Source organism: Calditrichota bacterium, assembly GCA_016867835.1.
Taxonomy (GTDB): domain Bacteria; phylum Electryoneota; class AABM5-125-24; order Hatepunaeales; family Hatepunaeaceae; genus VGIQ01.
On the sequence record VGIQ01000007.1, the window covers coordinates 1 to 48918 of the forward strand.

Annotated in this window: 41 protein-coding genes and 4 tRNA genes; 25 read left to right on the forward strand and 20 right to left on the reverse strand. The window is 58.4% G+C overall.

Annotation, left to right across the window (positions count from 1 at the left end):
• The first annotated feature begins 373 nt into the window (after positions 1 to 373).
• The 11 genes from FJY67_01535 to FJY67_01585 all read left to right on the forward strand — a co-directional run bounded on the left by FJY67_01535 (position 374) and on the right by FJY67_01585 (position 9395).
• A complete protein-coding gene (locus FJY67_01535) occupies positions 374 to 1105 on the forward strand; it encodes a hypothetical protein (GenBank protein ID MBM3328142.1) in 732 nt (243 codons plus the stop codon).
• Between the two features lie 260 nt (positions 1106 to 1365).
• Positions 1366 to 1578 carry a type II toxin-antitoxin system HicB family antitoxin gene (locus FJY67_01540; protein MBM3328143.1) on the forward strand — a complete coding sequence of 71 codons (213 nt, stop codon included), beginning with the start codon at positions 1366 to 1368 and terminating at the stop codon, positions 1576 to 1578.
• A gap of 19 nt (positions 1579 to 1597) precedes the next feature.
• On the forward strand, positions 1598 to 1894 hold the full coding sequence (locus FJY67_01545) for an HNH endonuclease (protein MBM3328144.1): 297 nt from the start codon (positions 1598 to 1600) through the stop codon (positions 1892 to 1894).
• A 130-nt stretch (positions 1895 to 2024) separates the two neighbouring features.
• Complete coding sequence (locus tag FJY67_01550; protein ID MBM3328145.1) at positions 2025 to 2231, forward strand: type II toxin-antitoxin system HicB family antitoxin; 207 nt, start codon at positions 2025 to 2027, stop codon at positions 2229 to 2231.
• Entirely contained in the window at positions 2228 to 2440 is a 213-nt protein-coding gene (locus FJY67_01555; protein ID MBM3328146.1) for a type II toxin-antitoxin system HicA family toxin, read from the forward strand. The genes FJY67_01550 and FJY67_01555 overlap by 4 nt, the downstream gene beginning before the upstream one ends.
• A gap of 153 nt (positions 2441 to 2593) precedes the next feature.
• Positions 2594 to 2812 carry a type II toxin-antitoxin system HicB family antitoxin gene (locus FJY67_01560; GenBank protein MBM3328147.1) on the forward strand — a complete coding sequence of 73 codons (219 nt, stop codon included), beginning with the start codon at positions 2594 to 2596 and terminating at the stop codon, positions 2810 to 2812.
• 251 nt (positions 2813 to 3063) lie between these two features.
• Positions 3064 to 3270, forward strand: coding sequence for a type II toxin-antitoxin system HicB family antitoxin (locus FJY67_01565; protein ID MBM3328148.1), 207 nt, complete (start codon positions 3064 to 3066; stop codon positions 3268 to 3270).
• Positions 3271 to 3404: 134 nt separating this feature from the next.
• Positions 3405 to 3478, forward strand: a tRNA-Arg gene (locus tag FJY67_01570).
• A 61-nt stretch (positions 3479 to 3539) separates the two neighbouring features.
• Positions 3540 to 6986 (forward strand): CPBP family intramembrane metalloprotease, encoded by a 3447-nt coding sequence (locus FJY67_01575; protein MBM3328149.1) that lies wholly within the window; start codon positions 3540 to 3542, stop codon positions 6984 to 6986.
• 376 nt (positions 6987 to 7362) lie between these two features.
• On the forward strand, positions 7363 to 7644 hold the full coding sequence (locus FJY67_01580; GenBank protein MBM3328150.1) for an RNA-binding protein: 282 nt from the start codon (positions 7363 to 7365) through the stop codon (positions 7642 to 7644).
• Positions 7645 to 7979: 335 nt separating this feature from the next.
• Positions 7980 to 9395 carry a cyclic nucleotide-binding domain-containing protein gene (locus FJY67_01585; GenBank protein MBM3328151.1) on the forward strand — a complete coding sequence of 472 codons (1416 nt, stop codon included), beginning with the start codon at positions 7980 to 7982 and terminating at the stop codon, positions 9393 to 9395.
• 73 nt (positions 9396 to 9468) lie between these two features.
• On the opposite strand, the gene metH is transcribed toward FJY67_01585, so the two are convergent.
• The 5 genes from metH to purB form a co-directional block, all read right to left on the reverse strand.
• The gene (gene metH, locus FJY67_01590; protein ID MBM3328152.1) at positions 9469 to 13065 is read right to left on the reverse strand and encodes a methionine synthase; all 3597 of its coding nucleotides are present in this window, start codon (positions 13063 to 13065) and stop codon (positions 9469 to 9471) included.
• Between the two features lie 107 nt (positions 13066 to 13172).
• Entirely contained in the window at positions 13173 to 15410 is a 2238-nt protein-coding gene (locus FJY67_01595; protein MBM3328153.1) for a DNA translocase FtsK, read from the reverse strand.
• A gap of 126 nt (positions 15411 to 15536) precedes the next feature.
• Positions 15537 to 16121: a hypothetical protein gene (locus tag FJY67_01600; GenBank protein ID MBM3328154.1), complete on the reverse strand. Its 585-nt coding sequence runs from the start codon at positions 16119 to 16121 to the stop codon at positions 15537 to 15539.
• A gap of 209 nt (positions 16122 to 16330) precedes the next feature.
• Entirely contained in the window at positions 16331 to 18970 is a 2640-nt protein-coding gene (sppA, locus tag FJY67_01605; protein MBM3328155.1) for a signal peptide peptidase SppA, read from the reverse strand.
• An 86-nt stretch (positions 18971 to 19056) separates the two neighbouring features.
• A complete protein-coding gene (gene purB / locus FJY67_01610) occupies positions 19057 to 20352 on the reverse strand; it encodes an adenylosuccinate lyase (GenBank protein MBM3328156.1) in 1296 nt (431 codons plus the stop codon).
• Positions 20353 to 20545: 193 nt separating this feature from the next.
• Between purB and FJY67_01615 the strand changes: the two genes are divergently transcribed.
• The gene (locus FJY67_01615) at positions 20546 to 21595 is read left to right on the forward strand and encodes a D-cysteine desulfhydrase family protein (GenBank protein ID MBM3328157.1); all 1050 of its coding nucleotides are present in this window, start codon (positions 20546 to 20548) and stop codon (positions 21593 to 21595) included.
• Positions 21592 to 22401 (forward strand): 3-methyl-2-oxobutanoate hydroxymethyltransferase, encoded by an 810-nt coding sequence (gene panB / locus FJY67_01620; GenBank protein MBM3328158.1) that lies wholly within the window; start codon positions 21592 to 21594, stop codon positions 22399 to 22401. Before FJY67_01615 ends, panB begins: the two co-directional genes overlap by 4 nt.
• Positions 22402 to 22434: 33 nt before the next feature.
• Here panB and FJY67_01625 read toward each other — a convergent pair whose 3' ends face one another.
• Entirely contained in the window at positions 22435 to 23073 is a 639-nt protein-coding gene (locus FJY67_01625) for a YigZ family protein (GenBank protein ID MBM3328159.1), read from the reverse strand.
• Between the two features lie 40 nt (positions 23074 to 23113).
• Here FJY67_01625 and FJY67_01630 point away from each other — a divergent pair, with 40 nt between their 5' ends.
• A complete protein-coding gene (locus FJY67_01630) occupies positions 23114 to 23554 on the forward strand; it encodes an arsenate reductase ArsC (protein MBM3328160.1) in 441 nt (146 codons plus the stop codon).
• On the opposite strand, the gene FJY67_01635 is transcribed toward FJY67_01630, so the two are convergent.
• Both FJY67_01635 and FJY67_01640 read right to left on the reverse strand, forming a co-directional pair.
• The gene (locus FJY67_01635; protein ID MBM3328161.1) at positions 23542 to 24651 is read right to left on the reverse strand and encodes an ATP-dependent 6-phosphofructokinase; all 1110 of its coding nucleotides are present in this window, start codon (positions 24649 to 24651) and stop codon (positions 23542 to 23544) included. The two genes, FJY67_01630 and FJY67_01635, sit on opposite strands and share 13 nt — an antisense overlap.
• A 38-nt stretch (positions 24652 to 24689) precedes the next feature.
• Complete coding sequence (locus FJY67_01640; protein ID MBM3328162.1) at positions 24690 to 25460, reverse strand: ABC transporter ATP-binding protein; 771 nt, start codon at positions 25458 to 25460, stop codon at positions 24690 to 24692.
• Between the two features lie 146 nt (positions 25461 to 25606).
• Here FJY67_01640 and FJY67_01645 point away from each other — a divergent pair.
• Together FJY67_01645 and FJY67_01650 are read left to right on the forward strand one after the other, a co-directional pair.
• Positions 25607 to 25683, forward strand: a tRNA-His gene (locus FJY67_01645).
• A 118-nt stretch (positions 25684 to 25801) separates the two neighbouring features.
• A tRNA-Glu gene (locus FJY67_01650) sits at positions 25802 to 25872 on the forward strand.
• A gap of 530 nt (positions 25873 to 26402) precedes the next feature.
• Here FJY67_01650 and FJY67_01655 read toward each other — a convergent pair.
• The 3 genes from FJY67_01655 to FJY67_01665 all read right to left on the reverse strand — a co-directional run bounded on the left by FJY67_01655 (position 26403) and on the right by FJY67_01665 (position 29158).
• Positions 26403 to 26774 (reverse strand): response regulator transcription factor, encoded by a 372-nt coding sequence (locus FJY67_01655; GenBank protein ID MBM3328163.1) that lies wholly within the window; start codon positions 26772 to 26774, stop codon positions 26403 to 26405.
• A 380-nt stretch (positions 26775 to 27154) separates the two neighbouring features.
• Positions 27155 to 28807 (reverse strand): methylmalonyl-CoA mutase, encoded by a 1653-nt coding sequence (locus FJY67_01660; protein ID MBM3328164.1) that lies wholly within the window; start codon positions 28805 to 28807, stop codon positions 27155 to 27157.
• Between the two features lie 159 nt (positions 28808 to 28966).
• Positions 28967 to 29158: a hypothetical protein gene (locus FJY67_01665; GenBank protein ID MBM3328165.1), complete on the reverse strand. Its 192-nt coding sequence runs from the start codon at positions 29156 to 29158 to the stop codon at positions 28967 to 28969.
• Between the two features lie 311 nt (positions 29159 to 29469).
• Between FJY67_01665 and FJY67_01670 the strand changes: the two genes are divergently transcribed.
• Positions 29470 to 29949 (forward strand): PEGA domain-containing protein, encoded by a 480-nt coding sequence (locus FJY67_01670; GenBank protein MBM3328166.1) that lies wholly within the window; start codon positions 29470 to 29472, stop codon positions 29947 to 29949.
• 129 nt (positions 29950 to 30078) lie between these two features.
• Here the strand turns inward: FJY67_01670 and FJY67_01675 are convergent.
• The 9 genes from FJY67_01675 to FJY67_01715 all read right to left on the reverse strand — a co-directional run bounded on the left by FJY67_01675 (position 30079) and on the right by FJY67_01715 (position 37549).
• A tRNA-Thr gene (locus FJY67_01675) sits at positions 30079 to 30154 on the reverse strand.
• Between the two features lie 138 nt (positions 30155 to 30292).
• Positions 30293 to 31045 carry an enoyl-[acyl-carrier-protein] reductase FabL gene (gene fabL, locus FJY67_01680; protein MBM3328167.1) on the reverse strand — a complete coding sequence of 251 codons (753 nt, stop codon included), beginning with the start codon at positions 31043 to 31045 and terminating at the stop codon, positions 30293 to 30295.
• On the reverse strand, positions 31046 to 32626 hold the full coding sequence (locus tag FJY67_01685; GenBank protein ID MBM3328168.1) for a site-specific DNA-methyltransferase: 1581 nt from the start codon (positions 32624 to 32626) through the stop codon (positions 31046 to 31048).
• Complete coding sequence (locus FJY67_01690) at positions 32595 to 33005, reverse strand: hypothetical protein (protein MBM3328169.1); 411 nt, start codon at positions 33003 to 33005, stop codon at positions 32595 to 32597. Before FJY67_01690 ends, FJY67_01685 begins: the two co-directional genes overlap by 32 nt.
• Positions 33006 to 33049: 44 nt before the next feature.
• Positions 33050 to 33721: an NAD-dependent epimerase/dehydratase family protein gene (locus FJY67_01695; protein ID MBM3328170.1), complete on the reverse strand. Its 672-nt coding sequence runs from the start codon at positions 33719 to 33721 to the stop codon at positions 33050 to 33052.
• Between the two features lie 34 nt (positions 33722 to 33755).
• Positions 33756 to 34136 (reverse strand): glyoxalase, encoded by a 381-nt coding sequence (locus FJY67_01700; GenBank protein MBM3328171.1) that lies wholly within the window; start codon positions 34134 to 34136, stop codon positions 33756 to 33758.
• A gap of 26 nt (positions 34137 to 34162) precedes the next feature.
• On the reverse strand, positions 34163 to 35260 hold the full coding sequence (locus FJY67_01705) for an ABC transporter permease (protein MBM3328172.1): 1098 nt from the start codon (positions 35258 to 35260) through the stop codon (positions 34163 to 34165).
• A gap of 154 nt (positions 35261 to 35414) precedes the next feature.
• On the reverse strand, positions 35415 to 36935 hold the full coding sequence (locus tag FJY67_01710) for a Do family serine endopeptidase (GenBank protein ID MBM3328173.1): 1521 nt from the start codon (positions 36933 to 36935) through the stop codon (positions 35415 to 35417).
• A gap of 164 nt (positions 36936 to 37099) precedes the next feature.
• On the reverse strand, positions 37100 to 37549 hold the full coding sequence (locus tag FJY67_01715; protein ID MBM3328174.1) for a hypothetical protein: 450 nt from the start codon (positions 37547 to 37549) through the stop codon (positions 37100 to 37102).
• Between the two features lie 246 nt (positions 37550 to 37795).
• Between FJY67_01715 and FJY67_01720 the strand changes: the two genes are divergently transcribed.
• The 8 genes from FJY67_01720 (at position 37796) to FJY67_01755 (ending at position 48708) form a co-directional block, all read left to right on the forward strand.
• Complete coding sequence (locus tag FJY67_01720) at positions 37796 to 40339, forward strand: YfhO family protein (protein MBM3328175.1); 2544 nt, start codon at positions 37796 to 37798, stop codon at positions 40337 to 40339.
• 207 nt (positions 40340 to 40546) lie between these two features.
• Positions 40547 to 40993 (forward strand): universal stress protein, encoded by a 447-nt coding sequence (locus tag FJY67_01725; protein MBM3328176.1) that lies wholly within the window; start codon positions 40547 to 40549, stop codon positions 40991 to 40993.
• Positions 40994 to 41134: 141 nt separating this feature from the next.
• On the forward strand, positions 41135 to 41638 hold the full coding sequence (locus FJY67_01730; protein MBM3328177.1) for an MGMT family protein: 504 nt from the start codon (positions 41135 to 41137) through the stop codon (positions 41636 to 41638).
• Positions 41639 to 41703: 65 nt separating this feature from the next.
• A complete protein-coding gene (locus FJY67_01735) occupies positions 41704 to 42744 on the forward strand; it encodes a DUF362 domain-containing protein (protein ID MBM3328178.1) in 1041 nt (346 codons plus the stop codon).
• A gap of 304 nt (positions 42745 to 43048) precedes the next feature.
• On the forward strand, positions 43049 to 43345 hold the full coding sequence (locus tag FJY67_01740) for a hypothetical protein (GenBank protein MBM3328179.1): 297 nt from the start codon (positions 43049 to 43051) through the stop codon (positions 43343 to 43345).
• Positions 43346 to 43535: 190 nt separating this feature from the next.
• Positions 43536 to 44366: a TerC/Alx family metal homeostasis membrane protein gene (locus FJY67_01745; GenBank protein ID MBM3328180.1), complete on the forward strand. Its 831-nt coding sequence runs from the start codon at positions 43536 to 43538 to the stop codon at positions 44364 to 44366.
• A gap of 189 nt (positions 44367 to 44555) precedes the next feature.
• Positions 44556 to 48128, forward strand: a complete 3573-nt coding sequence (locus tag FJY67_01750; protein ID MBM3328181.1) for a T9SS type A sorting domain-containing protein — start codon at positions 44556 to 44558, stop codon at positions 48126 to 48128.
• 223 nt (positions 48129 to 48351) lie between these two features.
• On the forward strand, positions 48352 to 48708 hold the full coding sequence (locus tag FJY67_01755; protein MBM3328182.1) for a ferredoxin family protein: 357 nt from the start codon (positions 48352 to 48354) through the stop codon (positions 48706 to 48708).
• Positions 48709 to 48918: the final 210 nt, after the last annotated feature.

Sequence of the window (48918 nt, forward strand, 5' to 3'; positions counted from 1 at the left end):
TATACCCCTGATGGGCACAACCTACACCGACGTCACCCTGCGCGCCTTTACCAACGGCGCCAAGGCTTACACCGACCGGTTCCTGGTGGACACCGGAGCGATCGACTGCGTCGCGCCGGGGGGGGGAGGCTAAGGGAAGTGGGTATCCTCAAGGTCAACCCCATCACCCAAGAACTGGAGAGACTTCCGGTCAGTTTGTTGAAGGGGATGGAGGGATGCTTGACTTCCCTCGCCCAATTGTTTATGATATACTCGTGATGGGCACAGCATACACTGACGCCAGGAATTGCGCGGTCACCAAATTGGCGAGAAGCTCTTTTCGCTGCGTTCTTCTCTGGCTACGAAAGTCACAAAGACTCAATCTGAGGTATACATGAATATCGCCTCTTTGTCAACAAATCTATCTTTCGGTACTATAATACTTTGCATTATAGTCACGCTATTGACTGGATGTACCACAGCCTACAATCTGTCGCCGATTATTAGCACAATTAATAGTCAGGAGTTGTTCTATGCAGATGGAAAACAAGTAGCAATTTCAAGATTGAATCAAACTGAAGTTTGCATTTGGATCAATAAGACAGCGGATGATGAATTTCTACTGCACCTAGTTTATAGAAACAACTCTACTATCCCAATAAATGTCTTTCCAGAGCAAATTCACCTTGAGTGGCTAAGCAAGTATGAGGGGCCGAAGAGGCAAGCTGTCTACAGTTCTGATAAATATTTAAGCCGACTTCGAAAGCAACAAGCATGGGCGAATGTCGCCTCTGCAATAGGTGCAGCTGCTGAGTCATATGGGGCTGGACGTAGTAAGACATATGGAACTGTGTCAGGACAGCCCGTATATCTTGAAACTTATGACCCGGCCAAGAAAGCAATGGTTGACCAGAAGAATAGCGAAGAAATGGCGAGACAAGTAACACAACAGAGCATTATTTATGCTGCAACTGAACAAGGCTTACTTAAGTCAAATACTCTATTGCCTGGCTACTATGTTGAAGGAAACGTGATGGCCAGATTCTCATATCAAAAACGTATCGCAATTGTTGTGCCATTTGGAGAAGTCGTTCATAGATTTGAATTTGTCGCACCTGCCCAATAGTAATTTATTGCTATGCACTTTGAAAATATTTCTCTGACTGTCCTTTACGTCGAGCAAAGGCTTAACCTCACAGATCAAATCCTTTCCACCACTTCAAGAGGAGGAGTCCTTGTGAGATTTGTTGGATGTCCGTGAACTGCGCGAAGACTTGCTCGACTATGCGGCGATGCTGGAAGCGGAAGCCGAAGGTGGTGAGTCCGTGACCATAGAAGAGTTCCTCGCAGGCGAACGCACCTATGTAAACTGAGCTCTGTGCGGCTGTGCCTAAATACGAAATCATCATCCACTGGGACGAAATCGACCGGTGCTACATCGCCGATGTCCCGGAACTTCCCGGCTGTATTGCGCATGGCAGCACCTACGAACAGGCGCTAACCGAAGCCAAGGAGGCCATGGCGCTTTGGCTCGACACCGCAAAAGAGTTCGGCGATCCTATCCCGGAACCGAAGGGCAGACGCTTGCTATTTGCCTGAACTAATTACCCTTTCACCAATGTCCATTTTCAATTTCTTTAAAAATCTCTTTTCTCCACCCAAAACTTACATCAACTCCCGCGGCTATCGGCGCTTCAAGGATTCCGGCAAGCCCGTTCATCGTTGGGTTGCAGAGAAGAAACTTGGCCGTCGTCTCCGGAAAGGCGAAGTCGTTCACCACAAAGACCGCAATAAGTCGAACAACAGCCCCTGGAATCTGTGGGTCTTTCGCAGCCAAAAGGAGCACGACCGAGCTCACCGCGCCGACGCCCGCCGCCACGGCAAGCGCGCCAGTTTCTGGGGATTTGGCAGGTAATCCAGTTAGCTATACACATCTGCCGCATCACTTGTTGTCCCAAAATCCCCGGCGCCAGCGGGCAGGGAAAGTTGTCATATGTTATGCAAGCAAGGCTTCAGAACTAAATCCGTAAGAAAAGGGATCCCCAATGCAATACACCATCGAAACCGAGCAAGAGACCGACGGCCGCTGGATCGCTGAAATTAGCGAACTGCCGGGAGTAATGAAGTATGGCAAGAGTCGTTTGGACGCGATCGCGCAGGCTCAGGCTCTTGCTTTGCGGGTCGTCGCCGATCGGATTGAACAGGGCGACCAAATCACTGAGCCGATTAAGATCACTTTTGCAGCGGCATGAGCCAATGGCCAAGCCGAAGAGCCAGTCGGGTTTTGTCCGCTTTGCTTAAGATTGGCTGGACAATCAAACGATCATCCGGGTCACATAAGACGCTTGTTAGGCCCGGCTATCCCAATTTTGTGTTTGCTTTTCATTCCGACGAGGAAATCGGCCCCAAAATGTTAGCCAGAATCGCCAAACACACGGGCTTGAAGCCGGACGACTTATGAATCAACCTGCATCTGTTCGATAACATCACGACCGCGCTCACCGCGCAGACGCCCGCCGCCACAGCACCCACGCCAGTTACCGCGGCTTCGGGAAATGATTCCTTGTTGCCTTATCGTCAAACCAAAACCGAAATGTAGTTAGCATTTTCCCTTATGATCATCAATCCCAATGACACCCAACTTCGGAAAGACGAAGACGGAAACTGGATCGCGCTAAGCGATCAATTACCCGGCTGCCACGCTTCGGGGCAGTCCGAAATAGAGGCTTATTTTGCCTTTCAGGATGCTGCCAAAGCCCATCTCGAAGCCCTTAAAGATACCGCGCGACCGATTCCCGAGGCATTTCGAGATAAATGCGTGCTGGTGGCTTAGTGGGAATACATTACCCAGGTTGGAATTCACAGCAGTTAGAGCGACGACTTCGTGAATTGGGATGTGAACTACTTCGCCAAAGGGGAAGCCATAAACACTTTTCGAACCCGTTTTAGCCTGAACAATTGATCACTTACCCTGACCATTCAGGAGATATTCCACGCGGAATCATCGAGGATATCATTCGGGATTTAGGCATGTCAAAAGAACAGTTCTATGACCTTAACTACATTCCTTAGCCCAACTCCGCCATAATTCATCTGGGAGTAGGTGGACCGGTGTTCATCGGCTGCTGTCCCGAAATCTCCGGTGCCAACGGGCAGTGCGTTACCCGGGAAGATTGCCGCGCCAACCTGCTCGAAGCAACCGATCTCGTGCTCGAAATGCGAGCCGAAGATGGGCAGCACGGAGTCCCGCAGGATGCTGAAGTCGAGCAAATCCCCTCCGGACTAACTTGAACCCGCACCTCCCCCCTCCCTCATAGCCTGACCTCAAGACCTCTTCATTTGCCGTCGATGCCATTCTCAGTCCCCAAGCCTTGAACTCCCGCTCCGGGTGGCTTATATTAGGCGTTCGACCTTTCCCCATCGACGCGCCCGTAGCTCAGTTGGATAGAGCGCAAGCCTCCGGAGCTTGAGGTCGTGGGTTCGAATCCCTCCGGGCGTGCATTACCTTCCAAACCAAGCGGCGGACCCCGCTCCGCCCATCTTCTAACGCGGAGGCTCCCATGTCGTCCGTCCGTTCCAATCGCAACTTCATCCTCGTCTTCGGTGTCGTAGCCGTCCTGTTCCTCATTTACGGCGTCGTCAACTTCCACGAAGCCTTCCCCGAAATCGGCATCGACTTCAAGGTGCCGCGCGAGGAAGCGGTTACCCTCGCCGAGCAATTCCTTCAAGGTCGGGGCGTCGATCTGACCGGCTACCGCCGCATTGCCCTCTTCAACTACGCCGGCGGGACGAAAGTCTATCTCGAGCGTGAGTTAGGCGTCCCGCAACTGGTCAGCCTCGCCCAGGACACGATCGACGTCTGGCATTGGCGGGTGCGGTTCTATAAGACGCTCCAGAAACTGGAATACTCGGTCTATGTCGATCCATCGGGACGGATTACCGGGTTTCAACGCAAACTCGAGGAGAACGCCGCCGGGCCGACGCTCGACAGCCTCGCCGCGCGAGCCCTTGCCGAAGCCTTCATTATCGGCCCCATGGGGGTCGATCTGGCGAAATGGGACCCGGCTTCGACCGGCTTCGAGGATCGCCCGGCGCGGCGCGACTGGTCGTTCGAATACGAACTGCGCGGCTTTAAAGCCAAGGAGGCTCCCTACCGGATGCGGGTGCAGGTGCAGGGCGCCGAAGTCGGCTACTTCCAACGGCACCTTCGCGTCCCCGACGAGTGGTGGCGTGAGTGGGAAAACCAGCGGTCGCAGAACACCCTCTACCAGACCATCGACGAGGTGCTCGCCTTCCTGACGATGGTCTTGATCTTCATCTTTTTCCTGCGGCACATCAAAGCCGGGCAGATCACCTGGCGCTTCGCGATCTATCTGGCCGGAGCGCTCACCGTCGCCCTTTTCCTTGCCGGGTTCAACACCCTGCCTCTCTCTTATGGCTGGTATGAGACGACCGACTCCTTTGGTGCCCATGTCGGCGAGCAACTCCTCTTCAGCCTTCTCGGCGGGCTGGTGCAAGGTCTCCAACTGCTGCTCCTGATCGGCGCAGGGGAATGGCTTTACCGCCAGTATCATCCCGGCAAACTCTACCTTCCAGCACTCTTCACCAAGCGCGGCTTCCAGTCCCGCGAGATGTTTCAAGCGACGCTGGTCGGCTACCTTATGGCCGCCTTTCACATCGGCTTTGTGGTGCTCTTCTATGTCGTCGGGAAGGGGCTCGGCTTTTGGGCGCCTGCCGATGTGAAGTATAGCAACGCCGTATCAACCGCGATTCCGTGGATCTACCCGCTTGCCATATCGATGATGGCGGCGCTCTCGGAGGAATTCTGGTTCCGCCTCTGGGGCGTTCATTTCTTCAAGAAGTGGACCCACTCCACCGCCCTCGGAGTGATCATTCCGGCCTTCATCTGGGGTTTTCTACATTCGGTCTATCCGCAACAGCCCGGTTTCGTGCGCGGGATCGAGGTCGGTCTGATCGGAATCGTCGCCGGGGTCGTGATGCTGCGCTTCGGGATCTGGGCGACCCTCACCTGGCACTTCGTGATCGATGCAATCTTCATCGGCCTCTTTCTCTTTCAGTCGTCGAACGCCTACTTTTGGATCAGCGGCCTGATTGTCGTCGGTGTGCTGGCTATCCCGGCGATAGTCGCGGTGGTGGTCTATCTTCGCCGCCACGCCCTTGCGCCAGTCGATGACCTGCTCAATCAAGCCATCGAAACGCCTCCCCGACGGAAAGAACTTGAAGCCCCGGCAGCAGAGGAAGCAATAGCCGAACCGACCCGAGATCGATCCGCTGTTCATTATCAGGGACTTTCGCCGGCAGCCGTCAAGTGGGCTACGATTGTCGGTGTCATCGGGTTGCTGTTGATGGTAGCAGGACCTGCGCCGCGCGAGTTTGGAGACAAGTTCAAGCCGACTGTTGACCGCGTCAAGGCTATAGAACTGGCTACCGCTGCATTAGTCGAGCGCTACCGGATCGATCCCGACACCTTACTGATTTCGGCGCGATTGCCTGCCTCTGACGATGATGGCCCTGACTCCAGATCTTCCATCCAGAGCAACTCCCAACTCTCCTATGTGAAACGTCACGGAACGCTCGACGATGCCGAGCGGATATTTCTTTCAGACGACGGTGTAGGTAGATACTCCTGGTCGGTTGTCTTCAAGCGAGAGAAGAACGCCGAGTGGTATTCGGCAAGCGTCCGAATATTAGATGGCCGGGTGATACTTCACCATATCCTGCCGGACTCGGCGGCCGGTCCGATCTGGCCCGTCGATTCGGCACGGACGCTCGCGCAAGCGGCTTTTGAGCGCGAGTTCCCCGATCACGCCAACTGGCACATTCTCGAAGAGAATAGCCATAAATTGCCAAACCGCCTCGACTGGAACTTCACCTATGAGACTCTGAACCCGGTCGTCGGTGAAGCGCACTTTCGAGCAAACGTCTCAGTGCGCGGCAGCGAAGTGATCTCGGGCGGCAAGTGGCTCAAGGTGCCTGAAACCTGGGAACGTCACGAGGAAAAACGTGGCATCGGAAAGGTCGTCCTTGCGGCGCTGCTGGCGGTCATTATCATTGGCGCGCTGGTCTATGCCATAGCCGCCTTCGGTCGCCGGTTCAAACGGCAGGAGATAGAGTGGCGGACCGCGACCTGGTTCGGCGTCGCCACCGCGCTGCTGGCGCTAGTCGCGATGGTCAATGGTTGGGCCGACATCTGGAGCGACTACCGGACGTCGATCCCTGTCGCGACCTTCCTGACTACCCGTATCGCGACGCTGCTGGTAGGACTGCTTTTGGGTGCCTTCCTGACGATTCCTGTCATCGCACTAGTTGAGGCACTGATACGGGAACGTCATCGCCATTCAGCCTGGTTCGGTCTTCGGCCGCTTCATCCAAATGCCACCGTAGACGGCATGGCTGTCGTCTTCGGAGTGATGGGGGTGATGCTCAGCATGAAGTATCTCTTCTCCGCCGCTGAAGGTTGGCTCGGGATGCCGGTGCACAGTTACGGACTAAACCTGACCGGGGAATTGGAGCACTTCATCCCGTGGCTCTCCGGTCTCACCAGCGGGCTTGGGAATTACCTTCAAGCCGCGGCGCTGCTCTTCGTGGTGATACTCTTTCAGGACGCGGTCAAAGCCGGCTGGCTGCGCGGACTTTTGATTGCAGTCATCGCGTCGGTCTTCTCGCTGCAGAACTTCGGCACGGGAGGCAACCTGACGACCGGTGAAATGGTCTGGCAGGCGGTCCAGGGCGTGATCTGGGCCGGTGCTATCTACTATCTTGTCACCTACTGGGTCGGGGGACGCCTCTGGGCACTAATAGCCGGGATGATCGTCGTTGACTTCTACAAGATCGGCGGCGCGTTCACGGCTTGGGAAGGTGCGCCTTGGTTTGATCAGGGAGTGGTCCTCAAGTTCCTGGCTGCCGGAGTCTTCCTTTACGTCGTCATTTTAGGGAGCAAAGCGCGCAAGATTCGTGCTGAAGTCCCTTCCGGAGGTGACGCCTGACTGCTGCTCTTTTGGAGAATCAACGCAAGTTGCGCATTTTCGCTTGACAAAGGCGCATCTCCGCTTTATATTGGGACATCCAATGGATAGCGCAGGTCGGATGCGCCTGGCGAAGCAGGTCACTGCTTCGGCGATGCTGAATGCGTGTTTCTCTATTGGAAACCGGTTGGGTGGGTGTCAGAGGGGGCGCCTCTGTTGGGTTACCTGCCTGCCGGACGACGCGTCGGATCGAGTTCGAGGTGTGAAGTTTGGGCGGAATGACGAGACTGGAGAGGACGGGATTTATCCCGCCCTTTGAATATGCTTGTCTGCCGGAAGAGTCGAAGGCCACCAGCGTGCTCGTGCGACGGCAATGAACAATGTGTAAAGGAAGTCAATGAAGAAACGGCTCTACGTAGGGAATCTGGCTTACACGGTCTCTTCCGATCAATTGCGGGAGATGTTCTCGGCTCACGGCGAAGTGAGCGATGCCGCAGTCATCAGCGATCGGGACACCGGTCGTTCGAAGGGTTTCGGCTTTGTCGAGATGGCGACCGAGGAAGGTGCGCGCAAGGCGATCGAGGCGCTTCACGATCTGAAGATCGGCGGACGCAACATCGTCGTCAATGAGGCCCGGGAGCGCGATGCGCGGCCCGCCGCCGGCGGCAGGATGCGGTAGGTTCCCCGCTTACAGCGGAAAACGAAACGCCCGCAACTCGAAAGGGTTGCGGGCGGGTCGTTTTTGAACCACAAGTCTATAACAGAAACACTTGGGATTCGCCTTGTCGCAGTGCGACGAAGTGCCTATATTGAGTTCGTTGGAATCTCGCATCGTGCATGCCGGACGCCATCGTCCGAAATGCATCGGGGAGATGTGGTGCGGGTGGTCGATGGCGTCCACCCGGCACTTGAAAGAGCCTTTATTGACTACACCCTATCACGAGAAGTCGCTTTGACCAAACTTAAGTCTTTACTTCTCATCCTCAGCCTGCGGCGGAGTCGGTCTTTGCCGGTATGACACTTGTTAGCCAGGATCTTATATCCGGCGGTTACTTCACCTGGATGCATGCCTGGTGGGCGGTAGCCCTTGGAGCGCTCTCGGCGGCATCACTGCCGCTCGGATCGCTCGCCGGCATCCGGTTTAAGCCTTCGCCGGGGATAACCGGTGCGGCAGCCGCCTTCGGAGCGGGAGCACTTTTCGCTGCGCTCAGCGTCGAACTCGTCGCCCCGACCATGACCACTTCGGTGCAGACGCATCTTGCCAGCCCGGGCAGCCGCGATTACTTGTTGCCGCCGCTGGCGATGATTTTCGGCTGCATAGCGGGTGGACTCCTCTTCGTCTTCCTCGACCAGATCGTCAACCGCCATGGCGGCTACCTCCGCAAAACCGCCACCGCCATCACCTACCTCGGCGAGCGTCGCGAAAAGCGCAATCGCCGAATGCTCGAGATCATCTCCCGCAGCCATTATCTAATGACGCTCAGTCCCTCGGAAGTGAGACCGCTGGTCGATCTGATGCGGCCGATCGTCTTCACACCTTCCGAGTGGCTCTTTCAAGCCGGTGATCCGGCCGACCGGGTGTTTCTGGTCGAAGAGGGCGAAGTGGACTTAATTCGCGACGGCCGACAGTTCCAACGTCTCGGTGCCGGGGAGATCATCGGCGAGGTGGCGGTCCTACTCAACTCGCCGAGACATGTCAGCGCCCGGGCATCCGGGGTCGTCAAAGCCTGGATGCTGAACAAGGCCGACTTCGAGCGGATAAGAGCCGTTTCGCCTGGACTTGCAGAGATTACCAGTCGCATCGCCGCCGACCGTCTGGTCGATTGGGCGAAGAAAGAGCGCAGGATGGGGCGGGAATCGGTAGAGTGGGCTTCTGCCGCTGCGAAAGCGGTGGGAGGTGCAAGCCGGCTGGTTCCCGATCCGATGGAGATTCGCAAGGCAGCCGAGAGCCATTCAGGTGCGCCTCTGGCGATTTGGCTCGGGATATTTCTTGACGGGATACCTGAAAGTTTCGTCATCGGTATGACCTTCCTTGCCTCGCTGACGGCAAAAATGCATACCGGCGTGCCGACCTTCCTCGACGTGGTTCCCTATACCCTTATCGCGGGTCTTTTCCTCTCCAATTTTCCAGAAGCGATGTCGGCTTCGGTCGGGATGCGGCATCAAGGCTGGTCTGTGCTGCGGGTCCTCTGGCTCTGGACCAGTCTGATGCTGATGACGGGACTTGGCGCGGGACTCGGCTACGCCATCGGCGCCGATGTTCCGCATGCGGTGACGGTCCTGATCGAAGGTGTGGCGGCGGGGGCAATGTTGACGATGATCGCGCAGACGATGATCCCGGAAGCGGTTCACCTCGGCGGACCGAACGTTACCGGTCTGGCGACGCTCTTCGGCTTCCTTGGCGCGGTAGCCTTCAAGTTGCTGGAATGATACAAGACACTTTGAGGGCGGAATTCCTACCGCCATCAAAAACTCGTCATCCCACCCTAAACTTTAGATTCACCTACAGCGCATAATACTGCCCGGCCGGGTGGTGGAAGACGACCGCAGTAACCGATCCCTCCGGATGCATCATGTAGCCCTCGGTCAATTCGACGCCGATCCGCTCCGGCTTCAGCAACTCGAAGAGAGGTGCTTGGTCTTCAAGTTGCGGGCAGGCAGGATAGCCGAAGGATAGCCTTATGCCCCGGTATTTCGTCCGGAAGAGATCGGCAACCGATAGTGCCGGGTCATCGGGAAATCCCCACTCGGTCCGGATACGGCGGTGAACCCATTCGGCAGTTGCTTCGGCCAATTCGATAGCCACCGCTTGAAGGATCAGCGACGCCAGGAGACGCCCCTCCTTGCGCATCTGCGCCGCTTTGGTGCTGGTCTCGATACCGGCCGTAGTTACGAAGAGGCAGACGTGGTCGCCGCCCTCGTCCGGCGGGCGGATCCAGTCAACCGCGCTGATGCCGGCCCGGCCCTGCTGTCGCGGGAAGGAAAAACTTCTCAATAGAGAGATCACAGAGGATTCGGCGGTATCCTTTTCGGTGTTCTCCGGGTCCTCTCTGTTGAGAATGATCTGCTCCCCGTCCGGGACCGCACGGAACCACTGATAGACTGCCTTTGGCGCATAAATCCCCTCCGCCGCAGCCACTTTCACCACCTCTTCGACATGCTCCCTTAGTTTCAGCAACTTCGGGTCGCGGCCCTCAAGTAGTTTGCGCGTAATCCCCTTGACCCCAAGGTGTTTGCCATAGAGCATCTGCTCGTTCAAATAGGGCCAGACATCGTCAATAGTGATATTTGTCAGGATGTGCTCGCCCTTGTCCGGCGGAACCGGAACATCGGTGGGAAGCCAACGACTCTGGACGGCCGATCCTGTCCCTGGCGATTCGCGTCCATTCCGAGCTAACGCATCAACATTGACTTTAGCATTAGCATTGGCATTAACTTCGTTGTCCCTAAGTCGCTTCCACTCCGCTTCAAGCACCCTGCGCCGCGCCGGTTCGACAATCTGGTTGGCGAGCGCCAGCCCGTCCATCGCTTCATCGGCATAGAAGACCGGCCCGCCGTAGGCCGGAGCGATCCGCGCCAGGGTGAACTTCTTCGACAGTGCTGCGCCGCCGACCAGAACCGGCAGATCAATCCCGGCTACGCGCAAGTCCGACGCGGTATCGACCATCTGCTGAGCGCTCCGGACCAGCAGCCCCGAGAGACCGATGATGTCGGGTTGATGCTCGCGGGCGGCCTCGATCAATGTCTCCGGGGGAACCTTGATGCCCAGATTGATCACTTCGAAGCCGTTGTTCGAGAGGATCATATCGACGAGGTTCTTGCCGATGTCGTGAACGTCGCCCTTTACCGTCGCGAGGATCACCCGGCCCTTGACTGCCCCCGAAGCGCCCGGCGGGAAATGCGGCTTAAGGAACTCGACAGCCGTCTTCATCACCTCGGCCGATTCGAGCACTTCGGCGACAATGAGACGATTGTCGGCGAAGAGCCGTCCGACCTCGTCCATGCCCTTAAGGAGCGGCCCGTTGATCACCTCGAGCGGCCCCATCCGGGTCAGGAGTTCGGTCAGGTTGGCTTCCAGCCCCGTCTTGCGAGCTTCGACGACGGCCCGCGAGACTTGCTCATCAGCCGAGAGTCCAGCCCATTCGTCTGCCGATGAAGAGACCTTGGCAGTGCGAAAGTGCGCTGTGAACTCGGCGATTGCCTCGCTCGAGCCGGTCATTAACAAGCGCGCTGCCAGTTCAACCTCCTCGGGCGGGATCGTCGGATACCTCTTTAAGCCTTGAGTATTGACAATCGCCATGTCAAGTCCGGCCTTGGCGCAAAGATAGAGAAAGACCGAGTTGACGACTTCGCGCCCCGCCGGTGGCAAACCGAAAGAGACGTTCGAGATGCCGAGTATCGTAAGGCAGTGCGGGAAGCGCTCCTTGACGGCGCGGACGCCGTCGATCGTAGCCTCAGCCGAGCCGAGGTAGTTTGGATCACCGGTTCCGGCAGGAAAGACGAGCGGATCGAAGATGATGTCTGCTTCGGGGAGGCCGAACCCGCCGCACAGGATGTTGTGAATTTTCCCTGCAATCTCGAGTTTTCTCGGCACCGTAACGGCCATTCCTTGCACCGGGTCGTCGTCGATGAGGCCGCATATCAGTGACGCGCCGTAGTCTCTTGCGAGTGAAGCAACCTTGCGGAGCCGGGCTCCGCCGTCTTCGAGGTTGACCGAGTTGATCGCCGGTTTGCCGCCGATGGTCTTCAGTGCGGCTTCGACAATGGCAGTGTCGGTGGTATCGATAAGGAGCGGCACCCGGACTTTGCGCAAGAGCGGCCGAAGGACTGCAAGGAAGTCGGTTAGTTCTTCGCGGTCGGGATCGGCGGTGCAGAGGTCGATGGCGAGCGCGCCGCTGCGCTGCTGTTCGCGCCCGATCTCGGCGGCTTCGTCGATCCTTCCTTCGCCGATCAGCCGTTTGAACTTGCGGCTGCCAATGGTGTTGGTGCGCTCGCCGATATAGACCGGTTTGTTGTCGGGCTCGACGACGAGCGCTTCGGCACCCGCCAGAGCCGGATAGTGCCCGGCGAGGCCGTTCCCAGCGCTCGCCGCATTATCGGTCTCTTCAGCGTTCTGCGATCCTCCCACCGGCACCCTCACCTTCACCTCCGGCCGGCTGACGGCTTCCTTAAGCGCTCGGATATGGTCCGGCGTTGTGCCGCAACAGCCGCCGACGATGTTGACCCAGCCTTCGCGGGCAAACCGGCCGATCGCATCGAGGAAGACGTCGGGGCCGTCGCAGTAGTGGCCATCGACGTCGGGCAGTCCGGCGTTGGGCCAGACCGAGACCGGGAACCGGCTGATGCGGGCGAGCGCGCGGATATGGTCGGTCATTGCGGCCGGCCCGGTGGCGCAGTTGAGGCCGAGGAAGGCGAGGTCGAAGCCGCTGAAGGTGTGGTAAAGTGCTTCGATGGTCTGCCCGGCGAGCATCGAGCCGGAAGGTTCAATCGTTACTGAGAGGCCCACCGGCAACGTCCGGCGCAGGTCCCGCATTGCGCGGCGGATGCCCGCAAGCGAGGCTTTGACGTTGACGGTATCCTGCTGGGTTTCAAGGACGAGCAGATCGGCGCCGCCTTCGATCAGACCGGCGGAATAATCGTAGTAAGCGGCTTCGATCTCGTCGAAGGTTACACCGCCGGTTACCGAAATCGACCTTGTCCCCGGCCCCATCGAGCCCATAACAAGAGGGCGGAAATCATTGCCACCTCCTTCCCTTACCTTTTCGCCTCTCCACTCTTCAATCGCCTCCTTTGCCAACTCGGCGGATCGTCGCGCCAGTGCGCGCGCGCGTTGCCGGATGCCATACTCTTCGAGGACGATGGGGGAGCCATTGAAGGAGTTGGTCTCGATGATGTCGGCTCCAGCCTCGAGATAAGCGCGGTGGACGGCTTTGACGATTTGAGGCGCGAAGTCATTCAGCATCTCGTTGCAGCCAAAAAACGCCGCACCGCCAAAGTCGTCGTTGGTCGGCTTCAGCCGTTCGAGCGCCGTCCCGGTGGCTCCATCCGTAACGAGGATGCGGGAGGCAAGGGGGATGCTAAGGTTAGTGCTAATGCTAATGCTAATTTAAACTTGCCTAGTCAGGGAGGCTCAGACGATGGAGTGGTCTGGGTGATGTTGATCTTGCGATTTGTTTGAGGCTGGCGGACGCCCTCGTCTGCCTCTTCCTACTCAATCCCCCATCTCGCCTTCAACTCCTCCGGCGTGACTAACACTTCCCGGGCTTTCGAGCCGTCGAACGGCCCGACGATGCCGGCGCGCTCGAGTTCGTCTATCAGTCGTGCCGCGCGGGCATAGCCGACTCTAAGTCTTCGCTGCAAAATCGAGACTGATCCCTGATCGACGCCGACCACAATTCGCGCCGCCTCCTTGAAGAGTTCATCCACATCGGTCAGTTCCGCATCGCCCATCCCGGACGGCACCCGGATCTTCCCGGCGTCGGGCGACGGCAGTGAGAACGACGACAGATTGACCGGCTGTGAACGGATGTAGTCAACCACCCGCTCGACTTCGCCGGTGGTAACGAGCGCTCCATGGAGACGCTGCAACTTGGCTGTTCCGGGACCTTGATAGAGCATATCGCCGCGCCCGAGCAGCGCCTCGGCGCCGTTGCCGTCGAGAATCGTCCGCGAATCGGCTCGCGACGCCACCTGAAACGCGATCCGCACCGGGAAGTTGGCCTTGATCAGGCCGGTGACGACATCGACCGAAGGCCGCTGGGTCGCCACTATCAGGTGAATCCCTGCCGCCCGCGCCTTCTGCGCCAGGCGGACGATAAGGTCTTCGAACTCCCTCCGCGCCGTCAGCATCAAGTCGGCAAGTTCGTCGATCACTACGACGATATAGGGAAGATGTTCGCCGGTCGCACTTTCCGGTTCTCCGGCTTCCCGGCGACGTTCCTGCAAGCGGTGATACTCGTCAAGCCCCCGGACGCCGGCATCGGCGAGGATAGTATAACGTCGCTCCATTTCAAACGCCACCGATGTGAGCGCGGCGACGGCGTTCTCCGGCGTCGTTACGACCGCTTCGCCCAGTCCGGGCGGCGCCAGAAGGTGTTGATACTCGAGCCGGCCATAGAGCGACAATTCAATCTTCTTCGGATCGATCAGGAGAATCCGCAGGCTCAGCGGATCGTTCCGGAAGAGCAGGCTCAGGAGCAGCCCATTGATGCAGACCGACTTGCCCGACCCGGTCGCGCCGGCGATTAGTAAGTGCGGCATCCGGGCTAGATCGGTCAGAAATATCTGTCCTGCAGCATCCTTCCCGAGTCCCAGAATGAGCGGCGACTTGGCAGTATTGAACTCCTGAGAACCGAGCACTTCCCGAATGAAGACCGTCTCCGGGGCGCGGTTGGGGATTTCGACGCCGACGGCGTTTTCGCCCGGAATCGGCGCCAGAATCCGTATCCCGGGGGCCCGCAAAGCCATTGCGATGTCGTCGGAAAGCCCGGCGATGCGAGCGATCTTCACGTCCGCCGACGGTTCAAGGTCGTAGCGGGTGATGACCGGCCCCGGATTGGTCCGGATCACCTGCGCTTCAACGCCGAGACTGGCTAGTTTCGACTCGAGACGCCGCGAGTTTTCTTCGAGTTCTCCCCGATCGATGCGCGAGTTCTGCGCGGGAACCGGGTCGAGCAGCGCCAGCGGAGGCAGTTCATGCACTCCGGAACCGGACGCCGTCGCCAGAGGAACGATGCGGACCGGCACTTCCGGACGATGCTCACCTCGCACTACCTGCCGGCGATGGCTGCTCTCGCGATCATCGGTTTCGGGATAGGCATCGTCCTCATCCTTATCACCTTCGACATTCGCATCGCGCCTCAACTTGCCGGTCAGATAGAGTGGGAAGCGGTAGAAGAGTGCTTCCATTATTGCCATTGGCCGCAGGTCGAAGAGAAGAATGGAGGTCGCTATCAGGAGCGTCGCCCAGATTAGTATCGCGCCGGTGCGGTAGAAGAAGAAAATGGTGATGTCGGAGGCGAAGAGCGGAAGATAGCCGGAGTAGATAAGATCTGCAGGAAGGCTGCGCACAGCCCGGACGAGGGCGACGCCGATGCCGGTGAACCACCCGGCCAGAAGGACTATGCCTATGAACTTGCCAGGCCTGAACTTCCCCCCCGTGACCCGACCTGCAAGAGTCAACAGCAACACCAGCGGAATCGCGAATGCCCCGTAGCATCCGAAGGTGTTCTCAATGATGAAATGGCCGGCCGCGGCTCCGGCCTGGCCGACCCAGCCGCGAGTGCGTCCAGCACGGTCGCTACCTGGCGACTCGGAGACGTCGTAGGAAACAAGCGCGAGAGTCAGAAAGAGCGCGACGAATGCAATGGCCAGATAGAAGAGTTCGCTGCTCTTGCGGGACGATGCGGCTTTCGGCTTGGGGCTCAAGGCCGACCTGGGGCTCAAGGCTCAGGGCTCAGGGGGAATCGGGCACAATTCTTTAGATCGGCCTCTGCGCGAACCGAGCGGAGTGCAGACTCGAATGCTTGAGCACTGAGCCCTGGAGCACTTGAGCAGTTGAGCACTCCGGCGCTACTTCCCTTCCTTCCACTTGTCGAAGGCCTCGGTCTCCTTCGAGAGTTCATCGAAAACCTGCGACGAACGAAATCGGGTGTAAAGTTGTTCCTGCTTCTTGATCTTGTCAAGCAGCGCCTGCGAGGTCGCGCCGAGCGGCATCTTCATCAGAACATAGCAGCGATAGACGCCGCCCTCAGCGGCCAGTTCCGACTGATCGGTAATGACTCCCGACAGAACGGTCGAAACGACCGCTTTCGTCGCCTGCGTGAACATGTCGAGATACTGGGCATCCTCGGCAGTGCCGACCTCTTCCTGAAACCTCTTGGAGAGGCCGTCGAAGCGCGTCTCGACCGATTTGGCGATCTCCATCCGCGCGGCATCGGAAGCCTTGTCGCGCGCCAGTTGCATATCGCGCGATGTGGCGGTTCCGGTGCCAAAGAGGAACTGGGAGTCCTGTGGCGGACTCAGAAACCACTTGGGAGCGGCTTTGATGGTCTCGCTTGCCGCCGGGGGCGTGATGCCGGTCTTGGTTCCGCCGCAACCGACTAAAGCGAGCAGCGTCAGGGACGCCGCAACCGAGGTGAGTGTTGATGTGCGCATAGTGCTTAAGCGAAGGACAAGAAATGATAAACGATGAACGGATAACCGATAACTAATATAGCAAGCCCACCCTGCAGTTGCAAGGTGGGCTTGCTAAAGTCAACTCTTCCACACCCAACCGACTATAGTGAGTGCCGTCGGGTGTCGCACCCGAAGGTCTGTGTCAGGTGAAGACACCTGACACCACAACCCGGCAGGACGTGTATTCGTCACTCTACCTTCAAAGTAACCGGCATCAGCATCAGGATTTCGCCATCCTTCCAGCGTGAATCGTCAGCGACCCGGTCGGCTAACGTTACGAGCGGCTCGGGCAGCGCCGCGCGGATGCGCGTATCGACCCAATCCGAGGCGATGCTGAAGCCCATCTTTGGTCGCGGATAGATGGCGATTTCATAGTGATCGCCCGGTCGGATGCCGCCCAGTTTGGCTGCCAATTCGATAGCCATATCGAGCCCGCCGGTAAGATCGACAAGGCCGTTCGATTTGCCATCGGTGCCGCTCCAGATGCGCCCCTGCCCAATGGCGTTGACGGCGGAGGTATCCATTCCCCGGCCCTCGGCGACGTGATTCACGAAGAGTTGGTAGAATTGGTTGATGTGCACACGCAGTTTTTCCCACTCCTCGTCGGTAAAGGGCCGCGACGCCCAATACATATCGGCGAATTTGCCGCGCTTGATGGTCTCCTGGTTCAGCGCGATCTTGCGATAGAGCCCGTCCACCGCAAACTTGCCCGAGATGACACCGATCGAGCCGGTTATTGTGTTGGGCAGCGCGATGATGGTGTCGGCGTGGCAGGCGATGTAGTAGCCTCCCGACCCAGCGACGTCAGACATCGAGACGATGATCGGCTTCTTGTTATCGCCCTCGTGATAACGTTTCACTTCGCGCAGAATGACGTCCGACGCCAGCCCCGATCCGCCGGGCGAGTCGATCCGGAAGACGACCGCAGCGACGTCGTCATCCTCACGAGCGTTCTTCAGCGCTCTGGCAACGGTGGCGCTGCCCATCGACTCCCCTCCGAAGAGCCCGCCGGATGACGACTCGCCGGAGGTGATTCCGCCGACCCCATAGACAATTGCGACCTTCCTGCCCCGGGCGTCACCCCACTCGGCGGGATAGGCTTTTCGTAAAGCATATTTCTTCTCGCTGGTGAATTTCGGCTTACGGTCATCCACCTTGAGCAAATCTTCGATCTGATCTTCATAGACGAGGCTGTCCACGAGTCCGTTCTTCAACGCCTCGGCGGCGCTAAAGGGACCCTTGTCGATCAGTTCTCGCATGTCGTCCTCGCTCATGGCGCGTCCGGCGGCGGCGGCCTTGACATACTCTTCGAAGAGGTCGTCAAGGATAGCATTAGTCGCTTCGCGCTGCCCGTCGGACATGTCTTCGCGGGTGAACATCTCGGATGCCGACTTATACTTGCCGATATGCTCGAGTTGCGGTTCGATGCCGATCTTCGCCAGTGTGCCTTTGACAAAGATGCCCTGGGCGGCAATGCCGTCGATCATCAAGCCGCCGCCGGGAGCCAGATAGATTTTATCTGCCACCGATGCAAGGTAATAGGCGCCGTCGCTGCCGTCTTCGAGGTAAGCCACGACCTTCTTGCCGGAGGCTTTGAACTTTTCGAGCGAGTTGCGCATCTCCTGTAACTTTGCCCACCCGGCTTCAACGCTCCAGATCTTGAGGACGACGCCTTCGGTATCGGGGTCTTTTTCATAGCGGGAGAGACTCTTCTGAAAGCCGAAGATTGTCCGGTGGCGGCTCGCGAATAGGAAGCCGCCCGTCGGGTTCATTTCGACAACCGGACCGCGCAAGTTGACGACGACGTACCGGCGCTCTTTCTTACGCAGAACGGTCGGATGATGAAAGTGGCTGCTATAGATGTAACTAACCCCGGCTAGGCGCCCGTTTTGCGACTCCTGCTGATAGTTGCCGAGTCCGGCGTGTCCGAAACTGAGTTCCAGTCCGCCTGAAAGCCGCGCGTCGTGCGCTAAAAAACCTTTGCGTTCGGGCGAGAAATCGATCTTTACCGCAATTCCGGGGACGACCTTCCAGGCCGCGCCGAAAGTGAGGTCGAGGTTGTCAAGGTAGGCTTCCTTATCGATTCCGGCAGTCGGATTGGCATCGACCTTCTCGGCACGGGCATCGGCGAAGATCGTCAGTCGGTCGCCGGTTCCATACCTGGCCATCCCGGGCAGAGCCAGGGGCCGGAAGGAAATCCCGGCATCATAGACGACCGGCTGCTTTTGACCATTTAGGCGCGGTTCATTAACCCCCCGCGCTACAAAGCCGTAGGATAGATACCGGAGCGGCCGCCCGAGGTATCCGAGATCCCAGGTGTTCTGTCGGTCGATGCGGGTGGTCCAACTGTAGGCAAATCCAAAGTAATTACCGTCATCGCCCGTGCCCAGACCCCAGGTGTAGCGCCGTCGGTTGCCGTCAAGCCGGATGCCGTTCCAGTCGAGGGTGTCGGGAAGCACCTCCATCGCAAAGCCAAAGCCGGTTCCGCCTGTGACGTAACCCCAGTTGCCGTAGATTCCCCGCTCGCGGTAGGGAAGCAGGAAGTAATCGGTCCAACCATTCTGAACGCCGAGCCCGGCAGGATTGACGAGGATCGAGAGGGCGTCATCGGTCATTGCGACCGACTTTTGCGGCAATGCGAGCCAGCCCGGTTGAAGACCCTGCGTAAACCCCGGTGACGACACCAGGAATAGCAGCGCAGAAGTTGGCAGTATCCATTTGAGAGCGCGGAACATAAGGGAACTCCAGATAATAAGATGTGGCACTCGGCCTTGTTCAGACCGGCTTACGGCAGGTGGAAGTCGACTGCCCGCCTGCTTATCAAACATTATAGACAGGGCTAACGGGCGAATGGTTACACCAGTGGCGGGCAACTGCAATCCGATCGACAGATAGCGCCTGTCGTCGTCACTGGTCAGATTTGAATGCCGAGCCTTTCGAAGGGCAGGCTCGAGCGCTTTAGCACAGCCATATCGTCGAAGACCTCGCTCAGCCGGTCGCCTAGCGCGGCGCGGATGGCGTCGTCGGAGGCGGCTCGCTCGGCAAGGGTCGGGCCGCCCTCCCGGGCGGCGAGAGCATGCTTCTGAACGCGAGCGTAGATATCGTCATCGTCGATCCCAGTGATCCGGAGGGCGGTCATTAGCGCGCCCGAGCCCATCAGCCCCCGATCGCGCTCGACATCAGCGCCCATTTTCGCAGTATCGACCTTCCAGTTTTGCACCAGATAGACAGCTTTGTCGAGCATATACCAAAGGAGCGAGGTCGCATCGGGCAGGATCACGCGTTCGACTGAGGAATGGCTGATGTCCCGCTCGTGCCAAAGCGCGACGTCTTCAAGCGAAGCACCGGCATAACCCCGCAGGAGCCGCGAGAGTCCGCAAAGTTGTTCGGCGGTTACCGGGTTCTTCTTGTGCGGCATCGCCGACGACCCGCGCTGGCCTTCGGCGAAATGCTCCTGCAATTCCTCGACCTCGCTATGCGCCAGAAGCCTGAGGTTTAGCGCGAGCCGTTCGACCAGCGTCCCGACGATAGCGATGCGGCAGACGACGACGGTGTGCCGGTCGCGTGGAATAACCTGCGTAGCAACCGGTTCGGGGCGAAGGCCGAGGCGGCTCAGGACGCGCCCCTCCTGCTCCGGTGTAATTGCCGGGAAGGTTCCCGCCGCACCCGAGAGTTTGCCGGTCGTGATCTCCTCGACTGCGGCTTCAAGACGCGAAACATCCCGGTCGCACTCGGCGACATAGCCGCAGAGGACCCAGCCGAAGGTGATCGGCTCAGCATGGACTCCATGCGTCCGCCCCGGCATCAAGGTCAGGCGGTGCTTGATCGCCTCCGCAACAAGGGCTTCGCGAAGCGCTTTCAACCGCTCGAGGATCAACCGGCCGGCTTCCACCAGAGCCATTGAGAGTGCGGTATCGACGACGTCGTAGGAGGTCAATCCGAGGTGGAAATAGCGTTTATCGGGGCCGAGCGAATCGCCGACAGACTGGGTGAAGGCGATCACGTCGTGGCGCGCGACGGCTTCATAGCGGGCAACAGCCTCGAGGTCGAAGCGGGCATTCAGGCGCATGCGGTCAGCCGCTTCCTTCGGAACGATGCCATCCTCGGCGAGGACGTCGGTTACGGCAAGTTCTACCGCGAGCCATCGCTGAAGGCGGGCTTCGTCGGACCAGAGCACGGCCATTTCTGGTGGTGTGTAGCGGGGGATCACTGAGTCCTTTATACGAGTGAGACGGAACAGAAGCCTTATCGGTGGTGCAGGATGCCATAATTTAGCAATTTCATCTTGGAGTGGCAAGATTGTGGACGATGCCTCACCGGTTAACTGAGTGTAGATCTTGACTCATGATGGAATGATGTGGCAGGTTTGTCAGTCCTTCAACCCTTAAGCCCTCCGTCTTGCGATGCCAATGAGCATTGTCCGTGCCGGGGCGGGAGCGTATATTATGCCTTCATCAATGGGAGCAAGACCAATCATCACGCCGTTGAAACTGGCACTTGCGCCGACTCCGGTGCACCGTCTAACTCGACTTTCGTCCTTATGGGGAGGGGATTTTTGGGTCAAGCGGGACGACCTGACCGGCACCGAACTCTCCGGCAGCAAAGTGCGCAAACTGGAATATCTGGTCGCCGATGCACTCGCCTCGAACGCCGACACCTTGATAACCTGTGGCGGCGTTCAGTCGAATCATAGTCGCGCAACGGCAGCCGTTGCGGCAAGATTAGGCCTTAGGTGCCGGCTGCTATTGCGCGGCACTGAACCTTCAGCGTGGGAAGGCAATTACCTCCTCGACCGCCTCTTCGGCGCTGAGACGGTCTTTCTCAGTGCTGCAGATTACTATGACAACCTTGACGCCCGACTTGAGGATCAAGCCGACGCCGTCCGCAAGGCTGGAGGCCGTCCCTACGCCATCACCGAGGGCGGATCCAATGCCCTGGGAGCGATGGGGATGGTGGCAGGACTGCGAGAACTGAAGACACAGTGCGATGCCGAAGGAATCCGCCCCGACCGGATCGTCGCTGCTGCCGGTTCAGGCGGCACTCACGCCGGGCTCTTCGTCGGAACTAAACTGACCAACTGGCCGGTCGAGATCGTCTCGGCGGCAGTCAGTTATGATCGCAACGAGACCATCCACCGGATAGCCGGCGTCGTTCGTGATATGCAGATCAGGTTCGACCTTGGGTTCGACTTCGACGAATCGGAGATCGTAGTGAACGACCGTTATCTCGGTCCCGGCTATGCGCTGTCGGATCCGGAGGAATGGGTGGTCATCAAGGAGGTAGCCCGGGCGGAAGGCATCGCCCTCGATCCGGTCTATACTGGGAAAGCGCTCTGGCTGATTCATGAAGAGACGACAGCCGGACGAATGCCGGGTACAACGCTCTACTGGCACACCGGCGGCGTCTTCGGGCTCTTCCCTTTCGCCAACGAACTGGTTGGAGCCTTCAAATGAACGGCGTCTCGAAACCGGTTACCATCCAGGATATCCTGAAGATGAAGGGCGTCACGAAAATCGCCGCGCTGACCGCCTACGATGCGACCTTCGCCCGGCTCTTCGACGAAGCCGGCCTCGATGTGATTCTGGTCGGCGACTCGCTCGGAATGGTGATTCAAGGACACGACACGACCCTGCCGGTGACGCTCGATGAGATGATCTATCACACCCGCATCTGTTCGCGCGGCGTCAAGCGGGCGCTGCTAATCAGCGATATGCCGTTCATGACATATCAGGCGTCCGTCGAACAGGCCCTGGTCAATTGTGCGCGATGTATCAAGGAAGGCGGAGCGCGGGCAGTCAAGTTAGAGGGTGGTGAAGAGATCGCACCGACCATTCACCGGCTCGTTGTCAGCGGCATACCGGTGATGGGGCATATCGGAATGCAGCCCCAGCGGGTGAATGAATATGGCGGCTATTCGCTCCAGGGCAGGAATCCGGATGAAGCCGAGCATATCATGCGCGACGCGCTCGCGGTTCAGGCTGCGGGGGCTTTCGCGATAGTGCTCGAGAAGATCCCGACTTCACTGGCAGGGCAAATCACCCGCGACCTGCGCATCCCGACCATTGGAATCGCGTCCGGACCGGAGTGTGACGGTCAGATTCTCGTCTCCTATGACATGCTCGGACTCGCCGACCAATTCAAATTTCGCTTCGTCCGGAGATACCTCGAAGGAGCCCAACTGATCCGCGATGCGGTGAAGGCATACGCCGGCGACATTCGGGCCGGCAAGTTTCCGAGTGCGGAAGAGTCGTTTGAGTAAGGTGCTTTGCGCCAATTTGCAAAGTCCAAACAATCATGACTGTTCCACCGATCGACCTACCTGCTCTTCGACAAGCAACTCCCGGAATCGGTCGGCTGATTCGTAGGGAAGGGTGAGTTTGACGAAGACACCAGACTCGCAGTAGGAGCAGTCGCCAAGACGTCCACCGACCTTGCCGGCGATGCGTTCGATCCGGCCGATATGATCGAAGTCGGCTTCGACGACAAGGGAAGTCACTCTTTCGACCGCTCGCTTTGGCAGCAACTCGATAGCCCCGGCGGTTGCAGCGCTGTAGGCTCGAATCAACCTGGCGGTCTCCAGTTTCGTCCCGCCGAACCAACGACTCACCACTACCAAGACCTGCCTCATTTTCGCCTTCTGCAGTTCATGCAGGATAGGCCGCCCCGCGGTGCCGGACGGCTCGCCCTCGTCGGAGCAGCGTTCGACCGGATCGGCACCATCGCCAACGAAATAAGCCCAGCAGTTATGTGTCGCGTCGTGATGGCGTCGGGAGCGGGCCGCAAGAGCGGTCTTTGCTTCGTCTTCGCTGCCTACTCCTATCGCCCAGGCGAGAAACTTCGACCCCCGCAACGACAGCCTGAATTCGCTTTCGCCGTCCGGAACGAGGATTCCTAATGTCTTGCTAACCGGAGGGATTATCTTGGAGGGCATTGGAAGGAAGGTTCAAGTGGGTAGAATAGACGTGTCCAAGATAGAGAATGTATCAGAGCAGGGGCGGCGGGTGCTGATCCTCTGCACCGGAAACAGTTGCCGCAGCCAGATCGCCGAAGGGCTGATCAATTATTATCGGTCGCCCGGTTGGCAGGCATTCTCGGCCGGGATCAAGCCGTCGCGGCTTAATCCTCGCGCGGTTGAAGCGATGCAGGAGATCGGCATCGACATCTCGGCGCAACGCTCCAAGTCGCTCTACGAGTTCACAGAGCAGCCGTTCGACCTCGTGATCACGGTCTGCGATGATGCAGCAGAGAACTGTCCGGTTTTCCCCGGAAACAGGGAACGTTTGCATATTTCGATCCCCGATCCGGCACCCTTCACCAGTCTTCCCCGCGCCCGGGCGATGCAACACTTTCGCCTCACGCGGGACATGATCAAGGAGAAGGTGTTTGAAGCCTTGGACCGCTATTCGGACTGATTCGAGTCGGGTCGGCCGAACTCCGTGCCGAGTCGTTCGGCAGCGAGGACAACCTGACCATCGGGATCGACGCGCTTCATTTGGCCGATAGCCTTTTCGATTTCGACTTCCTCGATCGCGCGTCCTCGCAAGGCTACCATATAGCCAAACTTCTCCTGGGCGATAAGTTCGACCGCAGCCACGCCGTAGCGAGTGCCGAGGATGCGGTCGAAGGCGTTTGGCGATCCGCCGCGCTGCAAGTGTCCCAACACGACGACCCGGGTTTCGATGCCGGTCTGCTCTTCTACCTGATGAGCGACGGAGTGGCCGATTCCGCCGAGCCGGACGTTCTGATAGCCGGCCTTGGCTTCGGCCTGGATAATCCGATCGCCTCCTAACTGGGTCGCGCCCTCGGCGGCGACGATTATGCTGAACCGTCGGCCGGTCAGCCGCCGCTGCTTTACTTTGTTGCAGACCCTGCGGATGTCGAAGGGGATTTCCGGAATCAGGATGACGTCGGCGGCGCCGGCGATGCCCGACTCGAGGGCGATCCAGCCGGCATCGCGGCCCATCACCTCGACCACCATTACCCGGTTGTGGGATTCGGCCGTCGTCTGCAGTCGGTCGAGCGCATCGGTGGCGGTATCGACAGCCGTAGAAAAGCCAAAGGTCACATCGGTCGCGGAGAGGTCGTTGTCGATGGTCTTAGGGACGCCGACGACGGGCACTCCGAGGCGGTGCAGTTCACTGGCGATGGCGAGGGTTCCATCGCCGCCGATGCAGACTACGGCGTCAAGGCCGAGCACCCGGATGTTCTCGACGACCAGCGGGCTCATGTCCTTGACCACCTGCTGCCCGTTTTCGACGACGACGTGCTTGAAGGGGTTGCCGCGGTTGGTGGTGCCGAGGATCGTCCCGCCGCGCGACAGGATGCCGTGAACGTCGTCGATCGACATATAGCGGAGGTTGCGGGCGTAGATCAGCCCGTCGAATCCGTCTTCGATGCCGACAACGTCCCACTGGTGGTGCAGTTTCGCCGTCCGGACGACAGCCCGGATGACGGCGTTGAGGCCGGGGCAGTCGCCCCCCCCGGTCGAGATACCGATCTTGCGGATCAAGTTTGCCTCCTGTTGTCGACGCTTGTTGCGCCGAAGGTCTATTCTCCCGAACCTGACGTAAGTTCAATGAAGGCGTCCTCCAGCCGGCCGGCTTCACGGCGGATTTCTGCTACCGGCCCGCAGGCGATCAGTTCGCCCCGATGGATGATCCCCACCCGGTCGCAAAGTTCCTCGGCATCGGCAAGCGTGTGGGTGGAGAGCATCACCGTGCCACCCGCTTCTACGAAATCTCTCAGGATGCGCTTGACCAATCGCATTCCGGCTGGATCGAGACCGACCATCGGCTCGTCGATCAGGATCACCTGTGGGCGATGCAGAAAGGCCGAAGCCATCACCAGCCGCTGCCGCATGCCGTGTGAGTAGCCGGCGCAACGGCGGTCCGCCCAATCCCGCACCTCGAACCGGTCGAGCAACTCGCGGACGACCTCCACGGTGGCATTGCCGTTCAACTTGTGCAGACCGGCGCAGTAGTGCAGAAACTCCCGACCGGTAAGGCTATCGTAAATATAGGAATTATCCGGAATGAATCCGATGCACTGCTTGGCAGGTATCGGGTCGGTTTGAATGTCATGGCTGCAGACGAGCACCCGTCCGGAGGTCGGTATCACCAGGCCGACAGCCAGTTTCATGGCGGTCGTCTTGCCGGCGCCATTGGGGCCGAGGCAGCCGAAGAGTTCGCCGCGCTGCACTTCAAGATTAAGCGCCTTTAGCGCTACAACCTCACCATAGGTCTTGGCGGCGTCGATATAGACCAGACCGGGTGATGCGGCAGTAGTGTCAGCGGGATGGTGGACTATGGTGCTTTCCATCTGCCCAATAATATACCGCACCTTAGGCTTTCAGTCAACCGGGTTCAAGGCTCCCAAAATTGGCAGCCAGCGACGAGCCATCGCCCACTGCCTTGACGACCGAAGAGGCAGGCATTATATTGCTTGGATATAGAGAATGGGGAATGGTGGGTGTAGCTCAGTCTGGTTAGAGCGCCAGGTTGTGGCCCTGGAGGCCGTGGGTTCAAGTCCCATCACTCACCCAAATGCCGAATTAAGAATGTAGAATGCTGAATGAAAAATGAACCAATCCCACTGTGAGTAGCACCCCATAGGAATTGTCGTTCATTCTGCACTATGATTCTACGTTCTAAATTAGATCTGGCCTCATCGTTCAGTGGTAGGACACGAGGTTTTCGACCTTGCGACGGGAGTTCGATTCTCCCTGGGGCCACTTTGGAAGGTTGATGACGAGGTAATGGTGTAGTGTAGTCTGGTAGAAACAGGAAGTGCCGGGAACGGAGGTCTATGGACGCCGGTCCCGGCAAGTTCTTTTGGGGAGTCCGCTAACTGGCAACGACCATTCGATCCCTGGTGTGGGAGCTGTCCCGCCCCCTAAGCCGCATCGTGTCATACCGCCTTCTTCTCTATTTGATCATACTTATGCGCGCTTGATTACTAGAGCACTTGAACACTTGATCACTTCTTATAAAAGATCGCCCCCCGGCCAAGAGGGAGTGAGACCGGGGGGCGTGGCACTACCAATCAGCGGTTGGTAGCCCGACAATCCATATTTCACAATCGAATGAAGTCATCCGTTTGGTGATAACCTTGATCCAGCGATAGGCGTTTGCTGTTTTCACCTCTGGGGTGGAAGCCAATGGTGTGGAAGCCAATTGTGCGGTCAGATGTCCTCATCTGACCGCTCCGCCGTCGGATGTCCCCATCCGACGGCACACTTACCGCCGGATTAGGGTGATAACTTCACTGAACTGACTCCATCAAATGATTCACCTTGCCGATCAACTCCTCTGGATCGCAAGGCAGTTCAATCTGATCAAGCCATTCTCCCGGAACCGACACTGGCGGGCTGTTGCGTCGTCCCAACAACAACACCGGAAGGCGCAGATTACTTTCGTGCATACGCTGCAAAGTCTGCAAGAGGGGGGTATCATGACCGGGCGACCCAAGCACAGCCAGATCGAATGGCGTCTCGGTGCCCTGGAACGTGGAGAGCAGATAGAGGAAACGCTCATCATCCTCGACCGCGGTTACCCCGTGGCCGGCGGTTGACATAAGGAACGTCAGAGCCGTGCGTGTGATTGGCTCTTCTGTGAGCAGGAGGACTCGCTTCATGATCCAACTTCTCAATGGTGGATTCGAATACGTGCATGCTGAACTTCCCTCAGGAATCCGCTTCCAACCTCCACTAATTCTTTAAGCAATCTCCCTGCCAAGTCAGTATAGTGTTAATATTATGATAATGCTAATGTTAATGTCACACTGGAAAGTCTAACCCTGCTCATATTATGGGCAACTGGAGATGATGCCGGAAGGGATCATCTTGATGTTTGATAATGATTATTAGGAAGTTACGATATTGACTTCAGCGCTTATTGTGCAAGTGATGTGGATCACAAAAAACGAACAATGTTTGGAGATGAAAGGCGGAAGGAACCCAAGGCTATTGCCCCTGTTCCTTCCGCCTTTCGCATTCTTCCAACTATCTATGTCGCTTAGAAGAAGGCGGCCTCGCGATATTCGCCAAAGGCTTCGCGGAGCACTCCGATCATTTCGCCGAGGGTGCAGTAGTCATGGGCGCACTCAATCAAGACCGGCATGGTATTCTCGTTCGAGCGTGCCGCATCAGCAAGCCGCCCCAGCGACCGGCGGACGGCAGAGTCGTCGCGACGCTGCCGAACCTCTTGCAAACGTTCGAGTTGATGCCGTTGATCCTCTTGGGTGATCTTGAGAATCGGAATGTCGATCACCTCATCGGATTCAGTATAACCGTTGACGCCGACCATCACGCGCTTGCCCGATTCGAGTTCCATCTGGTGGCGGTATGCCGCCCGGGCGATCTCGCGCTGGAAGAAACCGGCTTCGATCCCGGCAATGACCCCACCGATCTCGTCGATCTTCTCAAAGTAAGCCTCCGCTTCTGCCTCCATCCGGTCGGTCATCGCTTCGATGAAATATGAGCCGCCGAGCGGGTCGATGGTGTTGGCAACGCCGGTCTCGCAGGCGATCACCTGCTGGGTCCGGAGGGCGATCTTGGCAGCTCTGTCGGAAGGCAGGGCGAGGGTCTCGTCCATGGAGTTGGTGTGGAGCGATTGCGTCCCGCCGAGGACTCCGGCAAGGGCTTCGATCGCGGTGCGGACGATGTTGTTCTCGGGCTGCTGAGCGGTGAGGCTGCAGCCGGCGGTTTGGGTGTGAAAGCGGAGCATCCAACTGCGCGGCGACTGAGCCTTATACCTGTCGTGCATCTTGTGCGCCCAGATGCGTCGCGCCGCGCGGTATTTGGCGATTTCCTCGAAGAAGTCGATATGGGCGTTGAAAAAGAAACTGAGCCGGGGAGCAAACTCATCGACAGCAAGACCGCGTTCGAGGGCCGCCTCGACATAAGCCATCCCGTCGGCGAGGGTGAAGGCGAGTTCCTGGGCGGCGGTCGAGCCGGCTTCGCGAATATGATAGCCGGAGATGGAAATGGTGTTCCATTCAGGCATTTCACGAGTGCCAAACTCAATGGTGTCGGTCACCAGACGCATCGATTCGCGCGGCGGGAAGATGTATTCCTTTTGCGCGATGTATTCCTTCAGAATGTCGTTCTGGATGGTGCCGCGGAGTTTTCGCCTCGTGGCGCCCTGCTTTTCGGCGGCGGCGATGAACATCGCCCAGATGATCGAGGCGGGGCTGTTGATGGTCATCGAGGTCGAGACTTTTTCGAGCGGGATACCGTCGAAGAGGACTTCCATATCGCGCAGCGATGAGACAGCGACACCGCACTTGCCAACTTCGCCTTCCGACCAGGGATCGTCGGAGTCGCGGCCCATCAGGGTTGGCAGGTCGAAGGCGACCGAGAGACCGGTTCCCCCCTCTGCGAGGAGATACTTGTAGCGGCGGTTGGTCGCTTCGGGCGTGGCGAACCCGCTGAACATCCGCATCGTCCAGAGTTTACCGCGGTAGTGGGTGGGATGGACGCCGCGGGTGTAGGGAAACTGGCCGGGATAGCCGAGTTTCGTCTCCGGCGACCAGCCCGGGAGGTCGTCCCAACCGACCAGCGGCGGGACCTCGGCCGACGAAACGGTAGTGAAGAGCGTATCGTCGCGCTTAACGCCGGCATCGAATGCGGCTTGCCAGCGGGCACGGGGGGTGGATGTATCGGACATGGGATGCTGATGATAATGCTGATGATGATCCAAGAGCGACTTTACTGTTCGCCTATGCTCGCTGAAGCGGATTGCAGCTATCTCCGGCAAATCAAGACGAACCTTAATTACCCTTAAGATAATATTCAGGGTGTTCGTATCCAAACCGACCGGGTTTGCCTACCGCAGCACGACCGCCTTGGTGCGCAGGATCTGTCCACCGGTGCGCACCTCCACCAGATAAATCCCCGGCACGCCCCAGACGTGCCGGTATAAAGCCGTAGGGGCAAGAAGCGTTGCATATTGCAATATACGACCCAGTTGGGCGTCGTCATAGGGTAGTTGGAGGGCTATATGGCAAGAGTGTGGCACGTGGACGGGAAGGGAAGATTCCGGAGGAAGTCCCAAGCTTTTTTGGTTGGTGGCAACAATGCAACGTCAAAGGCTTGATTTTTGCGATAGATCACTGTATGATTGCACTGTCTTACGCAAGCGCCGCCCGACATTCTGGCGGACGCATCTCACCTAAGATCCTGGCGCGGGTAGCCTGCACCCTCCTACGGGTGTAGGCCTCTGGTGCTAATGGTGTGATATGCGTCTGCTTGCGTAAGACACAAGGACAGGCTATCGGCGCCCTTGCGCCGGAGGCCTCTTTCTCAGTGTCTCACCTGCAAGGAGGTCGTATGCGAAGGCTTCTTCCGTTTGTAGCCCTCCCGATGGCGCTTCTCTTTGGCTGTGCCACCATCCTCACCGGAACCAGCCAAAATGTCAACATCTCCAGTGCGCCCGCCAAAGCGAGAGTCACAATCGACACGCGGTATATGGGCGAAACTCCGGTTGTGGCGGAACTCAAGAAAGGCGAGAATCACACGATTCTTGTTGAGATGGAAGGATATGAAACTGCAGCAATTGCGGTTTCAAAATCTGTGAATGGCTGGTGGATTGTCGGAGATGTCGTGCTTATGTCCTACCTCTTCTGGCTTGGGCTGGGCATCGACTTCGCGACCGGCGCAATCTACAAACTTACGCCGGACAATATCGACGTGAACCTCCGAAAAACTATCGGCGCAAGCATGGAAGGAGGTTCTTTAACCATCTGTGTCATCATGAACCCGGATCCGTCTTGGGTCTCAATCGGACAACTGAAACCACTTAAGCACTGAAGTATCTCAGCCGCACCGCCCTCTCCGCTCGTCCGGAGGGGGCGGCTGCGCAAGTAGTACTACCGAATTGACCGGTCGGGATACCGAACCTGTCAATTAAGGCGGACAAGATTGGTTTGACCCCCCCTTTCGAGCCACCGATAGGAATCGAACCTACGACCTGATCATTACGAATGACCTGCTCTACCGACTGAGCTACGGTGGCTGAACAAAGTGAGCAAGTGAGAAAGTAAGCAAGTGAGCAAGTCCAATCAAGCCCGGTGCGGGCCGAGAGGGCTTTCCCCTGCACTTTCGCACTCGCCTACTCACTCACTCGCTTACTCGCCCACTCGCTTACCTCAATCTACGCCACAATGGAATAACCTCCATCGACCACAATCGACTGTCCCTGAATCATCCGTGCCCGGTCGCTGCAGAGGAGGATCACCACATCGGCCACGTCATCGGGTGTCAGAAGCCGTCGCGCCGGGACCCTAAGGCGGGTGTTTTCGAGAATCTCCTCGCGGTTGGGGAAGTGCTTTAAGGCCTCGGTATCGACGGCTCCAGCCTGAACGGTGTTGACATTGATGCCGCAAGGCGCCATTTCGACTGCCAGATGCCGCACCAGCGATTCGAGAGCGGCTTTGGAAGCGCCTACCGCGGCGTAGTTCTCAATCGCCCGCACCGCGCCGAGGCTCGAGACCGCTATGATATGCCCTCCCGTTTTCATTAGTCGTGCGGCCCCTTGAGCCAACGGCAGCAGGGCTCGCGCATTGATGTTCATCGCCCAATCGAAGTGTCGCGTGGTCAACTGATACGATGGCTTGAGAACCCCCGAAGCGGCATTGGATACAAGGATGTCGAGCCGGCCATATTCCTGTTCGATCTGATCGAAGAGCACTTCGATTTCGGCATCCTCGGCAACATTCGCTTTCACCACCAGGCAGCGGACGCCCCGCGACCGAATCGACTTGGCCGTCGCTTCAGCCTCGGATTTTTTGCGCAGGTAGTTGATCACGAGATGGACGCCGCAGTCGGCCAGGGCCAGCGAGATTGCCTTGCCGATGCCGCGCGACGACCCGGTTACAAGTGCTACCCGGTTATGGAGTTCATGCATCTAATCCGCCCAGTTGATGGAGGTAGTGATTTCACGTTCGGCGAGTTGGAGACCTGCCGACCTATGAGTTACGCTTGTGTCGGGCAGTCGCGGCAGGCGTCCGGAAAAGTAATCCTCAATCGAGAGAATTTGCAGGACCGGATAGTCCGCCGCGCCGCCAGGGAGTTTCCACTTGCCCAAGGCGGCGGATTCGGTGAGCATGCCCTTGGTCGGTTCTTCGAGCACAATCATCAAGCCCAGCGGTGCGCCGTCGCGATCCATCACCGCCTTCAATGCCCGGACATCCTTCGGTTGGTAACCGCCGCCCTTCACTTCGATAATGATCTTGTGATACTTGTGATCGAAATCCCGAAAAAAGAGCACTCCATCCACACCGCGGTCTCCTCCGCCGCGGCTGGCTCGCGACTGTCCGCCGACCAGCGAAACCGCCCACTTTTGAAACTCTATCGGGGACTGCTGAAAGAGAATCCGCGCATCGGCAATCGAACGCGGTATGCCGAATTCGCGATACTTCGCCTGCGGGAACTCCCCGGCCAGTCGTTCCTTGATCTTGCCGACAGCGAGGTATGTAATATCGATACCGATCCATCGGCGGCCCAATTTCTCGGCCGCAACAACTGCCGTTCCGCAGCCGCAGAACGGATCCAACACCATATCGCCCGAGTTGGACGAGGCCTTGATTATGCGCTCAAGAAGTGCAAGCGGCTTCTGCGTAGGGTAGCCGAGACGCTCCTTGGCTTGGGAATTGAGATAGTCAATGATCCAAACGTCCGGAGCGATAGTCATCTCGGTCTTCGGTTCGACAATTCGGGCGAATTCGTTCAATTTTAGCCGACCGTCATTGACTGCTGCATCGACTTTATCTTGATCATAGATAATAAGTTGCGGTTTGCGCACCCCGTCGATAGGGACCGTGTTCCGATCCCATCCCCGCTTGTGCTTGCGCAATTGACCTTCGGTAGGTAAAACCTCAATCTGGTTGATGCTGTGATCATCAGAGTGAGAATAGAAGAGCAGCACGTCGTGCATTCTTTGAAAGCGTTTTGAAGATGCCGTCCATCGCCTGTAGTGCCAGATTATCTCATTGCGAAACGACCGCTTCCCGAACACATGGTCGAGCACAATCTTCAAGTAATGGCTTGCGGTCGGGTCGCAGTGCAGATAGAGCGCGCCGGTCGGCTTCAGGACGCGGTGCATTTCGACCAGCCGGATTGCCATCATCGCGAGGTAAGCCATCAGGTCGGTCTCGTCGAGGAATGACTTGAAAGCGCGCATCGTCTCCTTTAGCGACGCCGGAGCCGCCGGACTCCGCATCAGGTCGTCGTAGGCGTCCTGGGCGGTTTCACCCCAACTCCAGGTGTCGTTGAAGGCCTCGATCTGCGACGCCGGTTCGCGGCCCGTCTTGTCGTGAAAGATGACATTATAGACGCGCTTCGAGTTGAACGGAGGATCGAGGTAGATCAGATCGACCGATTCGTCGGCGATGCACCTTCGAAGGATGTCGAGATTGTCCCCGTAGTAGAGTTCGTTGTCGGGCAGTCTATCCTCCTTATCCATTGATAGGATCCCGCACCCGGACATTTATGGTGTCGCTGAAGGAGTCGCGATTCTGCGCGTCCCGGAGGGCGCCCTTGATGACGCAATTGCCCTCCTTGCGCCCGATGAAGATCACCTGCGTCGCAAAGCCGGTCGCCGAGTCGGGCTCGGTTACCGCGGTCGATGTAACCTGCCCGACCGAATCGGGCGTTACCGAGAACCAGACGCGCACCCCGCGCTGGATCTCTCCGACCCCGTCGCGCACTTCACCCCGCAGCGGGATGTTGGTGTTGATGTCGACCTCGGGAGGAAAACCGTGAAGGGCGATATCGATGCCGTAGAGCGGACCGGTCGGCGGCGGTCTGCGCGTATTGCACTCTGAACCGCTCAGGACAGCAAGTCCAATACCCGCCACGATAGTCATTATGAGAACTCGACGAACCATTGTGAGTTGTTCTTATGATGCTGTTAACGACACGCTTCCATCGCCGCTGACAATTGCACAATGTCGCGGCTGGAGAGTATCTGGCGATCGGACTTACCCAAAGCTGCCGCGATCATTGCCCGGCCGATCTGAGAGGTTGTGCATACCCATCGGGGCATAAGCAGGCGAAGAAGCGGATAGAACAGATCGCTAAATTGATAAATGAAATAGGATGGACGAACGCCTTTTTCGGGGTGTATGTAGCCGGGCCGAAAGATGTGAAGCCGCTCGAAAGGCAGGGTGCTCATCAATTGTTCAGCCTCGCCTTTCACCCGCACCCACATCAGGCGACTCGGCCGGGTCGGATCGACCCCTTCACCGGAAAGGAAGCACATCGCCAGACCGGGCGAACGTCTCACGAGGATTGCTCCCAGTGCGGCGGCATACTCGACCGTGATCCGTCGGTAGTTGGCTTCCCTCATCATACCCACCTTGACGCCGAGGCAGTAGAAGCAGGCATCGAGGCCGGTCAGTTCACGCTCCAGCGGTGAAAAGTCGAGAAAGTCCCGGTGCAGGATTTCGGTGATCTTCGGATGCTGCTTCCCGCACGACCGCCGTCCGACGATAAGGACGCTTTCGACGAAATCGCTCTCGAGGCATTCGATCAGAACCCCGCTGCCGATCATGCCGGTTGCGCCGGTAATGAGGACTCTCATCGGGGATCATGATCGAGGGCGGGCAACTCCGGTCCTATATCGCTTCGCCAACTGCGACGACATGCCCGTCGGGATCGAGCAGATAACCGGCTCTATGCCCCCAATCGCGTTCTTCGACGGGGAGCACCGCCCGGGCGCCAGCTTCCCGAGCGCGCGTGAAATATGCTGCCGCATCCGATACAGTCAAATAGAGTTCACAGCGCGGCGTCTGAGTCTCCCAATCTTCACCCGGCAGAGCATCACCAAGCAGTCTTCGTATGCCTCGAATTGGCATCAAGCCGAGCACGGCGCCGCCCGGCAGGGTGAATTCGGTCATACCGGGAACATCCAACGTCGGTGCAGAATCAAGAAAACGGGCATAGAAATCCGCACTCGCCTTCTGATCGGCTACATAGATGATGAAGTTCACACCCATCACCACCGGGGGGAGCGACAAAAGCCCTATCTCCGTGCCAGACGCGGGTCCATGGCATCGCGAAGGCCCTCACCGACTAAATTTAGCGCGGTCACGGTGATGAATATGGCTCCACCGGGAAAGAGCGTCATCCACCACCCGGCGGGTAACGTCTCGCGAGCCTTGGCGAGGATGGCTCCCCAGGATGCGACATTGGGAGGAACTCCAAATCCGAGAAACGAAAGACTCGATTCGACGAGGATGGCAACTGCAACACCGAAGGTTGCCGAGACGAAGACCGGCGCCAAAGCATTTGGCAGAACATGCCGGAAGATGATCCGGGTCGTGCGGAAGCCCAGCGCCCGCGCAGCAGTTACATAATCTATGGCAGCAAGCCGCAGGAACTCGCCGCGCACCAGGCGCGCTACGCCGGCCCAGCCGGTGATGCCGATGACGATCATGATGTTATAGATCGACTGAGGCAGGTATGCCACGATGGCAATGATTAGAAAGAAGACCGGAAAGCAGATCATCAACTCAATCAGCCGCGAAACCATAAGATCGACGCCACCGCGGAAATAACCGGCAAGTGCGCCGAGGATAACGCCAATGGTGATATAGATCGATACCGCCACCAGCCCGATCGAGAGCGATATGCGCGTCCCGTGGATGAGCCGGCTGGCGATGTCGCGTCCGGTATCGTCAGTGCCGAGCAGATGCGCTCCCGACGGAGGGGTAATGACGTAATTCAGGTCGAAGTCATTGGGGGAAAATGGGATCGGCGGGAAGAGCACCCATCCGACGCGACGCTCCCCGGGGGGCAACAGCCGGTCGAAGGCGACGAGATGCTTGAATTTCCGATTGCGAAACTCGGCCGGCCAGGATGCCAGCCCCAGATCGACAAAGTAGCCCTTGGCGGCCGGCAAGGTGATCCGTCCGTCGTAAACCATAGCCAGCGGCCGGTCGCCGGCAATGAAGTCTGCCAAAATCGCCGTAACCGCCAGTAGCGCCACCACCGCCAGGCCGACCATCGCCAGTCGGTTGCGACGGAATTGCCGGGCGACGAGCGCGAAGTAGGAAGCACGCCTGTGACGGCGACCGGGGCTTGATGCTGCCGGGGCGGGTGCAGGTGCGAGTGAGGTCATAGCAAGTCAAGATAATCATCAAGTCCTCGCCTTGCAAGCGGGCGGATCCCAATTCAGACGCATCGATCCTGCCGAATTCTACAAATAGCAAAGGCTGGTGTTGACCGCCAGCCCTTGTGCATACCAAGAACCCCTATCTGCGAGAGGTCTCCTTTTACCCCGGTCGGACCGGAACAAACGTTCGACGCCCCTCGCGCAGGACCCAGAACGGAATCGCCTTCTTACGCTCCTTCAGTTTCTCGACTGCAGCCTTGTAGTCCTCGAGCGAGGCGATCTCCATTCCACCTACTTCGACAATGACATCGCCGGGCGCGATCAAGCCGTCGGCGGGCGAATCTTCCAGGACTCCGGTAACGCGGACTCCTTTGGTCTGGTCCGGTTCCCAGGATTCATCGTCGCCGTCAGACTTGAGTGGCGCAACCTCGATGCCGAGCCAGTACCGGTCGCCGCGCAAGGCAGGGGGCGTTGCTGCGGCAATGTAGTCCCTCCGGTCGGCAAGTTTAATGCTCAGACTCTTTTCCCGGCCGCCTCGCAGGACGATGATGTCGAGGTTGTCGCCCGGAGGGTGATCGGCGATGCGGAATCGGAAGTCGGTTACATCCTCCACCGGCCGGCCGTCGAGCGCGATGATGATATCCCCGCCCTTCAGGCCGCCCTTGTCGGCAGGCGTCCCGACCTGAACGTCATCTACCATCACCCCTTTCACTTTCGCATCGACACCGAGCGCTTCCCGTTTCAGATCGTCCAGTTCGTTCGGCACTACGCCGAGATAACCGCGCTTTACTTCACCCGAAGCGATCAACTGGTTCATCACCTTACGGGCGAGGTTGATCGGAATCGCGAAGCCGATGCCCTGTCCTTGTGCATTGATAGCGGTATTGATGCCGACCACTCGTCCCTGAATATCGACCAGCGGTCCGCCCGAGTTGCCAAAGTTGATCGAGGCGTCGGTCTGGATAAAGTCCTGATACGACGGCCCGCCTTCGCCGCTGATGTTTAGCCCCGAGCGGCCTCGCGCCGAAATGACGCCGACCGTCACCGTCCAGTCGAGTCCGAAGGGGTTGCCCACCGCGATAGCCCAGTCGCCGATCCGGATGTCGTCGCTGTTGCCAAGATTGGCTACCATTTCGGATGGAATCGAGCCCTCGACCTTTATCAGCGCAACGTCGGTTTCGCGGTCGTTGCCGATCACCTTGGCCGGCATCGAGGTCTTATCGGAAAACTTCACTGTGATCGATGTCGCGTCGGAGATGACGTGGTTGTTGGTGAGGATGTAGCCTTCCGCGGAGACGATGATGCCCGAGCCGCCGCTCGTAACCTGAGGCACCCGTCCACGCGAACGTCCGCGCGGCGGTTGATTGAAGAATGGCCCCCAGTCGAACATGTCGAACGGCACGGCGGGATGTCCCGCAAGGGTCTTCTCGGCGGTGATGTTGACGACCGTCGGCTTGACGATCTCCGCAACCCGGACGAAGGGGCTTTCACCGTTTGCATTGACCAGCGGCGCAAGGCTGCTGCCGGACGCTGCTGGAAGCGCCGTCGGAGTCGTCGGTCCGGCGGTCAACCGGGTCGGTGTCTCCCACCCGGTAGCAAGCATGAATCCCGCGCCGAAGCAGACTGCAGCGAAGAGAAGTGTATAGAGTAACCGGCGAGGACCGGATTGACGGTAGATCATAGTCGTTCAAACTCGTGATTGAAGCGTGATGCGCAGTCACTTCAAATGGAAAAGTGCGCCTGCCTATACTTGGACGCTATAGAACTTGGTCGGTTCCCGCATCAAAGGGGGCAGTCGTCAACGCTCGCATCGAACGGGTTGTCTGTCGCCATCACATCCGGTGACTACCCTTGAGGCGTCTTGGACGTGCCGCCCTTGGCACCGCCCGGCTTGGGAGAGCTCTTCGGTTTGGCGGAGGATTTGACAGCCTTTTTCTTGACGGCAGCGCGGGGTGAGGCTTTGGCCGGTGCCTTGTCGCTGATGCGGGCGATAGCGGCGCGCTTGCTCTCGATCCCTTTCTCAAGTCCGGCGATGTCGCGCATCGCCTTCTGGATCGCTTTGTCGGAAAGGGGATTGCCTGGCGATGCCGAGTTTGCCATCGCAATGACCCGATCCCCGATCTCTTGCTTCAGGCGGTCGATCTGCCGCTTGAGCGACAGGATATCGAACTTCAACTTCCCAATCTTGGCCTGCTCTTCGATGAAGTCCGCGGCAACTGCACCCAGTTCCGTCGCCCGGGCGCCCAACTTCTTCAGGCCTTCGGAAACCGCTGCTTTGAGATCTTTCTTCGGCATAATTCCTCCTTTATAGTGGGAGCCAGTGCGCTCCTCTGCACAATATAACCTCACGCCTGCGTCAACGCAACCGACCTGCACCGGACGGACTTGGCAAATGAAGCCCAATAGCGTATATTGCGTTGCGGCAGGAACAGAACCATTAACCTGCATACATAGACGATCAGCCGTCTTTAACCTGCAACCGACTGAGCCGACAGGAGACGATTGAAAAGCGAGCGCGAACGTCCATCGGAAAATTCCGGAATGACCACCAAATCCTTCCCTCCCCCGCGTGAGCCTTTATCAATAGGCGCGATCTGGGATCGCTGCCGTCGCGACCTGCCGGCGATAGGGGGGGTCTATCTCCTGTTAGCGCTCTTCTTCGCTCCGGTTATATTCGAAGGCAAGGGTCTCTCTCCGGCGGCAGATATGGTCGCATCGGCGGGGATGTATCGGATGGGGGAGGAGGCGATTGCCGGCGGACGCTTCCCACTCTGGAATCCGACCCTCTTCTGCGGTTTGCCGATGTTCGCGAGTCTCCAATATGCACTCTTCGTCTATCCGCCGGAATACGTGATACGCGCACTCTCGTTCGTCTTCGGCAGCAGCGACTATCGCATCTGGCTCTTTCATTATCTGATAGCGGCGACTCTGGCATATCTTCTGGCGCGCCATTTCGGAGCCGGACGGGCTGCTGCCTGGCTCGCCGGTGCGGCGTTCGGATACTCGCCGCAACTTATCGTCCTGGCGGATGTCGGACATGGCTCGAAACTGATGGCTATGACCTGGCTTCCGCTTATCTACCTGCTGATGGACCGGCTGCGGCTTAGACCTACTCCCGGGCGCGCAGCAGCGCTCGGACTCGCTTTCGCGGTGCAGGTGCTGGCGCTTCATCCGCAAGTCGCCGCTTATGGCGCACTCCTGATGGGGGTCTATATCCTCTATCACCTGGCTGCCGGTTTTATCGGCAAAGAAAGGACGCCGCTTCCGGTGAAGCTTCTGGGCTGGTGGTCGGGAGCGATGGTAATAGCCTTGGGCGTATCTGCGATTCTTTGGGTTTCGGTGCTCGATTATGCGCGCTTTTCGATGCGCGGAGCCGCCGCTGCGGCGACCGGCGCAACCGGCGGCGGCGTATCATGGGATTATGCAACCGGTTGGTCTTTTCACCCCATCGAATCGATCACCTACTTCTTCCCCGGCTTCTTCGGCTTCGGCAACGAGACCTATTGGGGCACGGTCGGCACCCCCGACGGGACGCCTTTCACCCACAACCCGATGTATTTCGGGGTAACAGTGCTCTTTCTTGCAGTGATAGGAATGATCCTAAGGCCAAAGCGGATATGGGGACCGCTCCTGACCCTGGCGCTGGTGGCCTGGGTTCTCTCCTTCGGACGGTATCTGCCGGTCCTCTACGGGCCATTCTACCACCTCCTGCCGCTCTTCAACAAGTTCCGTGCGCCGGTTATGGGCCAGGTGCTGCTTTTGCTGCCCATGACGGCGTTAGCCGGAATCGGTCTTCAGGCCCTTCTGGAGCAATTGAAAGGCGACTCCGGGAGATTCAAGTCACCCGGCTCGACGACCGTCCGACCCTTGCTGCCGAAGATACTGACGATTCTGGCGGTCATCGCGGGCGCGAAGATTTTCCTCATGCTGCTGAGTGACGGCCTTTTTCGGTCGATTTACACCGGTCTGGCCCGGATCATCCAACCAAAGGCTAATCCTCAGGTCCTTGCTGCAGCGCTTGAGGTTGCCCGATCGGACGCGCTGGTGCAACTCCTATTGATAGGACTGCTCTGCCTGTTGACCGCGCTCGCCTGGCGCCGTAAAGTGGCTGCGCTGCCCTTCACAATTGCGATCTGCGCCCTGTTCCTGCTTGACCTCTACCTCGTCGATCGCAAACTTGTAACGTTTACGCCGCGGGGCACAAAGAGCGACATTTTTAGAGCCGAGGGCGTTGCCAGCCACCTCCTGAAACAGCCCGGCTACTTCCGGCTTCATCCGCTCGATACCCGCTACCGTGCGGCGAATTGGTGGAGTTACCACGGTATCGCCACGACGAATGGCTATTTTGGCGCGAAGATGGCGAACTATCAAGCCTTTATGAACGAGTTCGGCATCGACGCGACGCCGCCTCACAACTGGCTTACCCTGCACCGCCGGCCGCAGGTGCTCGATGCGCTTAATGTCCGCTATATTATCAGTTCCTATCCGCTGGAGCAGATATTCGAGGAACTGAAACGGCAGGGGCAGGGCGATCCGGTCCGTCCGGCATCAGCCTATTTGCTTGAAGTTGTCGGGCGGGATGTCCGGCCGGGCGCCGGTCCGTTCGTCTATCGCAACCCGGGCGAATTGCCTCGGGCGCGTCTAACCGGCGAGTTTCAGGTTATCCCCGACTTGACGGCGACCTATGCTGCGATGCAGGGGCGAACGTGGGATCCGCGAGCCTTGACGTTGGTCGACCGCAAGCCCGTTCCCGAGCCTATCCCCGGTGCCCCGGGCCGGGCCGAAATCGTCTCCTTTACCAATGAGCGAATCGAGATTTCGACCGCAGCGGACGACCCGCGACTCCTGGTGCTTGCCGAGACCTATTACCCGTCGGGTTGGACGGCAACGATAAATGGAAAAGACGCAGAGATTTTGCGTGCCGATGGGGTCTTGCGCGCGGTTGCCTTGCCGGCCGGCGAGCACAAGGTGGTCTTTACCTTCCGGCCGCGCCTTTTCTATGCCGGGTTGACGGTATCGCTGATAACACTGTTCGCCATTGCCGGGCTCGGAATTGGCGTTATCGTTCGCCGGCGTCGGAGTTAGTTCAAGACTTGGCGATGAGCGGAATCCCGCTCGTCAAGTCACCTTTATACTACTTAATGCAGTTAGTTCTTGTCTTCTCCCCCCTGCTTTGCGGGGGGGGTATAAAAGGGGGGGCAATATGGAGTTGCACTTCTACCCTCCTGTAGTCCCCCCGCAGAGCGGGGGGACGGGACAAGATGATATGCACCCAATTATAACGGATGCCGAATGTTCAAACGGATCGTCTGTCCGGTCGGACTCGCACCGGACACTTACTACGCGGTGCCAACCGCGGCACAACTTGCCGACCTCTATGGAGCCGAACTGATCCTGCTCCATCTTGACGACCGGTTTCTGTCGGAGACGGAAATGGTGATGCTGCGAACCAGCGTTGCCGATAAACAGGAGGAATTTCGCCTCCGGGCGGTCGAGGAGAAGGCCAGCATTGAGGCTATTGCAAATGGAATGGACCTAAAGACTGCGGTTACCAGGGTGGTGCTAAGAGAAGGCTTCCGGGAGCGCGACATTCCCCGCGAAGCCGAAGACCTCGGCGCGGATCTCATCGTCGTCCATTCATCCGGCCGTAACACCATGGTGGAGCACGTCGTAGGTTCGACGTCGGAGTCGATCCTGAAGCATGCTCGGATTTCGGTGTTGGTGTTGTTCAGGAAGTAGTTGCAATTAATGGAGGGTGGACATTCCTGTCCGCACTAACTTGAACCACTTTCAGAAGGACAGACAGGAATGTCCGCCATGCAAGGCAACTGTTTGTTGCGCTGATATATTAGCAAATATCCCCATTCACAAGACATCAATATGAATAGCGGAACTCCCCTAACCTGGACGTCCGTGGCAACCCGATTCGGGACGTTCTTTGTTGTCGCGACGGACAAGGTTGTCGTCGAGATCATTCTACCGGGAAGTTCGGTACGCCCGTCGTCAGCGGCGGTTATGGTCGAATCTCCATCCGTCGGTCACCCGCTTGCCGAGGGTGTCGCTCTCATTCGGAAATGGGAAGATGGTGAAGACGTCCGTATCACGGCTCGCTTCAAGCCGCAGGGAACGCCGTTTCAGCAAGAAGTCTGGAAGGCGCTTGCCAAAGTGCCGCGCGGCACGGTCGTCACCTATGGCGAACTGGCGCAAATGATAGGGCGTCCCGGCGCAGCCCGGGCAGTCGGGCGCGCCATGGCGACCAACCCGATACCACTCCTAATCCCCTGCCACCGGGTGATCGCCGCCGGAGGACGAGTGGGAGGCTACGGCGGCTCCGAGGGTCTCAAGCGCAAACTGCTCTCCGCTGAGGGAGTCGAGGTCCGGTGACCCGCTCCCGCGTCGCGGTCATTCGGACGCAGCCCGACCGGGTGCTCGACGACGTTACGCGGGTGATGGAATTGGGTGGCCTTCGGGAGGCGTTCGACCCCGCTGCCCGAACGCTCATCAAAGACAACATCTCGTGGCACTATTTCTTTCCCGCGGCTAACACCACCCCCTGGCAGTTGGAAGGAGCGATCCGGACGTTAAAGGGAGCCGGCTATGACAATCTGGCAGCCGTTCACAACCGGACTGTCGTTACCCATTCAGGTAAGGGCGAACGACTCAACCGCCTCGACCCGGTCTTCGAGCACTTCAACATCCCGCGCCTTCACAACTTCGATCCGGTTCAGGTTACCTGGGAGGTCTATAAGCCGCGCGCGCGAACTCCGGCTCTAAGTCATGTCTATCCCGACGGCATCCGCATCCCGAGCCTCTTCAAGGGGACGAATATCCTGCATCTCCCGACTGTCAAGTGCCACATCTACACCACGACCACCGGCGCGATGAAGAACGCCTTCGGCGGATTGCTCAACACCCGACGTCACTATACCCACAGTTACATCCACCGGACGCTGGTCGATCTGCTCGCAATCCAGAAGGAGATCCACACCGGCCTCTTTGCGCTGATGGACGGGACTCACGCCGGCGACGGCCCGGGGCCGCGAACGATGCGGCCGGTAGAGAAGAACATCATCCTTGCATCGGCCGATCAGGTCGCCATCGATGCGGTTTCCGCGAAGTTGATGGGATTCGATCCGCTGGAGATTGATTATATTAAAATGGCGCAGGAGGAGGGACTCGGCACCGGCAACCCCCGCGATATCGAACTGGTCGGCGACGATGTATCGAGCGAAAACTGGCACTTTAGGGTCGGCGACAACGCCGCCAGCCGGGTGGGGGATCTGCTCTGGTTTGGCCCTTTGAAGGGCCTTCAGAAAATGCTCTTCCACACACCGATGGTAGGTATCTTCATCCTCGGTTCGTATCTTTATCATGACTACCTATGGTACCCCCTCTTCAGCGGGCCTGCGTTAAAGGCTTTCCGTCAGACGGGCTGGGGACGGCTGTTCGACGAACGCTACGGCCCCGAAGGGACAATTCATAAGACGTAACGCCGCCTTCCAGGCGGCAAATGAGGTAGGCTGCCGTCAGGATGACGGCGTTACGACAGAGCCTTAGTATCTCCGGGATAGGCGTTTGCATCAGGGACGACTTCCCGCCAATAGGCGGTTCCGGGTTCAACAAGCGAACGATCCGGTCGGTTTAAAGTCCAAAGTCAAGGAGACGTCCTATGAACGTCAAGAAGTATCTGATCGCCAGTGTCGTGGTCGCCGTCGCTGCGTGGGTGCTCGACTTCATCCTACACGGCGTGATCCTGATGCCCTACTACGAGAAATACGCCCACCTCTTCGGACGATGGAACAGATGGGAAAGTATATGTTCCTTATCCCGGTGATGTATTTCTCGCTCGCCTTCGGGCTCGGCTACATCTTCATCAAGGGCTATGAAAACCGGGGCTTGATGGAAGGCCTACGTTTCGGCCTGATCATCTGGGTGATGATGAGCATCCCGCGGTTCTGCGCCGAGGTGATTTATTACCGGATTCCCAAGGTATTCGACATCACCAATCTGGTGGCCGGGCTGGTGATCTTCCCGATTCTTGGAATCCTCTTCGCGCTGATCTACAAGCCGGCGGAGAAGCCGGCCGGGTAGGCTTGGGGCTTTAGGCTTCAGGTCAGGCTTCGGGTCTGGCGACCTGTCCGGCCATCCCCAAGGTCCGCCGTTACAAGCGAGGTGAATCTATCTGATGGCTTCGCCCTCTTGCGGCAGGCTCGCATTGACGGATCCTTTCGCCCTGCGACTTGAGTCATAATTCAATTTCCTGAATCTTAAAGCCTATCCCATGTCCTCCTCGCACGCCCTGAAGTGGGTAGTCATCTGGTTTCTCCTCGCGATGGCAACGGCTGGTGGAGTCTTCTACTTTGCCGGCCGACAGCACGGCATCGAGTTCCTCACCTGCTATCTGATCGAGTGGACGCTCTCGATCGACAACCTCTTCGTCTTTCTGATGATCTTCCGCGCGTTCGGGGTGGACGACCACCGTCAGTTGCGAGCACTCGAGTGGGGGATCATCGGCGCGATCGTGATGCGGATCGTCTTCATCATGCTGGGGCTGGCGCTCGTATCACTCTTTGAGCCGGTGCTTTACGTCTTCGGCGCATTGCTCATCTACAGCGCGGTGAAGATGGCGCTGGAGAAGCGCGATCAGGCTGTCGATGTGAGTCACAACGTCCTGGTGCGCTGGGCGCAGAAAGCGTTTCGGATCACGCCGGGGTTCGTCGGCGACCGGTTCTTTGTGCGCGACCTGCAGGGCGGACTGATGGCGACGCCGATGCTACTGGTTGTGCTGGTGATCGAGAGTTCGGACATCATGTTCGCCATCGACTCGATCCCGGCGGCGTTTGCAATCACCCGACAGCCCCTCATCATCTTCGTCGCCAATATGCTGGCAATCCTCGGTCTTCGGTCGCTATATTTTCTTCTTGCCCATGCCGACCGGTCATTCCGCTATCTGCGGCTGGGTGTCTCATTCATTCTGGCTTTCGTCGGCTTCAAGATGATCGTCGAGAAGGTGTTCCATGTCAACGTCTATCTCTCATTAGGAGTGGTTATAGGCACCCTGGCGATCTCGGTCCTGGCTTCGATGATACCGGAGAAGGCGAAGTCGAGTTGAACGATTCTGTGTCACCCTGAACGAAGTGAAAGATCTCGTTTTGGATGTGGTATTCAAGTGGCGGGCGGACGCCCTCGTCCGCTTGCACTAAAACCACTGACTTTCTCCCCCATAGAAGGGGATTGACAAATTTTTTCCTGCCTCCGAGCACTGCACCGCGATAGGGATTTCTATCAATTAGGAGTCACAATGCTCAACCAACGCACCCTTCGCAGCGCTACGGCGATTCTGCTTCCCGCACTCCTGACGCTGATCTTGCCGGGCCTGATCTTTGCCGCGGACGACAAGCCGTTGACCGGCTACTTGCCCGACGCGGCACAACTGCCACTCGTGAAATCGCTGGAAGCGATCCCGATCGCTCCCGGTCTCGACGACCCTCCCGACCGTGACCGCCGCGGCGGCCCCGACAACTTCGGCTACCGCTGGCGGGACACGGAGGAGCAGGGTGTCCAATATCAGTGGATCGACATCACCCAGGGCGATATGCGGGGGAATCAATTCCAGAATGTTGGAGACGATTGGAACAGCGGTCAACTCGACCTTGGATGGACTTTCAATTTCTATGGACGTGAGTTCCGCAACTTCTTCGTCTGCTCAAATGGCTGGTTATCGTTCACCAGCAATTCAAACGACCTCGCAGCAAACGACAACTTCCCGAACCAGGGCGACCCTGAAAACCTGATTGCCCCGTTCATGTCCGATCTATTTCCAGGGACGATCTGGTGGTATACAAACGCGCAAAATCGTATCGCCATCGTAACCTGGAATGTGATCCACTATGGGGATCGGAACCGCAACTACATCTTTCAGGTGATTCTGACCGGCAACGGGCGAATCAAGTTTCAGTACCAGACCAATCAGAGAGTACCGGACAACTACTTTGTCGGCATTGGGATACAGAATGCGGAGCGCAACGTTGGTCTGACCGCCTACCGACAGCAGGGAGGTGGTGCACCATCCAATCAGTATGCCATCGACATCTCCAAAGCCCTCGGCTGGGTAACCGGGACGGTGAGCGACCTCGCGACCGGCGATCCGGTCGAAGGAGCCCGTGTCCGGCTCTCGGATGGGACCGCCGCCGATACCGATGACGAAGGCATCTATTGGATGGACGAAGTCCTCGCCGATCCCTATACCGCCACAGCCTCGAAGTTCGGCTACAACACAGTGCTAAGCGACGAGTTCGAGGTTGCCGACCAGGAGACGACGGTCGTCGATTTCGCGCTGCCGCATCCCGAAATCGATGTCGATACCGATGGCTTTGAGGTGGAACTTCCCCGCCAGGGCGTCCGTCGCGACGGCTTCACCATCGCCAACGCCGGCAACGGCCCGCTCGACTTCGCCATGCGGTTCACGGTTCCTGTACGGCGGGACGATCCAGGAGACGTCATCTTCGACTGGAACGCCAATGAACTGACCGGCGACGGCCGGATGCGAGGCGTTACGACCGACGGCGACAACTACTACCTCACCGGCTCGAACAATCAGGAGGAACCGAACTACATCTACGTCGTCAACCGCAACGGCGAGTTGGTTCGTCGTATGGAACAGCCCCACCAGAACCCGAGCAGCATCGGTCTGAAGGGCATCACCACCGACGGCGAGTTCCTCTACAGCGCCGACGCGCGCGAGATCAACCAAATCAGTTTCGATGGCGAATTGATTCGCGCCTTCCCGGGACCCTTCAATCCGACGCGCTACATCGTCTATGTGCCCGAAACGAACCACTTCTGGGTCTGCGAAATCGGCTCCCGGGTCGCTGAAATCGACCGCGACGGCAACGTCATCCGGCAATTTGACAAGCCTCAGCGTGCCGCCGGTCTGGCCTGGCATCCCGACGATCCGGACGGCTTCAACCTCTATATCTTCCACCGGATTCCGAACGGCTCGCAACTGGCGCTTGCCAAGATGAACCCCGCCAACGGGCAGCACCGGCCGGTAATGGAGTTCAACATCCAGCAAGGCGACGGCGCGCTCGACTGCGCCATCACCAACGGCTTCAACCCGCTGATATGGCTCTTCGTTGCGCTGGTGGAGAACAACGTCCCGGACCGGGTCGTCGGCATCGAACTGGCTCTCAACACTTCATGGGTGCAGATCGATCCGATGACCGGAACCGTCGAACCGGAATCGACAACCGAAATCGAAGCCCGCTTCGACGCCGGCGACTGGCTCCCCGGCACCTATGAACTGGAACTCGAGATCAACCATAATGCCGCGACCGAGCCGGTCGTTCTGCCGCTCACGCTCATCGTCACCAATGAGGGCCTCGAACCGCAGTTCTACGAGTTCGTCGCCACCGATATCCGGCACAATTTCGCGATCACCTCGGTAATGTTGCGCGGCGAGCGAGCCGTCTTCGAGGACGAAATCGGCGTCTTCACAGCAGGTGGTCTCTGCATCGGAGGGTCGCTCTGGTTCGACCGGCTGACGACGGTAACCGCTTACGGCGATAACCCTGACACCGACGTCCTCGACGGCTTCGAGGAAGGTCAGGCTTACGCCTTCCGGGTCTGGGATCACGCTGCGGACCGAGACTTTGCAGCCGACTTCACCTGGTCTTCGGGAGCCCGGGTCTTCGCGGCGGGTGGCTCGAGCCGCGGATCGCTTGAGGTGCCGGGTCAGGTGCGGGAGAATGTCTGGTCGCTTCCGCTCGGCTGGAGCCTCATATCGAGTAATGTGATGCCTGACGATGACGGCATCGCGGGGCTGTTCGCAGCGCTCGTCGAAACCGGCCGGCTCGAAATGGTAAAGAACGGACGAGGCCAGTTCTACCGGCCCGGATTCGGTTTCGATAACATCGAACATTGGGTTTCGAGCGAAGGCTATCTGGTGAAGGTCAACGCCGCGTCCGAGTGGCGGATGCGTGGTGACCTGATCGACCCGACGACGCCGATCGACCTTGTCGAAGGCTGGAACTTCGTCGCCTACTTCCCGCGGCGGGCGTTCGATGCTCCGACCGCGTTTCAGTCGCTCGGCGAAGCGTTGACCATCGCCAAGGACGGCACCGGTCGCTTCTACCTCCCGGCCTGGGACTACAACGGCATCGGCAACTGCGTCGAATTGATGGGCTATCAGGTGCGGCTCGCCGAAGCGGCCCAACTGCGCTATCCGCTCGCTGGAAATGCGGCTATGGCTTTGCCCATAGCCGTTCCACGGTGGTCGAAGGCGCCGTCACCGACCAGCCGGAATATGTCGCTGCTCGTGATAGGTAAGGGACTCGACGCCGGGATGGAGATCGTTGTGAGGACCTCCTTGGATCAGATGGTTGGATCCGGAGTCATCGACGCGGAGGGGCGAGCCGGACTTGCCTTGTGGGGGAATGATCCGGAAACTGAGGTGGCCGAGGGCGCGGTGGAAGGCGAGCCTCTCACATTTACGATCCTAACCGGCCCGGGCGAAGTGCGTCCGGCTTCAGCGCGTCTGCTCGAAGGCGAAACGACCTATCGCACCGACGGATGGGCGGTGATCGAGTTAGGTATGGGAACATCGACGCCGTTTGAGTTCGCCCTTTTCGGCGTCCGTCCCAATCCCTTCAACGACCGATCGACCGTCGCGTTTGCCCTGGCTGAAGCCGGAGTTGCGCGTCTGGCGCTCTACGACCTCGCCGGGCGGGAGGTGCGGGAGATTGCCTCCGGCCGGTGGAATGCCGGACGGCACGAGGTTGGTTTAGCGGCAGGTGACCTCGCGAGCGGCACTTATATCCTGCGTCTCGAGACGCCGGCGTCGTCGCGAGCCGCGAAGGTGCTCCTGTTGAGGTAGGTTCAGCCGGTCAGATGCTTCACCTCGTCAGGAAGCCACGATGATAAGGGAGCGCCCGGTTCAGGTGCCAAGGTCTGAACCGGGCGCTTCGTTTATCGAAAAATGAGCACTTCCGCTGCTGTGAACCTCCGGTGAGCCAACGAACAGCGTTCAGACTCGTCCTAACTGCAGGCCTTCGCCGATAGGGCGGGCTTCACAACATCATTAACCGATCCCCACATCCATGCCGCACATCGTTACGCGCCTCTGCCGGGACTGCAAGCATACCGCCTGTGTGACGGTCTGCCCGGTCGATTGCTTCTACGTCGTCAAGACACCGACCGCGGAATTACCCGACCAACTCTACATCTCGCCTGAGGAGTGTATCGACTGCCGGGCTTGCATCCCGGAGTGCCCGTGGGAAGCTATCTACGAAGACGTCGATCTGCCCGAAATCTTCAAGGACGACGTCGCGCTTAACCAGCGGAGCGACAGCGACCGGGTCCTCTTTCAGCCGGCGGAGGAGATTCCCAACGAGAACCCGACTGAGGACGAGGTGGCCGCCAACAAGCGGAAGTGGGGCTTTGAAGGAGAAGGGTGAGGGGGACTGAACGCGATTACGACAGGCGGGTCGTTAGAGGCTGATACGCCTCCACCAGCCGCCTAACGGCTTCAGCGAGGGGAGGAGGGGAGGGAGGGGGTCATACGCGCAAATCAAAGGGCATTAGCCAATAGACCTCCGGGTTTCGGTTGATCTTCTCAATCAGATCATCAGTGAATGTAATTGTGTCATCTATACCATTCAAGAAGC

What these genes read in the sequence shown, in the direction of transcription:
- FJY67_01535 (MBM3328142.1), top strand. Translation starts at nt 374, where the DNA reads ATGAATATCGCCTCTTTGTCAACAAATCTATCTTTCGGTACTATAATA.
- FJY67_01545 (MBM3328144.1), top strand. Translation starts at nt 1,598, where the DNA reads ATGTCCATTTTCAATTTCTTTAAAAATCTCTTTTCTCCACCCAAAACT.
- FJY67_01550 (MBM3328145.1), top strand. Translation starts at nt 2,025, where the DNA reads ATGCAATACACCATCGAAACCGAGCAAGAGACCGACGGCCGCTGGATC.
- FJY67_01555 (MBM3328146.1), top strand. Translation starts at nt 2,228, where the DNA reads ATGAGCCAATGGCCAAGCCGAAGAGCCAGTCGGGTTTTGTCCGCTTTG.
- FJY67_01560 (MBM3328147.1), top strand. Translation starts at nt 2,594, where the DNA reads ATGATCATCAATCCCAATGACACCCAACTTCGGAAAGACGAAGACGGA.
- FJY67_01575 (MBM3328149.1), top strand. Translation starts at nt 3,540, where the DNA reads ATGTCGTCCGTCCGTTCCAATCGCAACTTCATCCTCGTCTTCGGTGTC.
- FJY67_01580 (MBM3328150.1), top strand. Translation starts at nt 7,363, where the DNA reads ATGAAGAAACGGCTCTACGTAGGGAATCTGGCTTACACGGTCTCTTCC.
- FJY67_01585 (MBM3328151.1), top strand. Translation starts at nt 7,980, where the DNA reads ATGACACTTGTTAGCCAGGATCTTATATCCGGCGGTTACTTCACCTGG.
- FJY67_01600 (MBM3328154.1), bottom strand. Translation starts at nt 16,121, where the DNA reads ATGCGCACATCAACACTCACCTCGGTTGCGGCGTCCCTGACGCTGCTC.
- sppA (MBM3328155.1), bottom strand. Translation starts at nt 18,970, where the DNA reads ATGTTTGATAAGCAGGCGGGCAGTCGACTTCCACCTGCCGTAAGCCGG.
- FJY67_01615 (MBM3328157.1), top strand. Translation starts at nt 20,546, where the DNA reads ATGCCAATGAGCATTGTCCGTGCCGGGGCGGGAGCGTATATTATGCCT.
- panB (MBM3328158.1), top strand. Translation starts at nt 21,592, where the DNA reads ATGAACGGCGTCTCGAAACCGGTTACCATCCAGGATATCCTGAAGATG.
- FJY67_01625 (MBM3328159.1), bottom strand. Translation starts at nt 23,073, where the DNA reads ATGCCCTCCAAGATAATCCCTCCGGTTAGCAAGACATTAGGAATCCTC.
- FJY67_01640 (MBM3328162.1), bottom strand. Translation starts at nt 25,460, where the DNA reads ATGGAAAGCACCATAGTCCACCATCCCGCTGACACTACTGCCGCATCA.
- FJY67_01655 (MBM3328163.1), bottom strand. Translation starts at nt 26,774, where the DNA reads ATGAAGCGAGTCCTCCTGCTCACAGAAGAGCCAATCACACGCACGGCT.
- FJY67_01660 (MBM3328164.1), bottom strand. Translation starts at nt 28,807, where the DNA reads ATGTCCGATACATCCACCCCCCGTGCCCGCTGGCAAGCCGCATTCGAT.
- FJY67_01670 (MBM3328166.1), top strand. Translation starts at nt 29,470, where the DNA reads ATGCGAAGGCTTCTTCCGTTTGTAGCCCTCCCGATGGCGCTTCTCTTT.
- fabL (MBM3328167.1), bottom strand. Translation starts at nt 31,045, where the DNA reads ATGCATGAACTCCATAACCGGGTAGCACTTGTAACCGGGTCGTCGCGC.
- FJY67_01685 (MBM3328168.1), bottom strand. Translation starts at nt 32,626, where the DNA reads ATGTCCGGGTGCGGGATCCTATCAATGGATAAGGAGGATAGACTGCCC.
- FJY67_01690 (MBM3328169.1), bottom strand. Translation starts at nt 33,005, where the DNA reads ATGACTATCGTGGCGGGTATTGGACTTGCTGTCCTGAGCGGTTCAGAG.
- FJY67_01695 (MBM3328170.1), bottom strand. Translation starts at nt 33,721, where the DNA reads ATGAGAGTCCTCATTACCGGCGCAACCGGCATGATCGGCAGCGGGGTT.
- FJY67_01700 (MBM3328171.1), bottom strand. Translation starts at nt 34,136, where the DNA reads ATGGGTGTGAACTTCATCATCTATGTAGCCGATCAGAAGGCGAGTGCG.
- FJY67_01705 (MBM3328172.1), bottom strand. Translation starts at nt 35,260, where the DNA reads ATGACCTCACTCGCACCTGCACCCGCCCCGGCAGCATCAAGCCCCGGT.
- FJY67_01710 (MBM3328173.1), bottom strand. Translation starts at nt 36,935, where the DNA reads ATGATCTACCGTCAATCCGGTCCTCGCCGGTTACTCTATACACTTCTC.
- FJY67_01715 (MBM3328174.1), bottom strand. Translation starts at nt 37,549, where the DNA reads ATGCCGAAGAAAGATCTCAAAGCAGCGGTTTCCGAAGGCCTGAAGAAG.
- FJY67_01720 (MBM3328175.1), top strand. Translation starts at nt 37,796, where the DNA reads ATGACCACCAAATCCTTCCCTCCCCCGCGTGAGCCTTTATCAATAGGC.
- FJY67_01725 (MBM3328176.1), top strand. Translation starts at nt 40,547, where the DNA reads ATGTTCAAACGGATCGTCTGTCCGGTCGGACTCGCACCGGACACTTAC.
- FJY67_01730 (MBM3328177.1), top strand. Translation starts at nt 41,135, where the DNA reads ATGAATAGCGGAACTCCCCTAACCTGGACGTCCGTGGCAACCCGATTC.
- FJY67_01735 (MBM3328178.1), top strand. Translation starts at nt 41,704, where the DNA reads ATGGAATTGGGTGGCCTTCGGGAGGCGTTCGACCCCGCTGCCCGAACG.
- FJY67_01740 (MBM3328179.1), top strand. Translation starts at nt 43,049, where the DNA reads ATGGAACAGATGGGAAAGTATATGTTCCTTATCCCGGTGATGTATTTC.
- FJY67_01745 (MBM3328180.1), top strand. Translation starts at nt 43,536, where the DNA reads ATGTCCTCCTCGCACGCCCTGAAGTGGGTAGTCATCTGGTTTCTCCTC.
- FJY67_01750 (MBM3328181.1), top strand. Translation starts at nt 44,556, where the DNA reads ATGCTCAACCAACGCACCCTTCGCAGCGCTACGGCGATTCTGCTTCCC.
- FJY67_01755 (MBM3328182.1), top strand. Translation starts at nt 48,352, where the DNA reads ATGCCGCACATCGTTACGCGCCTCTGCCGGGACTGCAAGCATACCGCC.